Source organism: Lactobacillus sp. M0393 (genome assembly GCF_016102025.1).
GTDB lineage: Bacteria > Bacillota > Bacilli > Lactobacillales > Lactobacillaceae > Lactobacillus > Lactobacillus melliventris.
In genome coordinates this window covers 57,672-115,342 of the sequence record NZ_JACFPK010000007.1, presented here as the reverse complement: position 1 = coordinate 115,342, position 57,671 = coordinate 57,672, and the positions used below count along the sequence as shown (strand labels likewise).

The 57,671-nt window shown below is 36.1% G+C and carries 55 protein-coding genes (2 of these 55 cut by a window edge); 25 read left to right on the top strand and 30 right to left on the bottom strand.

The annotated features are described in order from the left end of the window. The 5 genes from H3R29_RS07380 to H3R29_RS07360 form a co-directional block, all read right to left on the bottom strand. Window positions 1-389 carry the beginning of an ATP-binding cassette domain-containing protein gene (locus tag H3R29_RS07380; protein WP_198202941.1) on the bottom strand. It extends 1,165 nt beyond the left edge of the window, so 389 of the gene's 1,554 nt are visible here — the first part of the coding sequence; its start codon is at window positions 387-389; its stop codon lies beyond the left edge, outside the window. 274 nt (window positions 390-663) lie between these two features. Next, window positions 664-1,107 (bottom strand): ASCH domain-containing protein, encoded by a 444-nt coding sequence (locus tag H3R29_RS07375; RefSeq protein WP_198202940.1) that lies wholly within the window; start codon window positions 1,105-1,107, stop codon window positions 664-666. Next, the gene (locus H3R29_RS07370) at window positions 1,107-1,499 is read right to left on the bottom strand and encodes a cytidine deaminase (protein ID WP_232352250.1); all 393 of its coding nucleotides are present in this window, start codon (window positions 1,497-1,499) and stop codon (window positions 1,107-1,109) included. The genes H3R29_RS07375 and H3R29_RS07370 overlap by 1 nt, the downstream gene beginning before the upstream one ends. A gap of 45 nt (window positions 1,500-1,544) precedes the next feature. Then, window positions 1,545-2,030, bottom strand: a complete 486-nt coding sequence (locus H3R29_RS07365; RefSeq protein ID WP_198202938.1) for a GNAT family N-acetyltransferase — start codon at window positions 2,028-2,030, stop codon at window positions 1,545-1,547. Window positions 2,031-2,174: 144 nt separating this feature from the next. Then, the gene (locus tag H3R29_RS07360; RefSeq protein ID WP_198202937.1) at window positions 2,175-3,062 is read right to left on the bottom strand and encodes an SDR family oxidoreductase; all 888 of its coding nucleotides are present in this window, start codon (window positions 3,060-3,062) and stop codon (window positions 2,175-2,177) included. Between the two features lie 160 nt (window positions 3,063-3,222). Between H3R29_RS07360 and H3R29_RS07355 the strand changes: the two genes are divergently transcribed. Then, a complete protein-coding gene (locus H3R29_RS07355; RefSeq protein ID WP_198202936.1) occupies window positions 3,223-3,588 on the top strand; it encodes a DUF805 domain-containing protein in 366 nt (121 codons plus the stop codon). A gap of 368 nt (window positions 3,589-3,956) precedes the next feature. Continuing rightward, a complete protein-coding gene (locus H3R29_RS07350; protein WP_198202935.1) occupies window positions 3,957-4,514 on the top strand; it encodes a hypothetical protein in 558 nt (185 codons plus the stop codon). 260 nt (window positions 4,515-4,774) lie between these two features. Here H3R29_RS07350 and H3R29_RS07345 read toward each other — a convergent pair whose 3' ends face one another. The 4 genes from H3R29_RS07345 to H3R29_RS07330 form a co-directional block, all read right to left on the bottom strand. Continuing rightward, the gene (locus H3R29_RS07345; protein WP_198202934.1) at window positions 4,775-5,941 is read right to left on the bottom strand and encodes a MalY/PatB family protein; all 1,167 of its coding nucleotides are present in this window, start codon (window positions 5,939-5,941) and stop codon (window positions 4,775-4,777) included. Window positions 5,942-5,946: 5 nt separating this feature from the next. After that, entirely contained in the window at window positions 5,947-6,837 is an 891-nt protein-coding gene (locus tag H3R29_RS07340; RefSeq protein WP_198202933.1) for a DUF3737 family protein, read from the bottom strand. Between the two features lie 434 nt (window positions 6,838-7,271). After that, on the bottom strand, window positions 7,272-8,387 hold the full coding sequence (locus tag H3R29_RS07335) for a glycoside hydrolase family 172 protein (RefSeq protein WP_198202932.1): 1,116 nt from the start codon (window positions 8,385-8,387) through the stop codon (window positions 7,272-7,274). 1 nt (window position 8,388) lies between these two features. After that, window positions 8,389-9,735 carry a glycoside-pentoside-hexuronide (GPH):cation symporter gene (locus tag H3R29_RS07330; RefSeq protein ID WP_198202931.1) on the bottom strand — a complete coding sequence of 449 codons (1,347 nt, stop codon included), beginning with the start codon at window positions 9,733-9,735 and terminating at the stop codon, window positions 8,389-8,391. A 160-nt stretch (window positions 9,736-9,895) separates the two neighbouring features. On the opposite strand from H3R29_RS07330, the gene H3R29_RS07325 reads away from it, so the two are divergent. Continuing rightward, window positions 9,896-10,909: a LacI family DNA-binding transcriptional regulator gene (locus H3R29_RS07325; RefSeq protein ID WP_198202930.1), complete on the top strand. Its 1,014-nt coding sequence runs from the start codon at window positions 9,896-9,898 to the stop codon at window positions 10,907-10,909. A 55-nt stretch (window positions 10,910-10,964) separates the two neighbouring features. Here H3R29_RS07325 and H3R29_RS07320 read toward each other — a convergent pair whose 3' ends face one another. Then, window positions 10,965-11,714 carry a sulfite exporter TauE/SafE family protein gene (locus tag H3R29_RS07320; RefSeq protein ID WP_198202929.1) on the bottom strand — a complete coding sequence of 250 codons (750 nt, stop codon included), beginning with the start codon at window positions 11,712-11,714 and terminating at the stop codon, window positions 10,965-10,967. Window positions 11,715-11,813: 99 nt separating this feature from the next. Between H3R29_RS07320 and H3R29_RS07315 the strand changes: the two genes are divergently transcribed. Further along, entirely contained in the window at window positions 11,814-12,371 is a 558-nt protein-coding gene (locus tag H3R29_RS07315; RefSeq protein ID WP_198202928.1) for a TetR/AcrR family transcriptional regulator, read from the top strand. A gap of 89 nt (window positions 12,372-12,460) precedes the next feature. Here H3R29_RS07315 and H3R29_RS07310 read toward each other — a convergent pair whose 3' ends face one another. From H3R29_RS07310 to H3R29_RS07290, 5 genes are all read right to left on the bottom strand, one after another. After that, the gene (locus H3R29_RS07310; RefSeq protein ID WP_046325710.1) at window positions 12,461-13,483 is read right to left on the bottom strand and encodes a branched-chain amino acid aminotransferase; all 1,023 of its coding nucleotides are present in this window, start codon (window positions 13,481-13,483) and stop codon (window positions 12,461-12,463) included. 306 nt (window positions 13,484-13,789) lie between these two features. After that, window positions 13,790-15,886, bottom strand: a complete 2,097-nt coding sequence (locus H3R29_RS07305) for an ATP-dependent Clp protease ATP-binding subunit (RefSeq protein WP_198202927.1) — start codon at window positions 15,884-15,886, stop codon at window positions 13,790-13,792. Between the two features lie 205 nt (window positions 15,887-16,091). Further along, entirely contained in the window at window positions 16,092-18,623 is a 2,532-nt protein-coding gene (locus H3R29_RS07300) for an AAA family ATPase (RefSeq protein ID WP_198202926.1), read from the bottom strand. Next, complete coding sequence (locus tag H3R29_RS07295) at window positions 18,623-19,489, bottom strand: alpha/beta hydrolase (RefSeq protein ID WP_198202925.1); 867 nt, start codon at window positions 19,487-19,489, stop codon at window positions 18,623-18,625. The genes H3R29_RS07300 and H3R29_RS07295 overlap by 1 nt, the downstream gene beginning before the upstream one ends. A gap of 3 nt (window positions 19,490-19,492) precedes the next feature. Then, window positions 19,493-20,788: a PTS sugar transporter subunit IIC gene (locus H3R29_RS07290; RefSeq protein WP_122026723.1), complete on the bottom strand. Its 1,296-nt coding sequence runs from the start codon at window positions 20,786-20,788 to the stop codon at window positions 19,493-19,495. Window positions 20,789-20,936: 148 nt separating this feature from the next. Here H3R29_RS07290 and H3R29_RS07285 point away from each other — a divergent pair, with 148 nt between their 5' ends. Next, window positions 20,937-21,170: a hypothetical protein gene (locus H3R29_RS07285; protein ID WP_198202924.1), complete on the top strand. Its 234-nt coding sequence runs from the start codon at window positions 20,937-20,939 to the stop codon at window positions 21,168-21,170. A gap of 66 nt (window positions 21,171-21,236) precedes the next feature. Here H3R29_RS07285 and H3R29_RS07280 read toward each other — a convergent pair whose 3' ends face one another. The 8 genes from H3R29_RS07280 to H3R29_RS07245 all read right to left on the bottom strand — a co-directional run bounded on the left by H3R29_RS07280 (window position 21,237) and on the right by H3R29_RS07245 (window position 28,091). Next, window positions 21,237-21,944, bottom strand: coding sequence for a DUF975 family protein (locus H3R29_RS07280; RefSeq protein ID WP_110446821.1), 708 nt, complete (start codon window positions 21,942-21,944; stop codon window positions 21,237-21,239). Window positions 21,945-22,180: 236 nt separating this feature from the next. Beyond that, the gene (locus tag H3R29_RS07275; RefSeq protein WP_198202923.1) at window positions 22,181-23,155 is read right to left on the bottom strand and encodes a serine hydrolase domain-containing protein; all 975 of its coding nucleotides are present in this window, start codon (window positions 23,153-23,155) and stop codon (window positions 22,181-22,183) included. Continuing rightward, entirely contained in the window at window positions 23,155-24,462 is a 1,308-nt protein-coding gene (gene dltD / locus H3R29_RS07270) for a D-alanyl-lipoteichoic acid biosynthesis protein DltD (protein WP_198202922.1), read from the bottom strand. The genes H3R29_RS07275 and dltD overlap by 1 nt, the downstream gene beginning before the upstream one ends. Continuing rightward, on the bottom strand, window positions 24,455-24,694 hold the full coding sequence (dltC, locus tag H3R29_RS07265) for a D-alanine--poly(phosphoribitol) ligase subunit DltC (protein ID WP_046325719.1): 240 nt from the start codon (window positions 24,692-24,694) through the stop codon (window positions 24,455-24,457). Before dltC ends, dltD begins: the two co-directional genes overlap by 8 nt. Before the next feature lie 29 nt (window positions 24,695-24,723). Beyond that, window positions 24,724-25,968: a D-alanyl-lipoteichoic acid biosynthesis protein DltB gene (dltB, locus tag H3R29_RS07260; RefSeq protein ID WP_198202921.1), complete on the bottom strand. Its 1,245-nt coding sequence runs from the start codon at window positions 25,966-25,968 to the stop codon at window positions 24,724-24,726. Next, window positions 25,968-27,482, bottom strand: coding sequence for a D-alanine--poly(phosphoribitol) ligase subunit DltA (gene dltA / locus H3R29_RS07255; protein ID WP_198202920.1), 1,515 nt, complete (start codon window positions 27,480-27,482; stop codon window positions 25,968-25,970). The genes dltB and dltA overlap by 1 nt, the downstream gene beginning before the upstream one ends. Before the next feature lie 13 nt (window positions 27,483-27,495). After that, window positions 27,496-27,648: a teichoic acid D-Ala incorporation-associated protein DltX gene (locus H3R29_RS07250; RefSeq protein WP_046325722.1), complete on the bottom strand. Its 153-nt coding sequence runs from the start codon at window positions 27,646-27,648 to the stop codon at window positions 27,496-27,498. Between the two features lie 122 nt (window positions 27,649-27,770). Then, window positions 27,771-28,091: a hypothetical protein gene (locus H3R29_RS07245; RefSeq protein WP_046325723.1), complete on the bottom strand. Its 321-nt coding sequence runs from the start codon at window positions 28,089-28,091 to the stop codon at window positions 27,771-27,773. Between the two features lie 568 nt (window positions 28,092-28,659). On the opposite strand from H3R29_RS07245, the gene cbpB reads away from it, so the two are divergent. The 3 genes from cbpB (at window position 28,660) to H3R29_RS07230 (ending at window position 32,000) form a co-directional block, all read left to right on the top strand. Continuing rightward, entirely contained in the window at window positions 28,660-29,145 is a 486-nt protein-coding gene (gene cbpB / locus H3R29_RS07240; RefSeq protein ID WP_122038201.1) for a cyclic-di-AMP-binding protein CbpB, read from the top strand. A 283-nt stretch (window positions 29,146-29,428) separates the two neighbouring features. Then, window positions 29,429-30,001, top strand: coding sequence for a hypothetical protein (locus H3R29_RS07235; RefSeq protein WP_198202919.1), 573 nt, complete (start codon window positions 29,429-29,431; stop codon window positions 29,999-30,001). 118 nt (window positions 30,002-30,119) lie between these two features. Beyond that, window positions 30,120-32,000 carry a heavy metal translocating P-type ATPase gene (locus H3R29_RS07230; protein ID WP_187157028.1) on the top strand — a complete coding sequence of 627 codons (1,881 nt, stop codon included), beginning with the start codon at window positions 30,120-30,122 and terminating at the stop codon, window positions 31,998-32,000. A gap of 69 nt (window positions 32,001-32,069) precedes the next feature. Here H3R29_RS07230 and H3R29_RS07225 read toward each other — a convergent pair whose 3' ends face one another. Beyond that, on the bottom strand, window positions 32,070-32,747 hold the full coding sequence (locus H3R29_RS07225) for a CPBP family intramembrane glutamic endopeptidase (protein ID WP_198202918.1): 678 nt from the start codon (window positions 32,745-32,747) through the stop codon (window positions 32,070-32,072). A gap of 227 nt (window positions 32,748-32,974) precedes the next feature. Between H3R29_RS07225 and H3R29_RS07220 the strand changes: the two genes are divergently transcribed. The 6 genes from H3R29_RS07220 to H3R29_RS07195 all read left to right on the top strand — a co-directional run bounded on the left by H3R29_RS07220 (window position 32,975) and on the right by H3R29_RS07195 (window position 38,838). Then, the gene (locus H3R29_RS07220; protein ID WP_370567392.1) at window positions 32,975-34,066 is read left to right on the top strand and encodes a YdcF family protein; all 1,092 of its coding nucleotides are present in this window, start codon (window positions 32,975-32,977) and stop codon (window positions 34,064-34,066) included. A gap of 86 nt (window positions 34,067-34,152) precedes the next feature. After that, complete coding sequence (locus tag H3R29_RS07215) at window positions 34,153-36,498, top strand: ABC transporter ATP-binding protein/permease (RefSeq protein WP_198202916.1); 2,346 nt, start codon at window positions 34,153-34,155, stop codon at window positions 36,496-36,498. A gap of 163 nt (window positions 36,499-36,661) precedes the next feature. Further along, window positions 36,662-37,387 (top strand): glucosamine-6-phosphate deaminase, encoded by a 726-nt coding sequence (locus tag H3R29_RS07210; RefSeq protein ID WP_198202915.1) that lies wholly within the window; start codon window positions 36,662-36,664, stop codon window positions 37,385-37,387. Between the two features lie 157 nt (window positions 37,388-37,544). Beyond that, a complete protein-coding gene (gene amaP / locus H3R29_RS07205) occupies window positions 37,545-38,099 on the top strand; it encodes an alkaline shock response membrane anchor protein AmaP (protein WP_146207103.1) in 555 nt (184 codons plus the stop codon). Between the two features lie 11 nt (window positions 38,100-38,110). Then, window positions 38,111-38,293, top strand: coding sequence for a DUF2273 domain-containing protein (locus H3R29_RS07200; protein WP_046325732.1), 183 nt, complete (start codon window positions 38,111-38,113; stop codon window positions 38,291-38,293). A 14-nt stretch (window positions 38,294-38,307) separates the two neighbouring features. After that, entirely contained in the window at window positions 38,308-38,838 is a 531-nt protein-coding gene (locus tag H3R29_RS07195; RefSeq protein ID WP_370448600.1) for an Asp23/Gls24 family envelope stress response protein, read from the top strand. 211 nt (window positions 38,839-39,049) lie between these two features. Here the strand turns inward: H3R29_RS07195 and H3R29_RS07190 are convergent, their stop codons facing one another. Next, on the bottom strand, window positions 39,050-39,466 hold the full coding sequence (locus tag H3R29_RS07190) for a hypothetical protein (RefSeq protein WP_198202914.1): 417 nt from the start codon (window positions 39,464-39,466) through the stop codon (window positions 39,050-39,052). 214 nt (window positions 39,467-39,680) lie between these two features. Further along, window positions 39,681-41,312: an ABC transporter ATP-binding protein gene (locus H3R29_RS07185; RefSeq protein ID WP_198202913.1), complete on the bottom strand. Its 1,632-nt coding sequence runs from the start codon at window positions 41,310-41,312 to the stop codon at window positions 39,681-39,683. Window positions 41,313-42,004: 692 nt separating this feature from the next. On the opposite strand from H3R29_RS07185, the gene H3R29_RS07180 reads away from it, so the two are divergent. From H3R29_RS07180 to H3R29_RS07160, 5 genes are all read left to right on the top strand, one after another. Continuing rightward, on the top strand, window positions 42,005-42,655 hold the full coding sequence (locus H3R29_RS07180) for a deoxynucleoside kinase (protein WP_046325735.1): 651 nt from the start codon (window positions 42,005-42,007) through the stop codon (window positions 42,653-42,655). Between the two features lie 12 nt (window positions 42,656-42,667). Continuing rightward, the gene (locus tag H3R29_RS07175) at window positions 42,668-43,351 is read left to right on the top strand and encodes a deoxynucleoside kinase (protein WP_046325736.1); all 684 of its coding nucleotides are present in this window, start codon (window positions 42,668-42,670) and stop codon (window positions 43,349-43,351) included. 309 nt (window positions 43,352-43,660) lie between these two features. Then, on the top strand, window positions 43,661-44,302 hold the full coding sequence (locus tag H3R29_RS07170; RefSeq protein WP_198202912.1) for an amino acid ABC transporter permease: 642 nt from the start codon (window positions 43,661-43,663) through the stop codon (window positions 44,300-44,302). 15 nt (window positions 44,303-44,317) lie between these two features. Then, window positions 44,318-44,971 (top strand): amino acid ABC transporter ATP-binding protein, encoded by a 654-nt coding sequence (locus tag H3R29_RS07165; RefSeq protein WP_198202911.1) that lies wholly within the window; start codon window positions 44,318-44,320, stop codon window positions 44,969-44,971. Continuing rightward, window positions 44,972-45,820 (top strand): amino acid ABC transporter substrate-binding protein, encoded by an 849-nt coding sequence (locus H3R29_RS07160; RefSeq protein ID WP_198202910.1) that lies wholly within the window; start codon window positions 44,972-44,974, stop codon window positions 45,818-45,820. Window positions 45,821-45,826: 6 nt separating this feature from the next. Here H3R29_RS07160 and H3R29_RS07155 read toward each other — a convergent pair whose 3' ends face one another. After that, the gene (locus tag H3R29_RS07155) at window positions 45,827-46,618 is read right to left on the bottom strand and encodes a Cof-type HAD-IIB family hydrolase (RefSeq protein ID WP_198202909.1); all 792 of its coding nucleotides are present in this window, start codon (window positions 46,616-46,618) and stop codon (window positions 45,827-45,829) included. 225 nt (window positions 46,619-46,843) lie between these two features. Between H3R29_RS07155 and H3R29_RS07150 the strand changes: the two genes are divergently transcribed. The 6 genes from H3R29_RS07150 (at window position 46,844) to H3R29_RS07125 (ending at window position 54,141) form a co-directional block, all read left to right on the top strand. After that, window positions 46,844-48,151, top strand: coding sequence for an NCS2 family permease (locus tag H3R29_RS07150; protein ID WP_046325741.1), 1,308 nt, complete (start codon window positions 46,844-46,846; stop codon window positions 48,149-48,151). A 100-nt stretch (window positions 48,152-48,251) separates the two neighbouring features. Beyond that, the gene (locus H3R29_RS07145) at window positions 48,252-49,697 is read left to right on the top strand and encodes a DASS family sodium-coupled anion symporter (RefSeq protein WP_198202908.1); all 1,446 of its coding nucleotides are present in this window, start codon (window positions 48,252-48,254) and stop codon (window positions 49,695-49,697) included. Between the two features lie 138 nt (window positions 49,698-49,835). Beyond that, a complete protein-coding gene (locus tag H3R29_RS07140; RefSeq protein WP_046325743.1) occupies window positions 49,836-51,146 on the top strand; it encodes an NCS2 family permease in 1,311 nt (436 codons plus the stop codon). Between the two features lie 147 nt (window positions 51,147-51,293). Continuing rightward, window positions 51,294-51,587: a hypothetical protein gene (locus tag H3R29_RS07135; protein WP_110446842.1), complete on the top strand. Its 294-nt coding sequence runs from the start codon at window positions 51,294-51,296 to the stop codon at window positions 51,585-51,587. A 525-nt stretch (window positions 51,588-52,112) separates the two neighbouring features. Beyond that, window positions 52,113-53,435 carry a PTS sugar transporter subunit IIC gene (locus H3R29_RS07130; protein ID WP_198202907.1) on the top strand — a complete coding sequence of 441 codons (1,323 nt, stop codon included), beginning with the start codon at window positions 52,113-52,115 and terminating at the stop codon, window positions 53,433-53,435. A gap of 13 nt (window positions 53,436-53,448) precedes the next feature. After that, window positions 53,449-54,141, top strand: coding sequence for a GntR family transcriptional regulator (locus H3R29_RS07125; protein ID WP_198202906.1), 693 nt, complete (start codon window positions 53,449-53,451; stop codon window positions 54,139-54,141). Window positions 54,142-54,417: 276 nt separating this feature from the next. Here H3R29_RS07125 and H3R29_RS07120 read toward each other — a convergent pair whose 3' ends face one another. From H3R29_RS07120 to H3R29_RS07110, 3 genes are all read right to left on the bottom strand, one after another. Then, window positions 54,418-55,974 carry a ClC family H(+)/Cl(-) exchange transporter gene (locus tag H3R29_RS07120; RefSeq protein WP_198202905.1) on the bottom strand — a complete coding sequence of 519 codons (1,557 nt, stop codon included), beginning with the start codon at window positions 55,972-55,974 and terminating at the stop codon, window positions 54,418-54,420. A 91-nt stretch (window positions 55,975-56,065) separates the two neighbouring features. Next, on the bottom strand, window positions 56,066-57,451 hold the full coding sequence (gndA, locus tag H3R29_RS07115) for an NADP-dependent phosphogluconate dehydrogenase (protein WP_110446845.1): 1,386 nt from the start codon (window positions 57,449-57,451) through the stop codon (window positions 56,066-56,068). A gap of 125 nt (window positions 57,452-57,576) precedes the next feature. Beyond that, window positions 57,577-57,671 carry the end of a gluconokinase gene (locus H3R29_RS07110; RefSeq protein WP_198202904.1) on the bottom strand. 1,360 nt of this gene lie beyond the right edge of the window, so the window shows 95 of its 1,455 coding nt (coding positions 1,361-1,455); its start codon lies off the right edge, out of view; it ends in the stop codon at window positions 57,577-57,579.

Genomic DNA, 57,671 nt, shown 5'->3' with positions numbered 1-57,671 from the left:
TTTAAACTGTCTAAGGCTTTAATTAGCCATCTTTGTTGCTCAATATCTAAATTAGATGTCGGCTCATCCAAAATTAGCAGAGAATTCTGAGTTTGATTTATCTGAAGTAATGCTCGAACAATAGCTGCCTTTTCCTTTTCTCCACCACTTTGCTCACTGTTATTTAAAATTTGTGGTACTAAAATAGTATGGCAATTTCTTTTAACTTGCCCCTCTATCTCAAAAACTGTAGGCTTTTCAGCAATAATGTTGACTAACGTAGTTTTACCTACACCATTATCACCTATCAAACCGGTTATTTGCTGGTCTTGAACATTTAAATGTGGAGCTTGAAATAAAACCTCACCTTGATACTCTACTTTCAGATTCGTTATTTTAATATATTCCATGTTAACACCTGCTTTTTGCTAAAGAAAAAGCACTGATAACCATATTGCCCATAATTTGATTAGCAGTGCACAAAAAGCTAGTGAAACTAAAGAATCACCACAAAAGAGAACAAAACTAATTTCTGATTATTGGCAAAAAAGCATGACAAAAGCTTTGGTTATCAAACTTTTTGCTTACTAATAAAACCAGAAATTAATTCTCCATTTTGGCAATAACCTCTTTCTCTAAATTATTTTAACTATATCATATTTTTTTCATTTTGCAACGTCCCAATTAATCAATCTTTGCAAAAGTTTCACAAACCATTGGCGCTTGAGGATAAAATTTTTGCCCATTAGCTTTAAATTCTTCTTCAAAGAATTGATCATGAACTGTGCGCCAATATTGATAACTGCGATCTCCTTCTCCTTCATGATAAGCATGTTCTGCGGAAATTTGACTATAAGGGATAATTTCTACCACTTTATCTTGGACAACACAGACGGGTTTACCTTGACCATCAAGAATTATGTTCCAATCGCCAACTTTAGGCATATCTTCATCGCCTGGTACATATTCTGAAGTTGTGGCAGTTTTTATGCCTCTCTTAACTAACTCAGCCAATTCATCTGCATCTTTTTCACTATAACCAAAAGCCCAAGCGTCAACTTTAGTGCTGGCAGACAAATTGTGCTTAAAGCAAAAATCCTGCCAAAATTGTTTTACTTCTTTATCCATTATAGCCACCATTCTGGGGTTAATTCGCCCATTGTAGCGACTTTGTCCTTTTCATAATCCAGCATAATTTCAACTTGTTGATAATCTTTTTCCATTAACTGAACAATAAATTCGCGACAAGCACCACAAGGAGCACCATTTTTACCATCTGCCATTAATGCTAAAACTCTGTTAATTTTAGTTTCACCATTGGTAATCATATTAAAAAGCGCACTGCGTTCCGCGCAGACACCTAACCCACAAGCTGTGTCAACACAAACTCCCGTATAAATTTTTCCTGATTCAGCTAAAACAGCAGCAGCAACTCCGCCAGCTTCCATATGAGGACCAATGGCAGTGAACCCTTGTACTTTTTTCGCTGCCTCATACATTTTTTGCCATGTTTTATCCATAATTTTTACCTGCAATTCTTTCATATAATATCTATAAAACCAAACTCAAATTTTCTTTGACATAAGATTGAATTTATAGATGCCGCCATTTGAATGCACATTTTCTGTACCTGTTTGGACATAACCTGCCGTTTGATAGACTTTAATTGCGCGCAAATTAAAGTCAGCAACGGATAAAACAATTACTTTATAGTCATAGTTATCTTTGACAAAATTTTCAATGACTGACATAAATTCGCTGCCTAGACCATGACCAGTTAGATTAGGAGCTAGTCCCAACCCAACTTCAACTTGTTCTCTTTTCTCCTTATCTGGGTCAAGACAAAAGAAGGCGACTAAGTTGCCGTTTGTATCCAAAACCTGAAAGTAATTATTTTTACGTAACTGGGGAGAAATTATTTCATCATAATCTTCTTGATCATTTTTCATATCATAAAAAGCATATTGTCCGTCGTAATGCCACTCATCTGCAATAATCCTGGCATTTTTTTGCGACAGTAGTGCTATTTTTTGAAAAATACTTTTATTCATTTCTTCACCTCTATTCTTTGGATATTAAATACTAATTAATTATTTAATATACTGAAGCCCTATCCAAAAAGCAAATTTGGCATAAAAAATCCGCTTTTACTTACACGAAAGTAAAAACGGAAATTAAATTTTATTTATTATTCCTTAATTAATAGCTGGTCCACCTGTGGCACCATATACTTGGCCTGTCACATAACTTGCCAAGTTTGAAGCCAAGAAAATATAAACATGAGCTATTTCATCAGGTTGTCCTGCGCGTTTCAACAGTACTTGCTGACCAAATGTAGCAAGAGCATCGGTTGGCTGACCGCCGCAAACTTGCAGAGGTGTCCAAACAGGACCAGGTGCAACACTATTAACTCTAATTCCTTTAGGAGCAAGACTTTGAGCCAAATTAATAGAAAAGCTGACAATTGCTGCTTTGGTAGCTGCATAATCAAGCAATATTGGTGATGGACTGAAGCCTTCTAAAGAAGTCGAGGTCAGAATTACGCTGCCCGGCTTCATATGCGGTACTGCAGCCTTAGCCATCTCAAACATGGAAATGATATTAACTTCAAAAGTATCGTGCACTTGATCCATTGACAAATTCTCTATGCCATCAACATTTTGTTGGATAGCTGCGTTCATTACCAATAATTCTAAACTGCCCAATTCTTTGACAGCTTTTTCAACAACTTTTGCTGCTTTGCCACGTTTACGGAAATCAGCTGGCAGCAAAACTGCTTTACGTCCAGCCTTTTTAATCAATTCAGCTGTGTCTTTAGCATCTGACTCTTCTTCTGGCAAATACTGAATGGCTACATCTGCTCCTTCTTTGGCAAAGCCAATTGCTACAGCGCGGCCAATACCGGAGTCACCACCTGTGACAAGGGCATTGCGACCCTTTAACAATCCATGTCCTTCATAGTCGGCCATGTCGCCAGCAGGCGCTGGATCCATTTTACTTTGCAGTCCAGGATATTCCTGTGATTGCTTAGGAAAATCATCATGATGATAGCGCTTTAACGGATCTGATAAATTATTGTCCATTTGTACTTTCTCCCTTCAATAAATTCAAGTTCAAGATACCGCTTTTATAATAATAAAACAAAAATATTGCTTATTAAGTCATATAAAGCCTTTATCTTTGCCCATTCTCTTGCAATGCACTATGATGAATTTATTAGGTAAAAGTAGGAGGAAATATTTAATGATTAAATCATATAAAAAGTTCTGGCAGAATATTTTAAATTTTTCCGGCACTGCTAATCGTTCAGAATATTGGTGGCCGGTGATTATAAATTGGATATTGGCTTTTGTTTTGATGAATTTGGTTGAGAGCCTATTAGGTCATTCAATTAATGATATTTATAATTGGGGCGATTGGAGCATCAAGACGAGCTCTCTCATCATATCCTTTGTTGTCTGGATTGCAATGTTATCTTTGCGCTTTCGCCGTTTACATGACAGTAATCATTCTGCTTGGTGGATTTTAATCATGATAGTGCCAATCATTGGCGACATTTGGTTCATCATTCTTATGTTATTACCATCCAAAGCAAATAATTACGATTAAAAAGTATTTCCGTTTCAATAAAAATTTAGCTTTATTTAAAGTAATATAAATCAGGTGCAATAATTTACCTTTAGTGTCATTATTGCGCTTTTTCTTTGCCAGCTAATATTTCTTCCGGCTATTTTTACGCTCATCCATGTTATGCTTTTTGGTAACTTCATTATAAAAAGTGAGTTTGCGGTCAATTACTTTTATTAATTTATCCAACATCATCATTTATGCAATAACCTTATTAATTAATGAACCCCATCTCTATCATCAAGTCAATCGTAATAATGTTTCACATGAAAAAAGCAATTTTTTATTTAAGCATATAAAGTTTGTATAATATCTATCCTTGCTATAATTAGGAAAAGGAAGTATATTTTATGCATATTAAAAATAAGTTAGTAAATTGGCCAAAAAGTATGTTACCAACAAAAATGACACAGAAATTATTCAACAAATTCAATCAAAGAATTGCACAGATACCACAATTATGGGAAAGAATTAATTCAAATAATTATTCATGGAATTTATCTGGACTACAACAAATTCAAAATTTATTGCAGATTTGCGCTAAGCATAATAAACATATTGCAGAACAACTAAAACAATTATCCACAGAAGCAAATGAACAATTAGTCTCTGTCTTTAAAAACAGCACCTTTTTAAAAATTCTTGCTCAGAAAATGCAGCTATCACCACAAACAACAAAAAAGATTCAAACTTTATTAGATAAGTTCACAAGTAGTAATGACAAAATTTCTCCAGGTAAACTTTTGATCATAGTTTTGTTTATTGCAATGGGTGCTCAACTACCGCTAATTTTTGAAGACTCGGTTAATTTCAAAGGCATCATATTAGCAGTCTCAACTATTCTTGACTACATCACCACTGCCATTCAACTTGCTCAGCACTTTCAAAAAAATAAATCTAAAAATTAATTTTTTACAACTTAAAACCGGCAAATAAAAAGTCTGTTTCAACAACTAGTATGCAAATATGTAATTAAACTATTCGCCTTATTAGCAAATTAATAATATTGAAAATATGCTGACTCAGCTAATTAATCTGCCATATTTATTACCTTTTGTCTTTGAGTTTCACATGAAACATTAATTTCGTTTATAGCACTAGTTAGCTTTTTATTATTTCTAGTCAAAAAGCGACTATGCTGATTGCCATAGTCGTCTTTTTAACATATTTAAGCGGAATATTGGGTTAGTCCTGTCTTTAATCTTTCTAAGCCATCTTTAACCATTGCTAATGGGCAGGCAAGGTTCATACGTAAAAAGTTGTGACCGTTACCGCGATAAATACTTCCCGGTGATAAAACCAGACCTGTTTTCTTCTCTAAGTATTCTGCTAGTTCTTGCGAGTCGGTACTAATCTGTTCAACATCAAGCCAAATTAAGTATGTTGCTTTGCCTGAGACCACTTTTACCTGGGGAAGATTATTGCCGATAAACTCTTGCGCATATGTAAAATTAACGTTTAGCTGCTTAATCAATGCTTGCAACCAATCATGACCATGTTCATAAGCAGCGATCGTTCCCGGAATAGCCAACAAATTAGGTTCTGCTATTTCGTCACTATTGAGACCGCGATTAACCATAGCGCGCAAGTTATTATTCGGTACGATAGCGGTTGCTGCATGCAAAGCGGCAACGTTAAAGGTTTTACTTGGCGAAACTAAGGAAATGACGTTGTCACGTGCAGGACCATTTACTGAAAAGGCAGGAGTATAATCTGGCCCTTTGCGCACCAGATCACCATGAATCTCATCAGACAAAAGCACCACATGATGTTTAAAACATAAATCAGCAATTTTTTGAACTTCTGCTTGAGTCCATACCTTTCCTACAGGATTATGCGGATTACAAAAAATCATTAGTGTCGTCAGAGGTAATGCTAATTTTTGTTCCAAGTCTTCCCAATTGATCTTATAATTTGAACCATCAAATTGCAGGTCATTACTTAAAACGTGCCGACCGTTATTTTCAATCGAATTATAGAAAACATTATAAACAGGTGCTTGCACTAAAACATTGTCACCAATGTGAGAGATCCGCCGCACTACTGCAGAGATTGCCGGTACTACACCCGTAGTAAAAATCAGCCATTCCTGCTCTGGCCGATGACCGTGCTCTTTTTCATACCAGTCAGCTACAGCATTAAAATAATCATCTTCAGGCCACTCGTAGCCAAAAACACCGAGACTAATTTTTTCTTTCATTGCAGCAATAATTTCCGGTGCAGTTTTAAAGTCCATGTCGGCAATTGACATTGGTAAGTCGCCCTTTTTAACATGCCACTTGACTGAGTCTGTCGTACTTCTATCCGGTGCATTAACAAAATCATATTTATTCATTATATTTAATCCCCTGGTTTCTGATTTTCATCTGAATGAACAATCTTCTCATCAATTTTAGCACAGATAATTTCCGTTTTAGCGGGAGTAATTTTTTTTGGATCTAGAATCAACTTACCAATTGCAGGAGCAACAATACTACCGGAAATTGGATTCTTGACACTATCGATCTTACTCGAAACCGTAGCATCGATATTAGAAACATATTCAAAAGCTAAGTCCGTGTGAATTAAATTGGTATTTTTTAATTCCAAATGGTCAATGTAATTAAGTCCTTGATCACTTTCAATCTGACAATTAATGAACTTAATATTGTGGCCATTCCAGGCCAAATATTCACCATCTATTAGCGAATCATACACACTAACATTTTCACAGTTCCAAAAAGCATCTTTAGAGACAAAAGTAGAATGATGCACTTCAACATTTTGGGCACCATCAAAAACATAGTTGCCAACTACACTGACGTGGTCAAGATAAATATTTTGACTATCTTTGCCAAAATAATCACCGTTAATTTGACTATTGGTAATGCGAATGTCCTTGCATGTCCACATTGTCTCCTCAGCATTTGCAAAATGAACATGGTCCAAATTTATTTTTTCTGCTCTTCTAAATAATTTTGGTGCCTGCAAAGCCGAATTTTTAATCGCAATATTTTTGGTATACCAGATACCACTACGAGCCATAGTTTCAAAAACAGTATTAGTGACAGTGATGTCATTGTCATACCACAACGGATATTTCCACTTAAAAACAGAGTCTTTAATGCTAATTTTGCTGGCTTCCTTTAGTGGGGACTCACCCTCTCCAAAAGTGATTCCTTCCAGTTGTGCATCTTTTAGTCCAAAAAGAATTCTTTCACCTGCAAAAAAATGATTTTTGATAATGCTCATTCTGATCTCTTTTCTTTGATATAATTGGCGGGCTGTAATTTTTATTTAAATAATCAAATTGCCTTATTTTATTATCCACTGAAAACTATTCAACATAAAATACCAATTAATTAGGTCCTACTATTACAAAAAGTTATACTAAATTACTTTTCAATTATATAAATATTTTACCATTCTGCTAAAAACTTACTGTATCTTTTTTAAAAGATTGAAAGGCTTTTTAAATAACTATTTTATTGTAGCTAAAGATAGACCATCTAACATGAAAATCATTAAATACAGTAAAATTGTGTACTTTTTATAAAACGCGGCGTTCTCAAATAGATGCAGGGCATAATAAAGGAACCTGGAATTTTGACAGTTATCTGGGCCCGAAAAAACGTGGTTCTGTTTTCGTAGCAGAATCACGTTTTTAATATGTCATTCATAAATACCTAGCGCGGCACTCTTTCCGGTTGTGGAGCAATAGCTGGTAAATCACTTGCTTTTTCTGCTGAATACCAATAGGCAACTGCAGCAACATCATCTGAACGCTCAAATAATTGAATATCATTATTACCGATTTGCTGGACAGTTACTTTTAAATCATGTTTAAACCGAATTGGATCTAATAAATGAAAACGATATAATCCATGCATTGGCAAAGCATCATTGCCAAATGCGTGTAAAGGCATTAACTCACCATTATTAAATTCATCCCGAGTATGATCTACCTTTGACATAAATGGATATCCCATAAAAGGCCTTTGAAAAGTTTGGGCATATGTCTTACCATTTTTGTCTTTTTGATGAAACGCCCACGCTCCACCAAAATAATCTTCAGTACCTGTAGAAGTAACTGTTGGATAGTTGGTATCACCATCAATATAAAATTTAAATTCTCCTTCACCCCACCAATAACGTTGTAAAGCACAGACTTCAAAATAAACCCCTACAAAATGTCCGGGGCCTTTTACAGAAGGTAAAACTACAAAATCATTTTGTTTTTCAGTATATTCTTGTCTATTCCAAGCAGCGTGAAAGTATGCGGCATCTTCAGGCACATCTTTGATAACATAGTCAATACCATAAAAGAAACCGTCAATATCACCAGGATGTTCGTTTGTGATTGTGATTTTAGCGGATTTTCTAAAAGGCATTGGAAAGTAACTGTTAAAGCCCCCTGTTGGATTAACAGTAATTAAAGCAGAATTAATATCACATCGTTCGCCAAAGCCATTACAGAAAAAATCGCCAATAGGAACTTCGACTGCCGGCTTGTCTGCTCCGTCCCAATACATTCTCAAAACTACATCCCGCAATACAAAACTACCTGCTGGAGTTGCATCAGCAATTGTCATCCAAATATGCCTGATTTCTCCTGCAGAATGAATATCAGCTATGGTTACAGTTTTTCCTTGAGGTAATTTAATGGAACCATTGCCTTTGCGGCTGGGTCCCAAGTCACTGGCACTCATTGCGGCTTTTCCCTTAGCTCCCGTTAAATTTTCAGGTGATATTGTCCGATTTTCTTCATTTAAGTTAATTCGAGTTAAATCAGAAATGTTCATTTTAATTCTCCTTATTAGTCATTTTTATTTGGTTATAAATTTTATCAAGATTATAAAAGTACATTACTACAATTGATAATACAATCATAGCTATCGGTAACAAAATAAAGTTAGCCTTAATGGCAAAGATTGCTTTACCAGATTGAACGTGATGCGGTACATATTGACCCCAACTTAGTAAAAAGCCGGTAACTGCTGAAGTAATAGCCATGGCCAACTTACCAATAAAGCCATTAATGGCTGAAATTAGGCCAGATAAATTGAGTCCAGATTGCCAGCGACTATAATCAACTGGATCGGCTTGCATTGAAAAGTACATGTTTTGCCGAATACCATGACCAAATGCATACAAAATTGAGCCTAAATATATACAAAGCAAGCCTTTATGCCCCAGCAACATTACTATTAAACCTAATGCAGCTATACCACTTCCTAAAATAAAGACATTACGCTTAATTAAATGTTTAACTAAAAACGGCGTTATGATTGTTCCAATCATTGGGACAAAATTTATTAATCCCGCAACTATTGCAGCTTGCGCTGCACTGCCAACAACGTAAGTAAAATAATAAACCAACGAACCCTGTACAAAGAAATTCGATGCCCACATAAATAGTGTACTAAAAGCAAAAACTAACCACGGCTTATTTTTAAACAGTGCCTTGAAACTTTCACTTAATTTAACAGAACTTTTAACGCTCTTCGGATCATCAATTTCATGTAAATTATGAAAAGGAACATATAATATAAAAATTGCTACGACACAATATAAACTCATTACTAAAACAAAACCTTTTTGTTGGTTGCCGCCGCCGAAAAGCTTAACTAAAGGCAGTGTTGCAACGCTAACAAAAGTTGCACCTAAAAACGAAAAAACCATTCTGACCGTTGACATATTAGTTCTTTCAACCGGGTCCTTAGTTAGATTAGGTAAGACTGACGATATTGGAATATTTACTAAGCCATAACAAATGGAAATGCCTAAGTATGTAACATATGCGTAAATCAATTTGCCTGTCATTGATATATTTGGTACACAAAATAATAATATGCCGAAAACAGCTAACGGAAATGCGCCAAAAAAGATATAGGGTAAGCTTTTACCCCAACGTGAATGTGTTTTATCAATAATTACTCCAGTAAACATATCTGCAAAACTATCAAATATTCGAGTTACCATAATCATTGTTCCAATTGCCGCACTAGCAATGCCAGCTACGTCGGTATAAAAAAACATCATATATAACGTCAATACGTTCCACACCAAGTTACAAGCAAAATCTGAAACACCATAGCTTATCCGATTTTTCCATAAATGATATGTGTTTAACTTCTTTGTTTGCTTCACAATATTTTTCTCCCTCTCTTTTTCTGCAAACGTTATCAGTAAACGTTTACTTGAATAATAAAACTTATTTAAAAGGATTTCAAGCAAAATATAATAAAAAACAAGTAAACGTTATCTATGATGTATAATGTAAGTAATAATTAAGAAAAGCGTGATCAGAATGTCTCAACAACCTAGTATCAAAGACGTAGCAGCTAAAGCACAAGTATCTATTGCCACTGTTTCCCGTGTTCTTAACCATAAGGGTGGGTTTTCAAAGATTACCTTTGATAAAGTTCACAAGGCAATGGCAGACTTAGGATATCAGCCGAACCGCCTAGCTCAAGCATTAAAATCTGACTCAATAAAAATGATTGCACTTAGCGTACCTTTTGTTTGGCATCCCTTTTATGCAGAATTTGCTTATTATGTTGAAGCGGAATTACAAAATCGTGGATATGGTATGTTACTTTCAAATAACCAAAGCGATCCTGCGAGCGAAAAAAAATTTTTACAAATGGCACAAGAAAACAAAGTTGATGGCATAATCGGAATTACTTATAACGATATTGATCCTTATCTATCCACCAACATTCCATTTATCAGTATTGACCGTTTTTTTGATACTTCTGCGACTCCAACAGTAGCGACTATTACTTCCGATAATTATCATGGCGGTGAGATTGCTGCAAATGAACTAATCAGACGGGGTGCCAAAAAAATTGCTTTTGTTGGCACCTATGCTAACTATCCCAATGGATCCTTAAATCGTAAAAAAGGGTTTCTTAAAATAGCAAAAGAGCAAAATGTATCTTACCAGGTTTTTGAATGCAGTGAAACTGACCCTGAAGCACCTTTATTGTTGGACAAAGTCATTAACCATCTTAATAACATCGATGGCATATTTACTGTTAATGATGAAACAGCTTATCAGTTACTTTTTAAACTCCAAAATTATTCGGTTAAAATTCCTGAAGAATTACAATTAATTGGGTATGATGGTTTCCAAATGATGCCAAGCATTGCACCCAGTCTTTCTTCAATAGTCCAACCTGTTAAAGAAATTGCACGATTATCAGTCGATAACTTAATTAAATTAATTTTGCATGGCCGTGAAGTTGACAATATTGTTGTTCCCATAGCCTTTCGAGCTGCTCAAACAACTAAAAACATACAGCAAAATAAAATAATTTAAAAAGCACCAGTATTAGTTGAATACTAGTGCTTTTAAAAATTTTACGTAATATTAGCTAAAGCAATGACTTAGCCCCTAATAATATAAGCAAAATACTGATTGTAGGTTTCATGTAACGAGTAATTTTAGTTTTAGCTAAAATCTGGGCTAGTCTTGGTGCAATTATTGCACCTAATATAGCGCCAATCATCAAGGGCAAGCCAGCAGTCCAGTCTACCCGGCCGTCAGCAATATGAAAGATTGCGCCCGTAATGGTCATAAAAACTAAAACGTAAGTTGAAGTTGCAGTAGCTTGAAAATCTTGTAACCCCAGCAAAAATAAACCACCGATAATAACAGCACCACCGCTCATGCCGGCTACGCCAACCATTAAGCCGCCCAAAATACCATAAATTCCAGCTTCCATTCTGGCAAACTGCGTTTTCTTAACTGTTTCTACGGTTTGTGCTTTTTTCTTAAATAACATATTAATGCCAAGCACTACTAAGACAATTCCTATTAGCCACTTATAAATTTTAGCGGGAATATATTTTGAGACCAGTGCCCCGATTATTACAGCTGGAATTGCCGTGAGTAACATTTGATTACCCACTTTAGTATTAATTTGTCTTTGGTGGTAATAACTAATTGCTCCGATAATTAATGAAGGTAAAGCAGTCACTAGTGAAGTTGAAGAAGCTGTTGCCGCATTTAAGCCAAACAAACCGGTCAAAATTGCCAGGTAGATGGCTGCGCCGCCGCCACCAAAAAGAATAACAAAGGTTCCTATTACTAACCCTATTAATCCTAATAAAAAAATTTTCATAATGCTTGACCTCTTAATTTTTGCCATATCTTGTGTTATAGTTACAATATGTAATTATAATTTACAAGTTGTAAAAGTCAAGCAAATAGGAAGTTTAGTATGCCACGTCAAATTTTATCTAAAGAATTAATTATAAAAACCAGTATTAAATTAATTGAAAACAAAAAAGAAAATAATTTTGCGACCATTGCCAGAGAACTTGGTACTCAATCACAGGCTTTATATAACTACTTTCCTAATCAGTTAGCGCTAAATTATGCTATAGTTGCTCGGATAATTAGTTTAATGACTGATCAGCTGCGACGAAACTTATTTGGTAAAGCCGGCATGACAGCAATTATTGATTTTGCAATGGAATTTCGCCAAATAGCGCTTAATCATTTTCATTTAGCACAATTTGTTTTGAAAATGCCGCGTACCAATATGTTTCCTGAAACTAACGCAGCTTTTAATGAACTTAAATCTATCTTTAATCAAATGATAGCAACTGAGTTTACTGATCCTAAAAAGCAATTACTGGCAAGCAGGTGCATTAGAGATTTAGCAATAGGAGATATTGTCAACGTTGGAACTGGTTGGTTTGCGGATAAATCGATACCAGCCGATAAAAGTTTTCGCAAATTGCTGGAGAATAGTCTAAATAAGATTGAAGAATAAAGATTTTCATAATTAAACTTTTACTTCAATACTATAGCAATAAAAAAAGCGAGGCATAAGCCTCGCTTTTGTGTTCCCGATATTTAAACTTATTCTACTGTTTGGACCCAGCCCTCTGGGCCTTTTTTATTACCGTACTGAATATCAACTAATTCATTATAAAGCTTAGTCGTTACCGGTCCAGTTTCTGTTTCACTGTATATAACGTGCTTCTCACCCTTATAGGTAATTGAACCTACGGGTGAAATTACAGCAGCTGTACCCATCGCACCAGCTTCTTTCATGTTGAACGCTTCTTCCAAAGTGATTTGACGTTCAACCGGGTTTAGGCCTTGCCACTTAGCGACTTCCAAAAGTGAGCGCTTAGTAATAGAAACCAAAATCGATTGTGATTTTGGTGTGACAAATTGACCTTCTTGGGTAATGCCGTAGAAGTTAGCACCACCAAATTCATCAATATATTTATGTTCACGTGGATCCAAGTAAAGACAATCGGCAAAGCCGTTCTTGTGTGCTTCAACGGACGGAAGCAAGCTGCTGGCATAGTTACCTGATGTCTTTGCTTGACCAGTACCGGCATATGCGGCACGGTCGTATTCACTAACAATGTAATCTGCAGGGTTCAATCCTTTAATATATGCGCCAACTGGAACCGCAAAAATGCGGAAAGTATATTCGCTGGCTGCTTCAACACCTAAAACTTTTGATGTTCCCACCATAAGTGGCCGTAAATACAGGGTCGCACCACTGTCATATGGTGGTACAAACTCTTCGTTAGCCTTAACAACTTGCTTTACTGCAGCAACAAACCTATCTTCAGGGAAAGGCGGCATGGCTAACCGCTTTGCTGAAAGGGTAAAGCGGTGTGCATTTTGATCAGGTCTAAACAGGTTGATTTTACCGTCTTTTCTACGATAGGCCTTTAAGCCCTCAAAAATCTCCTGACCATAGTGCAGGACTTCTGCACCTTCAGAAAATGTCATGGTTGAATCTTCAGTCAGTTTTCCTTCCTGCCATTCACCATCTTTATATTTTGCCTCATAGCGATAAGGCAGATCTCGATACTTAAATCCCAGATTTTTCCAATCTAGGTCTTCTACTCGTTGTTTCATTTGAACTGTCCCCTATAAAAAACTACATAAGCTAAAAATTTCTTTTTAGCTTTTAATATTAATTTAATTGTTAACTAATTTAAACTAATTTCTTTTTATTGTCAATAGTAAAACTTTTCTATTTTCCAATAAAATAATATGAATTTCTAATAATAAAACAAAAATGTATTTTTGTATGTACATCTGGTTTCACGTGAAACGAATATATCCAAAAAAAGAGTCATCCCTTCATTGTGATATTACTCCCCAAATTTAACTTATTTCAGGGCTTACATCACTTTCATAGGATGACTCTCGTTTTTAAAATTAGTCTTGCTTTGCACTATCTTTAGTTTCAGTATCAGTTTTTGCCGAAATGTCCAAAATTGCGGCATCATTTAGGTATACATGCTTATCATCTGCTGTAAACTTAACTTCTTTAGTGTCAGGCTCCTTCATTAATAATTTGGCAATTGGCGTTTCCAAATCTTGTTCAACGACTCTACGCAAAGGTCTTGCACCAAATTTCTTATCATATCCTTTGTCTGCTAAGTAGGCTTTAGCTTCATCAGAGACTTCAACCTTAACACCTTTTTTGGCCAAAACATGTGCCATTTTATTCAAATAGATATCAATGATCTTATTCATATCATCTTTGGTCAATGAATTAAACGGAACAATAGCATCAAGTCTATTCAAAAATTCTGGTCTGAAGTAGGTCTCAAGAGCTTTAATCAATTTATCATGATCAACTTTGCTGTCTTTTAATAATTGGTCAGAGTAGCCTGCATTAGAAGTCATGATTAAAATTGTGTCCTTAAAGGAAACTGTTCTGCCCTGAGCATCAGTTAAGCGCCCATCGTCCATGATCTGAAGCAAGGCATTGAATACTTGTGGGTTAGCTTTTTCAATTTCATCAAACAAAATCAAACTGTATGGTTGATGACGAACTTTTTCAGTTAATTGGCCACCTTCACCATAACCAACATAGCCCGGTGCCGAACCGATCAATTTATTAACTGCCATCTGATCTTGATATTCAGACATATCCAATCTAATAAGATGATTTTCACCACCAAATAGTTGAATGGCTAATTGTTTAGCTAATTCCGTCTTACCTACGCCAGTAGGTCCTGTTAGCAAGAACGTACCAGTAGGACGATCATTGTCTTTGAAAACTTGTTTACGGGCAATCGCATCTGTAATGACGTCAACAGCATTATCCTGATCAATAACTACTTTCTTTAATTTCTCTGCCAGATCAAGATTCTTTTGTCCTGCACTTGCATGCAACTCACTCATTGGAATCTTAGTCTTAGCTTCGATTAAAGCGTAGATATCTTCGTCAGTAACATATGGAGTGGCAGCGTCATCCACGTGATTAGCCTTATCACGCAAGTCTTCAATTTGCTTTTTCAACTCGCTTGCTCTACTATAATCTTCTTTTTTGGCAGCAGCTTCTTTCTCACTTTCAAGCTTTTTAATCCGTTTCTTTAAAGTTGCTTCATCGCTGGGAATTGTATCAAGACCCTTTTTAGCACCTGCCTCATCCATTAAGTCAATGGCCTTGTCAGGTAAATAACGTCCCTGAATATAACGCTGCGATAATTCAACTGCGAGTTTCAAAGCACTGTCATTATATTTTACGTGATGGAAGGATTCATATTTATCTTTTAGTCCTTCCAAGATTTTAACGGTAACTTCAGCTGATGGTTCAGGAACTTGTACCGGTTGGAATCTACGTGCTAGTGCCGCATCATTTTCAATTCTGCGGTACTCACTTGTAGTCGTTGCACCAATTAAGTTTAAATCGCCACTTGCTAAAGCCGGTTTTAAAATATTAGCGGCATCACCGTTATTATTTTCAGAATCAGTAGAACCCGCACCAACTATATTATGTAATTCATCAATAAATAAAATAATATTCGGATTCTTTTTTGCTTCGTCAATCACTTTCTTAAGGCGCTCTTCAAAACTGCCACGCAAGCTTGATCCTGCAACCATATCATTAATATTAATTGCAATAATATGCTTGTCCTTCATTTTATCAGGAACATCGCCTGCAGCAATCTTTTGTGCCAAGCCCTCTACAATGGCTGTTTTACCAACCCCGGCAGGTCCAATTAATACTGGATTATTCTTCTTGCGCCGACTTAAAATTTCAATTACTTCCTGAATTTGTTCATCACGCCCAATTACAGGATCGTACTTATTCTTCTTAGCTTGTTCAACCAGATCAACACCGATTGGTTTTTGACCTTGTTTTTGTCCCATTTGCCCACCTTGATTCAAATCTTGCGGAGAAATATTCATACTACTGGAGTAATGAATAGGAATAGCACCACCGTTGTCGTTAGTATTGTTAAAGAATGAATTGTTTAGTTCGTTAAATAAATCGTCAAAATCGTTATCAAAATATGCCATATGCAAACACCCCTTTGATAGGTTATAAATTTGTAATTAGCACTCGTTGCATTCGACTGCTAATTACTTACATATAATATTATAGCAGGTTATCCACAGAAAGCAATAATTATGATTAACTTTTCCACAGATTTTCCGTCTTTTCCACAAACAAAAAAAGCCTTAATATAAAAGCTTTTGTACTTCTTTTAAAGACTTTTTGCTGCTATTTTTGATACAATTTAAATTGTTTTCGCAAATATTTGCCAGTTAAACTATTAGATTTTCGAGAGATATCCACAGGCGATCCACTTGCAATAATTTTTCCGCCTTGCAGCCCACCTTTTAGTCCCATATCAATCATATAATCACTGTTTGCCATAATATCCAAATCGTGTGTGATTGTAATAATCGTTCCTTTTTGCTCAAGTAATCTTTGAAAAACATGCAAAAGGGTTCTGACATCTTGTGGATGTAAGCCAACGGTCGGTTCATCAAAAACAAATAGTGTCCCATTTTGTCTTTGATGGATATGACTGGTTAGTTTCAAGCGTTGTGCTTCTCCTCCTGATAAAGCTGGAGTAGATTCTCCCAAGTGCAAATATCCTAGACCCATATCATGCAAAGTTGTAATTGTTTTATTGATTTTTGGTTCATTTTTAAAAAGTTCTTTATCCAGCGCATCATCAACGGAATAATCCAAGACATCCGCAATACTTAAGTTATGCCATTTTACTTGTAAAACTTCTTGGTTAAAACGGTGACCGCCACATACAGAACATGTTTCAACCATGTCTGGTAGATATTGGATGTCAAGTGAAATTACACCGGTTCCGTTGCATGCCGGACAGGCACCCACTTTGTTATTGTAAGAAAAATGTGACGCACGGTATTTTAATTTTTTTGCTAATGGCTGTTTAGCAAAGAGTTTACGCAAATTATCCATAATATCAGTATAAGTTGCAACAGTCGAACGTTGATTTTTACCAACAGGTGTAGAGTCAACACTAATTACATTTTTAATAGCATCATTTTTTAAATTTTTTACCCAATCAGGACCATTTTTAAGATTTTTTTGTGCTTTAAGTGCAGGAATGAGGGAATCGAGAATTAGGGTAGTCTTACCCGCGCCAGAAAAGCCGGTAACGGAAGTTAAGCGATTGAGTGGAATTTGCGCGTGAATATTCTTTAAATTAAAACGTTCAGTAACATCAAATTCAACCTTACCGTGTTTAAAAATTTGGTCAGTTTTTGCCCTGTGACGAACTAGGAGTGGTGCCTTACCAGTTAAGTAAGGACCAATTAGAGACTGTTCACTTTGCTCGATCTCACTAGGTATTCCCTGGGAAATAATCTCACCACCCCGGCTGCCTGAACCAGGACCAATTTCAATTACCCAATCGGCTGCCTTAATGATTGCAGTTTCATGATCAACTACAACTAAAGAGTTTCCTTGATTAACCAGTTCATGAAATATATCAATCAGTCCAGCCACATTATCAGGGTGCAAACCAACAGATGGTTCATCTAAAACGTAAAGCACCCCAGTGGTTTCCGTACGCAAAGTTCTACCAAGCTGAATTCGTTGCAGTTCCCCCGTAGACAGACTGGCAGCCTGTCTATCTAAGCTCAGATAGTCTAAGCCTAATTTTAGCAGGGGCTTGACTTGATGCATCAATTCACCAGTTAAATTTTCCGCCAATTCCTGCATATCTTGCGGCAGGGAAGCTAAAATCTCACTCATATAGTGGCTCAGTTCACCCAAAGTTAATTGTTCAGCTGCAACAATACTTTTTCCAGCAACTAACTGCTGCCAGCGACTTGGATCAATGCGATAGCCTTGGCAGCGGGGACAGGTACTGAATTTATAAAAGGAGTTAATTCTTTGCAGTCCGCGTTCAGACTTAGTAGTTTTGCGCGAATTAGCTACCGCATTATAAGCATTCTCATATAGCGCATCTAGATGATATACGCGACCAGTTGAAGTTGGCAAATCAATCGGGACTTTCCGCTCTTTTCCATGAAGTACAATTTCTTTTTCTTTAGCATTCAGCTCTTTATATGGAATATCTGTCCGTACCCCTAGTTCCCGGGCAATACGCCACATCCAATTTCGTCCGGGAATTTGCCAAGTTGCCACTGCTCCATTTTCAAGAGATAAATTCTCATCTGCAATGATTTTGCTATCATCAATTTCTTCAACTGTTCCCAATCCCTGACATTTTTGACACGCACCATCAGAATTAAACGCAAAGTCTTCTGCACTAAAAGCATAAAATTGTCTCCCGCATGTAGGACAAGTTAATCGTCCCATAGCTGCCCCCGTTAGATCCATTGCTTCAGCTATTTTAATCGTTGCTGGTACTCGGTGACCGTTGGGGCATACAGGTGAACCTAAACGGGAAAAAATCAACCGTAAGATGTTAAAAACTTCTGTAATTGTACCTACCGTGGAACGAACTCCGGGCACAGCTGGCCTTTGTCTTAGAGCTAAAGCTGAAGGAATATGTTTTACTTCGTCAACCTCTGCACGACCAACTTGACTAATACGTCTTCTGGTATAAGCTGCCAAGGAATCAAGATAGCGTCTTGCACCCTCTGAGTACAAGATTCCCATCGCTAAACTTGATTTGCCAGATCCACTTAACCCCGATATCGCCACAAATTTATGCAGGGGAATATCAACGTTGATGTTTTTTAAGTTATTAACTTTACCACCAATTACTTCAATTTTGGTCGGCTGTTTTTGATATTTCATTAATGATTGCCCTTTCTTTTAGCCGGTTTTAATGGCTTTTCTGGCTTCTTTAATAAGTACTGTCTTATGGCCTGAATTACTTGTTTGTTTTGCGGCAAATCAGAGTGATCTGCCTTTTCACCCGTGACTGTTATTGCAGTATAGTTTTTTACTTGATTTTGAAAAATAAATTTACCTGCAGCTACACTTGATTCAGGTACGATGCCATCAGATTCGTAATTTTTACCGCCAGAAAGAGAATAAACTTTTAGATTGGTTGGTAGTGCTGAACGCTTTTTAATAAAATCAGCCAGCATTTGTGTTCTATTATTAATGTTATTTTCAGTAAAATTATATGGCGTACCTAAAGTCATTAATTTCTTAATTTTGATATCATTTGAATACTCAGAATAATAGTGCTCCAGCCAGTAAGTCCAAATTAAACCACCGTTAGAATGACCAAATGCCTTAAAATTATTGAACTTATAATTTTGGATTAACGACTCAAATGCAACATTTAGCCACTTAGCTTGTTTTTTAATATTGGAATAGCCGTCTTTATTGTTATCAAAACCAATAATAATAAAGGGCTCCAAGTCATTTTTTCCTATAGAGCCACTGTAAGTCAATTTTGCTTCACGTGAAACTCTAATTTTTATTACGCTATGCCTATTAAGTGTCGTTTTATTAAGTTCATCAATTAACTGGTTAAAGCGCTCGGTGGTAGCACTTGAACCCGGGACCATAATTACAGGCGAGAGAAGCGATTTACTGAGTTCTGCTCGTGATTTATTATCTTTTTTCATCCAAAAGAAGCTGGGAACAGCAAGCATAATTAAAATAATAATAATCAGGAGCAACCATTTATAGTTAGGATTTTTTTGCATCTGCTATTTCATCTCCTGCTTTTTAATTCTTAATTCAACTTTTTCATTTATCTTAATTACAGGTAGCAATAAAAAGATATCTAATAAAAACAACAATAATGTAAAAATTAGTGTTGCCCAATTGCCGTTAGTGCCAAAAAAGGAAACCAATAGTCCCGGAGTCCCTTTTAAATTCTGGTAAACGCAAACTGGGATAATGTGTAAACTAATAGCTGCCACGGCTATTGTCATATTAATCAGAGGAATTAAAATGCTCGGTAAGATAAAAACAGGATTTAACATTAAAGGTAAGCCAACTGTAAATCCTAGTCTTGAACCAAAAGCAGCAGGCAACAAGTTAATTTTAGCATTTATTTCGTTTTCCCTGTTATCTCTTCTGCTAAGCAGTAACACAATAACAGCCAAAACAACACTGGCACCGCCCATTATGCCGTAACTGTTAATAAGTGAGCTGCCCAGATATTTATATGGCACATTCCAAGAATTACCGTGTTTTAATGTATATGTTAAATTCTCTGCAGTAAAGGCGTTATTTACTATTCCCGCTAAGGAGCGCAACGGATAACCAATTCCAAGCCAATCAAAAAAAGTAATTACGGCTGTCAATAACAGCACTTCGCCAAAATTATTAGTAGTCTGAACCCTGCTAACAATTTCAGTAAAACTGGCGGAATTAAGTAATTTAAGCTGTAGTTCATAAATTAAAATACCTAAAAAGACACCCAATAATAATGAAACAGCGCTTGGTAAAACGGCATCCCCTGCTCTTTTTTGAATTACTTTTGTGCCCTCATATTCAACGTAAGAAAAGTCCTTTCCTAATAAATGAAATATTTGGCCCACACAGTATCCTACAATTAAGGCAATAAAAACAGCATTAATTTGTAATAAACTGGCGGTAAAAGGCATACGAGCATTGCGTCCACTACTGGAAGCATATGAGCAGAAAAGCATTATCAAAACTGCTGTTAGACCTGCCATAGTTGAATCTTTATGGTAAAGGCGTGCGGTGTAACGAGCCATAAAATAACTGGCATAAACGCCAAAAACCCCAAAAGTAATTTCTACCATTCCCCGGCACACAAAAGAACCGCCATACCAAATGTGATCTGATAAAACTTTATCCAAATTGAAAATATTATAGATTAACCCGTTAGGTGTAAAGATCAAATCACCTAAAAGTTTAAAATAGGAGCCAACTACAGCAATTGGCATTAGCATCGCCATTGTCCGTCTTGTGGCTCGAAAAAAAGAAAATTCCTGCAGGCGAGCTATAAAATTGATTGTACATTCTGTCATTATTTCAAACCTTTATTTTAATTATTATATTTAAAATAAAATAATACTCTATTTTTTTAATGCAAGCCATTTTTGTTACCCATTATCTTTTTTATTATTAGTTGTGAATAAAATGGTATAATGAACTTGTATTTTAAGAGGCGAGAACATGAGCAGAAAGAAAATCGAATTAACTGACAGAGTGGCAAAACTGACTGATAAATACTTAGAAACCAATGATACAGATTTTAATGCCCTAATTAATAAGGCATTAAAACTGTACCTATTAGATCATTTAAGTTCCAGCCAAATCAAAGATGCGCTTAAAAAAACAGATGATTTTACTTCTGAATATGCGGGAAAATGGTTTCAGGAAAGTATTGAGGATTTAAATAAATACTAAACTTTCTTAAAGCAAAACAAAAAGAGCAAGACAGTTATTGTCCTGCTCTTTTTGTTTGTTACCAATTTACTTTTTTAAATACCGCTCTCCGGCCAATTGCCGATAAAAATTAGCTTTGGTTGTGCGTTCATAAGGAATCAGCCAAATAAACCCAATACCTAAAGTAATAATACACAATAGGTACCAGCCAATAAAGCTTAAATCAAGCACGAACAATTCCCACTTATGACCAGCCATTAACTGGCGACTTGCAGTAATTGCTGTTGTGGCATGCACCTCTTGTCCACTTTCCACTAAATCATTAACAATATATGGTGTCATAGCATAAGAATAGGATTTGATTATCCCAGGAATGAATAATAATAAAGTCCATAAAAATTGAAAAATATAGCTAAAAAGAAAGTTCAAAAATTCCGGAATAAAGCGACCATCAGTAAAAACAGAAAAAATTCCCTTAAAAAAGCTTAACCTTTCTCCGCGAGCAAAATGTAAAAATGTTATCACCATGCTCAACATGAAAAAGCTGCCAATAAAAGTTAAACCTGTATCAGGTCCTATTTGTCCTGCCCAAAACGCTGGCTTAAACAGTGAATCAATTGAGCCGGTTCCCATAACATCATTTACATTATTCGCAGTCTTAAGTGAACCACTTACTGCTGGTCTAGCAAAAAAGAAGCCGACAAATAGCGTCATTACGATACCAATACTAACTGCCCAGCCCCAGTTATGACGAAGCTGATTTCTAGCTTCTAGTTTCAGTTCTGCTCTGTTCATAACTTATCTCCTTATCTAGTATATACTAATTACATTTTACTCTCATATAATGGTACATCGCAAAGAAAAGACAAAAAAAGCCTAGTTCCACCAACATCGGAACTAAGCTCACACAGTGTTTGTGTCACCACTACTGACCACATATAGAAATTTACATTTTCGCTACCGGAGAAAATGATTACTTCCCTATGGCGACACAACAGAATTTTAGCATGCAATTAACCAAAAAACAAGTTTTAGCCAATTATATTTGCACTGTAAGCCTTACGGCCAAGCAGTTCCAACATAATTTGATTTATTTGCCCTTTTAGTTGGCCAAATCGACCTTCACGCGTTTTATTAGACTGAATAATCAGAATGGTTTTGGCATTATCAGTGCTACGCATGAAAGTATAATAACCTTGTCCGGCTCCATTAGCCGTTTTGGTTTTCAGCTTAATATTGTTATAAAAGCCACCATTATAATAGGCCGGAGGAGCCGCTTGGTAAAGCAATTTGCGACTCCTGCGGGTTAGTAAACTACCAGTCAGCAGATACCGTATTACTTTAGCCAAATCATGATTTGACATTACTACTGACCCTGCGCCTAACTCACTATGAGCATCCCTGAGGGCTGCTTGATGCTTAACTACATCATAGCGGCCTTTGCGATAAATCATGCCTGGTACTAAATGACTGGCAATAATTTTGCCTGGCTTTGACCACAAAAATTCTGTTTGTCTCAACTTTAATGGTCTGACATAGGTATCGCGGAATAACTGCTCATAGCTTTGGCCCGTTATTTTACTCATAATTCCGCACAAGTAAACATAATTTAACGAGCTATAATGCCACTTATTTAACAAGGCGGGCTCAAAAACAGTGTTAGCAGCATCATGTTGGATATTATCTTGATCCGAAACAAAATGTTTTTGTCCCAGTCTTGCCCCTGATTTAAGATCAAGACCAGCGGTCATTGCCAGCAGGTTCTTCAGCCTAACCTTCTTTGCCCCAGCAATTTGCGGATAAAATTTACTTAATTTATCCTGCAGACTTAACTTGCCCTCCTGCACCAGGTGCATGATAATTGCGGCGGTCATTGATTTTTGTACTGAATTAATTAGATAACTAGTGTCAGTGTTATTGCCTAAAGCATAGTTAAGCATTATTTTGTCATTTTTAATGACTAGAATTGAGCCCTTTATTCTGAGAGCATCAATTTGCTGGCGCACTATTTTCCTTTTAAAGATTCTTTTGCAGTGCCATTTACCGGATTTTCATCTGTTAAACTAATCTGGTACGGCTTTTTTTGCCACTTTTTACTATAAAAATAGTTATGAATATTATAGTTATGCGGCACATTTGCTTGCGCCATAAACGGTTTTACTGCCCGGTCGACTGCTACCCAACCGCGCCAACCTAGGTGAATCGTATCTTCCATGAAGTACTGTTCACCGCCGCGCTTAGACAAATCGGTAACGTTATCAAAGCCCTGGCTGGCCAGCTGGTACTTAATCTTGGAAACGGCCTTTTGATACATCGTTTGTGACAAGCCCGTATAATTAGACCACTTTTCATTGATCGGCGGGATAATGAATAGCACATTGGTATGCTGTTTGGCAAACTGGTGCAGCATCAGCTCAAAATCACTGTATTCTACTGATTTAGTGTAGTTAAAGTGGCGCTGACTGCCCTTCAATTTAACCAATAAGCGTTTATTCAAGCGCCGCTTAAAAAAGCGGTTATTAATACCAAAGCTATTCGAATTAGTGTTAAGTTCAGCCTGCTCACTTGCCACTTGGTCTAAGGCCTTGACTGAATAAGTAGCCGGCAAAAGTTTAGCCTGCTTATTGATCCTTTTGATCCGGTCACGTAATTGAAAGGTACTAAAGAACTTGTCTTCATTGTTAAGTATGCGCCGCTGGTTCTCCAAGTAGAAACGCTGAAAACCGGTCAGCTTTTCCCCGCGGGCAACTCTTTTCATTCCCAGCTTAATAACGCCTTTTACTTCTGGCATCTGCAAGAAACGTTTAGCCGCATAGCGGTTAGTTACATTGGTTTTCTTGCTGTTTAAGAGAAAATTGCAGGCTTGCAGCGGTGAATAATACAGTGCGAAGGCATCAGGATTTTGCCCTTTCTTGGTAAACCATTGCGGTGAAACAATCACCACGGCTTTTTTGCCCTTAAGCTGTTTTGATGTGCCCTGCATCTCTAAGAAGTGTGCCAAAGATTGGCTACCTGGCCCACCTAATAAAAACGGCCGGTAATTGCGGTGATATTTTTGCGCAATTACACTGGGGTGCAGCGGGTCAAGCCGTGACAGTTCACTTGAGCCATAAAAAGGCACATAGTCATCTTTAAAGGCATCCTGTTTCATTAAAGAGCCTTTAAAAATGGTCGTAGTCTGGGAATTAGCAGCTTGATAAATAGCACCTTGCGAAAAAGTTCGTTCCCACGGCAGTAAAAAGATGACCAGTAACAAGATGGCGGCGCAGAGCACTGGGCCAAATATCTGCCACAGCCGGCGTTTGTTACTCATTTTCTAAATTTTCCACCTTTGCCACAATTTTATTAGGCGTATCCCATTCGTTTCTATCAAATTCAGAAACTGGTACATCAATTTGGAATTTTTCCTGTAAATTTAACAACATTTGGACACTAGCCATTGAATCCATTAAACCGTTGGCAAAAATATTTTCATCCATTCTGTCTGCTAAATCTTCACCAGTTAAATCTTGTAAAATTGCTAAAACTTCTTTTTTGGTATCCATAATCAAAACTCCTTAGATAAAATTCTTGCTTACTTCCAGCCAAACCATAATTGACTGAGAAAACCTGAGAATATCAGGAAACTAAAACACACTACATTAAAAGTTACAAAAATTGCCAGCCATTTTGTGTATTTATTAGATGGCAATTTGTCTTTGTGCTTCTTCTTAAACCGCAGCCAGCAATCATTGATGATGATGGCCACAGCATGAAACAACCCATAAACAATATAATACCAGGTTAGTCCATGCCAGAAGCCCATCACTAAGAATAATAACAGATAAGCTGCTTGAGATAGTCTGACCGGATTCTTGAACAGCTTTTTCTTCATGGCAAAGAAGGTAAACCGCATATAGATGTAGTCCCGGAACCAAAAGGACAAAGTCATGTGCCAGCGGTTCCAGAATTCTTTAATATTTTGTGAAATAAACGGCTTATTAAAGTTCATTGGGGTGTGAATACCCATAAAGTAGGAAATTGACACGGCAAATAAAGAATAGCCGGCAAAGTCAAAGAACAAATACATGCTGTAGCAGTACATATAAGCCACTACCCACCACGACAGTTTCAAACCGCCATTGGCGGTACCCGCAATTAAGGCATTCCTGGTAATTCGAGGCAGCCAGTAGGTACCAAAGAACCAGCCCAGAACAAATTTATATAAGAATCCTTGAAATAAATAGCGGGTTGCCAGCTCTAAATCGTTTAAATATTGCTCACGCTTTGGCACCGTGTCACATTCTTTGGCAAATCTGCGGTAGCGATCAATTGGTCCGGAAGAAATGGTGGGAAAGAACAAGAGAAAGCGCAAATACGTTCCCAGATTAAGTTCTTTAATAGCGCCATCGCGCACTTCCATCACAACCTGAACGGTCTTGAACGTAAGATAGGAAATACCCAGAAAGGCCAAGACCCCCGGAATTTTAGCTTGCGGGAAAGCAGTCTGCACTTTCACTAAAACCAGGGGCACAATTGCTAAAATCACCGCTAGGTAAAAGACCCAGGTTTTATTCTGACTATTTTTACGCCTGCGATAATAGAGATAGCCATAGGAAACCAGGAGCTGAAACAGAATATAGATGGTCAGGCTAACGCCCTGTTGCCACTTTTCCGCATCAAAAATGAGAAATAAAAAAACTAAAGAGAACACAACTTCATAGATTTTGAAGCGGTGACCCCAATACAGCCCGATAATAATGGGAATTAAACCAATCATCAAATACACAAAGTAATGCGGATTGGAATAAGGCTGTAAGTTAATGAAGTTAAAGTTCACTATTCGTTGACCTCCTTAATGACGGCCTTAATATCAACTTTGCCATTTTGGGAGACTGGTAATGTTTCACGGTAAACATAACGTTGCGGAATCATGTATGGCATCAGATCTTTAGCTAAATCATCCCGAATCATTTTGGTAATTTCTGCTTCGGAATATTGTTCTTTAACGCCATCTTTCAGCTTAATTTCGGCAACAATTTGCTTAACCGTATGATCTTGATTATATTTAGGTGCGGCTACACCATGATCAACCAGTTTATTCATACCGATATAATGGTTGATTTCTTCCAGTTCAATACGGTAGCCGTTAAATTTGATCTGGAAGTCAATCCGCCCGCGATAAAAGAGCATATCCTGGTCAAAGAAGCCTTCGTCGCCTGAACGATGACTGAGATATTGGTCACCCGGTTTTTTAAAGAAAGCCTTAGCAGTCTTCTCTGGATTATTCATATAGCCTTTAGATGTACTTGGGCCAGTAATAATAATTTCACCTTCATCAGGCTGATCTCCCTTAGTTTTGTCAATAGTGATTTTGGTGTCCGCTTTAACCTTGCCAATTGGCAAGCGGTCATATTTCTTTAAAACTGCATCTGTAATTTCTACTTGAGTGACTGCAACTGTTGTTTCGGTAGGTCCATAGGTGTTAAAAATGCGTGCCTGAGGAAATTTCTTTTTTAGCATTACTACTTCATTGTGGGGCAATTCTTCACCACAGAACAAAAAGTGCGACAAGCTTGGGTGATGAGCAGCAGTAAAAGTTTTATCCAAAAAACACATTTGCGCAAATGACGGGGTTGAAACCCAAACATTAAATTGTAATTGAGGCAGAGTCTGAAATAATTGAGCAAAATTTTGTGTTACTTCATGCGGCAAAGCCACTAACTTTCCTGCTCCAACTAAAGCTGGATAAAGACTCATCACTGAAAGATCAAATGAATACGGTGCTTGTGACAAAAATGCGGGATGCTCGGGCAGATCAAAGTCCGTCATTTCCCAGTTAATAAAGCTAAGCAGGTTATTATGACTAATCTGCACGCCTTTAGGTTTCCCACTGGTGCCTGAAGTAAAAATAATGTAAAAGTTATCATCACCTTGGACAAAGTTGGCAGGATCGGGTTCATAATTTCCCTTTTCTACATCTTGAGGATGTACAACCTTAATAGGTGGTAAGTCAATTTCAGGCAGATCATCAATTGCTAAAATTGCTTCAGACTGAGAAACTTCTTGAATCATGACTATCCGTTCTGCATTAGAGTAACTGGCAATGGGGATATATGCATGACCTGATTTAACACAGCCCAAGAAGCTGGCAACCATTTCAAAGTCCTGACCGCCCCAGACCATAACGGGACTTTGCGCTGAAAGTCCTAAACCAGTAATTTTATGAGCCCATTCATCTGAGCGTTTTTTGAGATCACCGTAGGTATTAGTTTGACCTAAATAGTCATAGGCAATGCGCTCAGGTTCTTTTTGGGCAACTTTATCAATTTTTTTAATTACATTTTCAATCATGATTTGTACCAGCTTAAAATTCGTTATAAATAAAGTGAACAGAAGTCAGCCCACTATATTGATATAAATAAATCAACACCATTAAAATGACACAATAGATAACTGTCGTTAAAATGAACTTCCCAATACGTTTTCCACGTGAATCATTTTTCTCTTTTTTAGCCATAATTTCATATCTTTCTCAATATTAATAAAATGTACTATCGAATATAGTACTACTAAAGTTTTGTCACCCAAAAATCCACCTCAAATTTTTACCAAATTTAAATATTTTCCCATTTCAACCGTTTATCGTTCGTCGTTTAGCTTGCGACAATCATTATAAGCAAAACAAAGCGGAATTAAAATTATGAATGAACCAAATAGTATAGTAATTACTAATAAGATAAAAAGATTAGTTGGCTTTAACCAGCGCTCACTCTCTGCTGTAGTTAAAATATAAGCAGCAAATAAAACTGTAAAAATTAGTTCCCCTAAAATCGTGTATGCCAATGCGCCTTGACCAATTAATTGGTATAGTCGCAGCCAGACGCTTGCCGGAAGTAAACAAAGCCACCCAGAAAAGCGTAACCAGAAAGTGATTTTTTTACGATAATCTTGTCTACCCATTTTTCTCCTTAAAATCTCAATTATCCCTTTCAAATAAAGTAAACCTAATTATAACAATGAGTTTTGTAACAAACAATTTTGTAGCAACCAAAATTTGTATTTTGCCATTTTCGTCATACTTTTTTCACATTTTATAGTTATACTATAATTGTGATATAAGAAAGATATAGATCTTTTTTATATCATACTCAACTTTTTGTTTTTCATTCATACTCCTCCAAGTATAATAATGAAAAAACCGAAATGACTTTACAGGTCATTTTCATATCTATCCCTTTCGACTCACGTGCGTTACGTGAGTTTTTCTATACTCTTAAACAGTTCTAAAGAAATTCTTTACTCTTTTATAAGAGATTTTCTACCTTAACTTCATAATTTAGAGATATCATTTTAAATGTAGTAAGCAGTAGCAATGCTTACTACATACTCCCACTTTTTTATTTCATTCATTCTTACTCCTTCAAAGTAGATGAAAACTAACAGGCTCGCACACCTTGCGAGCCTTTTTTCTTTGTTATAGGATTAATTTAGTTATTTATTACTTATTAATATGAGAGGTTTATATTTAATGTTCTCACCCACAATAAAACACTTACTGGAAGAAAAATCAGGTTCATTCATTATCCCTGCTTCCCGTATTGCATTTGTCGAAGACGACAATCCTTTGTACCACGCCTTTATGATCTTGACTCGCGTAAAATACTCAAAAATTCCAGTCCTTGACCGCCAAAGCCGCGTTGTTGGCCTACTGAGCTTAGCAATGATTACAGATAAAATGATGGAAACGGACGACATTTCTCTTGAACCATTAAATCAATTAAAAGTGCGTGATGTCATGCAAACCAAGTTTGACAAAATCAATTTTGTGCAAACTACCCTGGAAACGCAACTTCATTTACTAGTTGACAATGCCTTTTTACCCGTTGTTGATGACTATGGCGTTTTTCAAGGACTATTGACAAGACGCGAATGGATTAAAGCATTTAATTACATAGCGCACAACTTTGAAAAGGAATATAAAGTTACTCCTATTACTAAAAATAAGCAATTATGAGATATACTGTAAATTTATAATTATTTATTACATTTTTAGTGTACTTTATTTCAAATTAAGCTATAATATAATTAGCTAGGGAAATCTAGGTTTTATTTGGTAATCCAGCTATTTAGTTAATACAATGTAAAAATTCGATTTTAATTTTGTGTTATTTTTTAAACATATACGAAATTACAATATTAACATCTTTAATCTTAAAAAAATTAAATAACGCTTTGCTAAATTAGTTATTAAAAATTAATAGATATTTCTTGAATAATTAGAAAAGAAGAGCACTAATATGGCAAGTAAAACAATTTCTGCGCAATTGACATTTTTGATAAGCGCAATTATAAAAAATTGGACTTACCCAAATGATCAAGAGCTATCACTAAAAGACAAAGCTGAGTTGGTTTCTCAACTAAAAAATTTAACAGAGAGTCCAGATAGTATGGACGATGCTGCTAAAATTACTGATGCTTTTTACAAAGATAAAATAAATAAGCGGCTTAAATCAATAGATTCCAATTTTTCGTGGATTTTTATAATTTTGCAGCATGAATTGGTGTCCGCTTCGCGCTTACACGCTCTTCTCCTTGATTTAGCCAAAGAAGAACACTTTTCAGAAAAGGGAATTGCGAAGATTAACCAGTATTTTGCAGAAACTGATGATTATGGTGATAATAATGACTTTATTACAATGTCTTCCTCCGATTTGATTGACTCATTAGGACGGACTAAAATTTTCCACATTCATCCAGCTAAAGATGAATACAAGGCTTTTAAAGTTAAAAAAAACACAACAAAAACTACATCCAAGTCAATTAAAGCGGAAAATCAAGCAAATAAGATCATTAAGTTAAAAAAGCACTAATTAAAAGGAGCAGTCAGATGACTGGTCTTTTTTTTACCTAAAATTTAGCACTAATTTAGAATAAGTCTAAATTAGTGCTAAAATATAATTATATTTCTTTTTGTAGGAGGCATAATGCATGAGTTTTAAACGTCAATGGAAGTTTTTTTGTGTTTTAGCTATCGGAATAATAGCTCTTATTTGTCAGTTTGGCTTAAAAACAAAAAGTCTTTTTCAACTGGGAAGTCTGCAGTTCCCGATCCAAACTATTTTAATGGATTTAGTCGGTATTATAATGGCATATTCCTTGATCACTGAAATAGTTGGCGACTTTAAATCGGGACGTTACGGCGTTGATATTTTAGCTGTAATAGCAGTCGTTTCTACTATTCTAATTGGTGACATTTGGGCTGAATGGATGATTCTAGTGATGATGACTGGCGGGCAAGCTTTAGAAGATTACGCCACTGGTCAAGCGGATAAAGAACTTCGTTCACTTTTAAATAATTCTCCTACTATTGCCAACAAAATCAGTAATCAAAAAATTATATCGGTAAATGTAGAACAATTAACAATTGGCGATCACATTCTAATTAAGCCTGGTGAACAGGTACCTGTAGATGGGAAAGTTATTAAAGGTGAATCCAGTTTTGATCAATCTTCTTTAACCGGTGAGTCGGTGCCAGTTGCCAAAAACCCCGGGGATCAATTAATGTCCGGTTCAATTAATGGCAATGTTGCTGTTGAAATGGCTGTTACTAAAAAAGCCAGTGATTCAGAATATCAAACTATCGTTTCATTAGTTAAATCTTCGCAAGCGCAACCGGCTAAATTTGTCAAAATGGCTGATCGCTATGCTGTTCCTTTCACTATTATTTCCTTGGTAATAGGAATCGCCGCTTGGATTCATTCCGGTAATCCAATTAATTTCGCAGAAGTTATGGTTGTTGCTTCGCCCTGCCCATTATTAATAGCAGCACCTGTGGCATTGGTATCTGGCATGAGTTCCATGTCTAAACACCATATTATTGTCAAATCTGGTCCTACTTTAGAGAAACTAGCATCAGCTAAAACTTTTGCCTTTGATAAAACTGGTACTTTAACGGAAAATCAACTGGTAATTGATGAAATCATTCCCGCTGATAATAGCAGTTATAGTGCGGAAACTCTGCAAAGCTACGCCACTAGTGTCGAACAACAATCAAGCCATATTATTGCCAATTCACTAGTTAGGGTAGCGGATAACAAACTCTTAAAACCCGCTACACAAATTAAAGAATCAACTGGTCAAGGCGTTAGCGGAATCGTTGAAAACCATTTAGTCAAAGTGGGCAAGCTGAGCTACATTAAACCAGAAGATAATTCGCAAAAAGTGCAGGAAACCAATGCTACAGCTATTTATATCTCAATCGATAATAAATACGCTGGCTATATTACATTTAAAGACCAAGTTAGGCCTGAAAGTGCGCAGACTATTAAGCGCTTACGGCGCCAAAGCAATGCTCATATTATGATGTTGACAGGAGATCATAAAGACGTTGCAACTAAAATTGGCGAAGCACTTAATGTAAAAGATATTCGCTATGAATTATTACCAGCAGAAAAAATAGCTGCGATTAAAAATGTAAAGAAAGAAAATCGACCAGTTGTGATGACTGGTGACGGAATTAATGACGCACCTAGTCTATCTGCTGCTGATGTTGGCATTGCAATGGGAGCCAAGGGAGCCTCGGCAGCCAGCGAAAGTGCAGATGCTATTATTATGGTAAATGATTTATCTAAAATTAACGATGCCGTAGCTATTTCTAAGCATACGATGAAAGTCGCTAATATTGATGTATTAACAGCTATCACAATAGTAATTATAATTGAATTAATTGCCTTTACCGGTGCTATTCCCGCTTTTTGGGGTGCCATTTTACAGGAAGTAGTAGATATGATTTCAATTAGTTTGGCGCTTTTAGCTAAAACTACGCCTACAAACCCAGAACAAACAGGAATCAGTAAAACTACTAATTAAGAAATTTTCCTATTTAAAAAAGCCTGATAAATCAGCGTTTTAGACGAGACGTAATTTATCAGGCTTTATTTATAGGAATCCTAAGGAATTAAAAATCATATGGGATAAAATCGAATAGCGTAAATCCTTGCTAGTAGTGTAAACCCATGCTAATACACAACCTAAGGCCCAATAAACGAGCAAATATTTGGTTAGTCCGGGATCATGAGCATAACCAAAAATAAGTCCACTTAAAAGTATGCCCAACCATTTGTTACTACTTGTGTTTTTATTGAAAAAAGTATTAAAGAATAGTCCGCGAAAAATAATTTCCTCAAATATTGGTCCCACAATTATAACCATTACGGGGAAAAAATAACCTGCCTGATAAGAAATTTGGTCAAGAAGATTTTGATTAGTAGAAGTTTGCTCCGTATTAAAGCCTAGAGCCAATTGAATAGTTGCACTGACAAAAATGAGCATTATTGCCCCTAAAAGAGAGAGCAATACTTTTCTAATCTGCCAGTGTGGTTTACTATTATAATTTTGCTCGTTACTACGCCTTAACTGCAGGCAATAAAAGTAAAATACTAATAGCAAAGCTATGATTGTAATTATGGCAGTCAGCACCACAAAAGGAATATTTCCTAAGCCCAATGATTTTCTTAACTTGTAAGGATAAAAATAAAACTGTTGTACAATCGTATAAAGTATAAAAGCAAGCACTATTGTAATTAGATTTCCTAGAAAATAGAAAAACTTTTTCATTCACTAAGCTCCTTTCTGACCAAAATAAAAGCAAAGCCATAACTAATTTATCTAGTATCTCAGTATCAATATAACCAGTCTTTATTTGATGTTATGGCTCAGATATCATAATAAGGCCGGTAATTATTTCCTGGGAAATAACTTTCTTATTTTAGCATACTTTAATTTACTAGGACTTTTTAAACATATTTATTATAATAGACTTATCTCTAGAGCAAAGGCAGGTTATTATGATTAGATTTTTTGAGATTCTAAACCAGAACCGATCTTTTATAATTCTTTCACTTATTATGTTGGCAACACTCACTGTTTTTTTGGTTTCCTGGTTAAAAGAACCTCGGAGATTACTTAATGGTATTCTTTTCACAGTTTTTTTGTTAACCTTCGGTGTTTGGCTTACAGTAATGATTCTATCTACGAGCTTAAGGCCGCTCATTTTAACTTATGAAATTCTAGTAGTTTTATTTGTAGCCGCAATTACTCTGATGGCTGCCTTTTCCTGGCTGTTTTTCTTGTGGAATGCATATATTGTCTGGAAACGCGAAAGTCACACACTATCAAACTTATTAACACTCTTTATTGGTATCGGGATAATTGTCGTGTGGTTAATTGCACTAATTGGTCCGTTTAAAAATATGCCGTCTTGGATCAGAATACTATTATATGCGCCAACAGCTGTTTTCGATTATCTGCTTTTTGTTGCCTATAACTTTTTAGTAAATTTGACTTTTTATCAAATTGTCCCCAGACAGTATAACCAAGACTACTTAATTGTTTTGGGCGCTGGGCTGTCACAGGGTGAAACAGTTACACCACTTTTAGCTAGTCGCATCAATCGTGCAATTGAGTATGCTCAAAAGCAGGTCACTAAGGGAAGAAAAAAGCCTAAGTTTATCATGTCCGGTGGTAAAGGTGGAGACGAAAAAGTTGCTGAAGCACAGGCAATGACTGAATACGCAATCGCTCGTGGAATCGAGCCTAATGATATATTACTAGAAGATAATTCCAAGAACACCTACCAAAACATGAAATTTTCAGCTGAAGTGGCCGCAAAAGATTTTTGCAGTAAAAATTACAGAGCAAAATTTTTCAGTAATAATTATCACATTTTTAGGGCTTCCCTTTATGCTAAAGCCGCTGGGCTTAATGCCAATGGTGTAGGCTGTTATACTCGTTTTTACTTTCTGCCCAATGCAATCGTGCGTGAATTTGCTGCAGTTTTACTTTTAAACAAGAAACGGCATATTATTGCCATTCTATTAATTGTATTATTCTTCATTATTTATGCTTTATTTGATTTAACTGGACTTATTCATTAAAATAGTCATCTTCTTTTGGCTTTGCTCTTTCATTAATGTTAAACTATCTGTTATTAATTAATTATTAAAAAGAAAGAGAAAAAGACATGTTACAATTAAAAGATTTACGCAAGTCATATCATGTCGGTGATACGGTTACGCATGCACTTGATGGTGTTTCCATATCATTTCGTAACCAAGAATTTGTGGCAATTTTGGGTCCTAGTGGATCTGGTAAAACCACGTTATTAAATGTCATTGGTGGACTTGATCGTTATGATAGTGGAGACTTAATTATTAACGGTAAATCCACTAAAAATTTTAAGGAAACAGACTGGGACGCCTACAGAAATAATTCTGTCGGCTTTGTTTTCCAAAACTATAACTTAATTTCGCATTTATCAATTATTGCTAATGTCGAATTGGGCATGAATTTATCCGGAGTTTCTGCTTCTGAGCGTCATAAGCGAGCAGTAGACGCTTTAACCCAAGTTGGCTTAAAGGACCATATTTCTAAAAACCCCAATCAACTATCTGGTGGTCAAATGCAGCGTGTCGCAATTGCACGCGCTTTAGCCAATGATCCTGATATCTTACTGTGCGACGAACCGACCGGTGCTCTTGACACTGAAACATCTGAGCAAATCATGAAGCTGATTAAAAAGCTGTCAAAAGACCGCTTAGTAGTTATGGTTACACATAATCCTAATTTAGCTCAGGAATATGCCACCCGAATCGTCAACTTTCAGGATGGTAAAATTTTAAATGATTCCAATCCTTTTAATCCGGAAAAAGAAAAAGATACTTTTAAGCTGAAACGGACAAAAATGTCGTATTGGAACGCCATCAAGTTAAGTTTTACCAATATTATGACTAAAAAAGGCAGAACAACTTTGACAGCCTTTGCGTCAAGTATCGGAATTATATCTATCGCAGTTGTTTTAGCCTTATCCAACGGCTTTCAAAAGCAGATTGATACAACGATGAGTAAGGCACTAGCCAAATATCCCGTTACCATCAATCAAACCGCCACCGATGCTTCAAGTATTGAAGACCGTAACGAATCTGATAAGAATGTCAAAAATCGGGGCTATTTAACTGTTGAAAAAGATAGACTGCAAGAATCGACTCATCAAAATAAAATTAGTCAAAAGTATGTTAATTACATTAAAAAAATAAATCCTGATTATGCTAACAATATTTCCTATCAGCGTGGAATTAACTTAAATTTACTAACACGTAACGATAATAAAATTAAGCGAGTCCAATTCTCCCCCATTTCTGCTAGTTCAGACAGTTCTCAAGCTGCTGCCCAGATGCGGATGCAAGCAATTAGTGCTACTGGGTTAGGCTCATCAGTATTTCCTACTACACTTAATTCTGGTAAAAGTAATTTCCTGAAAGAAAATTATCAACTTTTGTCTGGAGCGTGGCCGCATAAAGCTACCGATTTAGTCTTAGTAACAGATAATGAAAACAAACTAAATATTAATATTATTAAAAACCTAGGTTTCAAAGTTAAAGCTGGTCAAAAAATAAAGTATCCCAAATTTGTTGGTAAAACCTTCAAAATTGTCGCCAACAACGACTATTATCAGAAATTACCGACAGGTATGTTTATTCCGCAAAAAATCAGTAATTCTATGTACGATAATAGCAAAACCAAACTGCGGATTGTAGGCGTCATCAGGCCAAAAGACCAAAATTCTATGGCACTTTTGTCAGCAGGAATTGCCTACAGTGACCAGTTAACACAAAATATTATCAATAAAAATAAAGCTTCAGAGATAGTAAAAGCACAAAAAAAGACTACTCAAAATGTCATGACTGGTCAAAGTATGAATTCCCAGGAAAAGAAACAAATGATACAGTCAATTGGTGGTTCCACCATACCGACTAGTATGATGATTTATCCCAATGACTTTGATGCCAAAGATAAAGTGCTTGATTACTTAGATAACTGGAATCGTGGTAAAAAGAAAAAAGATAAGATTATCTATACTGATATGTCAAGCGCTGTTACTTCGATGACCGGCGGCTTGCTTAATGGTATTACTACGGTCTTAGTTGCCTTTGCCGCAATCTCTTTAGTCACATCAATGATTATGATTGGTATTTTAACTTATACTTCTGTTTTAGAAAGAACTAAAGAAATAGGAATCTTAAAGGCACTGGGTGCCCGTAAAAAAGATATCACCAGGGTATTCGATGCCGAAACATTTATTTTGGGTGTTTTTTCCGGCGTTTTAGGTGTATTTATTGCTTGGTTGCTGGTCTTCCCTATTAATAGTCTTCTTTACTCCATTACTGACTTAAGCAATGTAGCACAGCTTAACCCTACTCATGCCCTGATATTAATCATTATTTCAACCATTTTAACTATGATTGGCGGTCACTTGCCAGCGCGGATGGCAGCTAAGAAAGATGCAGCAATTGCACTAAGAAGTGAATAGAAACAGCATTTTAGAGTTTACCTAATATTTGTTACATGTGAAACAAATATAGGTAAGCTCTTTTTTGCATAATTTTAAAGTAATATCTATTGTCGCATCCTGTTGACAAATTGGAATATACCAATTTATAATTAACTTAACTAATATGGAGGCGTAAATAAAAATGAAAATTATTATCACAGAAGATAAAGCCAGTGGCAGTAAGAAGGCTTTTGACTTATTTAAAGGCAGTATTGCTAATGGCACTAAGGTAATCGGTTTGGCAACCGGCTCAACTCCCGTTACTTTATACCAGCAATGGACCGAAAGTGATTTGGATAACAGCAATTTAATTAGTATTAACCTTGATGAATATGTTGGCTTAAATCCCGATAATGACCAAAGTTATCATTATTTTATGCAAAAAAACTTGTTTGATAAAAAGCCTTTTAAACACTCTTATGTTCCTGATGGAATCAAAGCCATTAAGGATCCCGAAGGTGCTTCAGCTGACTACAACAGAATAATTGCAGAAAATCCAATTGATCTTCAATTATTAGGATTAGGACAAAACGGTCACATTGCTTTTAATGAGCCTGGAACCTCATTTGATTCTGTTACCCACGAAGTACAACTAACTGAGAATACCATCAAAGCTAATTCTCGCTTCTTCAACAACATTGACGATGTTCCTAAATCAGCTATCTGCATGGGCATTGCAAATATAATGTCTGCTAAAGAAATAGTAATTATGGCTTTTGGCGATAATAAGGCTGATGCTGTACAAAAGATGGTTGAAGGTCCAGTAACAGAAGACGTACCTGCTTCAGTTTTGCAACAACATCAAAATGTCACTCTTATTGTTGACCAGGCTGCAGCAAGTAAATTAAGTTCAACATACAATAAGTAATTAACTGATATTAAGCTAAAAAGGGCGGTGCATTAAAACACCGCTCTTTTTGTGTGCAATTTTACGAACTGTTATTGTATACATATGGTGCATATTATTAGTCTGTTAAAATAATCAGTATTATTATTAAGATGAACCCTGAGAGGATGGTGATAAGTTGAAGAGAAGTAAAAAGTGGCTATTGGTATTAGGCATGTTATTACTATTACCTGTGCCTTGTTACTTAATATGGGAAACCAGTAGTTTTTGGCAAAAGTATTTAAAGATTAAATTACCTCATTTAGGTACTCTTAACCCGATATTTGCCTGGTATTTAATTGGTATTAGTATAATTGTTTTTATAATACTAATTGTTAGTTTAATTGTCATCCTATTTTGGCCAGTCCAAAGAAACTTTAATTTAATTCATAAAAGTGATGGTCAAGTTAAGGTTACTTCCAAGGCCATTAATGGCTATGTAATGAATTCGCTTGCCGATTTACCTTATTTAAATAATGCAAAGGTTAGTTCCAAGTTAACAAAACGCCGAATTAAAATTAAAATCGGCGGTGACTTGGGCCCTGGTGAAAACATTGCTGCCCTGCTTAACGACTATCTTGAAGAATTAAAAAAGAATCTGAAGCAATTGCTAGGAATTGAGCAAAAACCAAAAATTAACATCAAGTTTATCAATTATCACAAAGCAGATAAACCTGAAAGGCGCGTTCAATAAAGGAGGTCAAAATGAAAGAAGAATATAAAAAATACCTCCCAGAAATAAGCGGTGCCGTAATTGGCGTGTTACTGGCATTTTGCTTTTTGATACTGGGATTTTTCAAAACTATTTTCGTCATCGTAATGTTAGTCTGCGGCTTTTTAGTTGGTCATTACTGGCCGGTATTCAAAAAAATGTTGCAGAATAAATAATTTATATAAGGAGTATATACAATATGGTACAATCAAGTTCAAATCAAAGTAGTTCAAAGCCTGAAGTTAAAGGCGATTTAAAATATGATTCAAAGGTAATTCAAAAAATCGTGGGTATTGCCTTATCTGACATTAAAGGTCTTTTAACAGTTAACGGTGGCTTTTTCTCAAATATTGCCGATAAAATTGTTAACAGTGATGATGTCACTTCAGGCGTAAATGTTGAAGTAGGCAAAAAGCAGGTAGCTGTTGATATTGAGATCGTTGCAGAATATGGCGTAGACATTACCAAGCTATATGATCAAATTAAAGAAAAGATCCAAGAAAAAGTTAAAGAAATGACCGGTCTTGATACAGTTGAAGTCAATGTTACAGTAGTTGACATTAAGACTAAAGAGCAACACGAAAAAGATTCTGTCAGCTTACAGGACCGTATCACCGGTGCTGCTAATGACACTAAGGATAAAATCAGCGATCAAAAAGACAAGGCTCAAGATAAAGTTGAAGAAAAGAAAAAGGAATCTAAAGAATCTAGAGTTAAATAATAAGCATAGTTTTTGATGTTAACCGTAAAATTTGGACACTTTTTTAGTTGTTATTTAAGGACTAATTGCCGATATTCAATCGGAGTTAGTCCTTTTAGTTTGATTTTAATTTTATCTTGTTTAGATAATTTAGTCATAAAAATAGCCTCCAAATTTGTCCTAAATTTGGGGGTCATTTCATAACTCTACTACCTTTTATGAATTAATGAAATTAACCGTAATATTGATCCTGGTCTAAAGCAGTTTCATCGAAATTAACTATCATAAATTCATAGTTTGAAAAACACTCCATCCAATTGTTAAAATAGTCGTTCTCTTTTTTTAGCGACTTACTATTTTCTTCTCCTTCTATTATAAAAGGCTTTGAACGTATATTAAAATTTGCATGTATTGCACCCAGCAAATTCAATAAACACAAGAAATCTTTTGCTGAATCCACACTTACATGAAAAGATTTAAACGAGTTATTATTTTCGCCAAGATATCTTTTTGCTCTATTATACTCATCAGCAGATTCTGCCTTATAATTTTCAACGCTATTTACATTCTCTTCAATAATAGCTGTCGGAGCTTGATTTTTAAAAAGATCTAGTATCTTTCTTAATTTAAAAAATTGTTCATCATTCATTTTTATCATTCCATTTAAAAGGCGGTGCGTGGAAACATTATATCTCCTAAGAAGCCATCAATTTTGCCGCTTATTTCTGCAGAATATTAGGTAATAGCTGCATTTGCATTTAAGAGTATCTTCATTGACTGTATCTGCATAAAACACTATGCCCATAATCTAAAAAACTAGAGTTTCACAGCTTATTTAATTGTTCAATAAAAGACTCAGCATTCTATTTTCCTAATTCAATTACTTGATCAAACTGCTTTTTAATTTCAGGTCGCAAGTGGTGGGAAATGTAGACTAGAGTGATATCGTTCAAATTGAGCAAGCTCTGTTCGATTTTTTGTCCGTCCTTTTCATCAATTGCGGAAGTAATTTCATCGGCCAGAATAACCTGCGGGTTACTCAGCAGCTGCCTTGCCAGTGCAATTCGCTGCTTTTGCCCACCCGAAATGTTGTTACCGGCGTGTTTTAAAACAGTGTCAAGCCCGCTGACACTATCAATGACAAATTTTTCCAAACCTGCACGCTTAATCGCAGTCTTCAGCTCTTCTTCAGTTGTCTCTCGGCCTAAAGTGATGTTATAACGCAGGCTGCCATCAAAAATATAGGCTGACTGATCAATATAAGCGATCTGCTTATGTAGCGACCGCAGACTAAGCTCGCGGTATTCATTGTCATCCCAAGTAAGTGATCCTTGATAGCCTGTTAACAAACCACCAATTAATTTTACCAGGGTCGACTTACCGCAGCCTGACGGACCAACAATAGCTACCCGTTCGCCTCGCTTAATGCTGCCGGCAACATTCGTTAAAATAGGTCTGTCATTATTAGGATAGCTGAACGAAAGGTCGCTAAATGCAATTTGCTGAGTCAAAGGAGCAACATTCTTGTCCCCTGTTTTTTCCTGCGTATTAGCTAATTTATTATATTTGTCAAAAATAGGTTGAACTGCCCGAATTGAAGTTAGATCAATACTGATTTCTGTCAAGCTGCCAAAAACATTACCGGACATTGAACCAACAATTAAAATAGCTCCAATTGGAATCTGATTGTGAAAGGCCAGATATCCGGATTCAACAGTTAAAATAGTTTGAGCAGATATACTTATCAGATTAATCAATGAATTAGAGAATGACATTTCCGTAATGTAATTAACCCGAGCCTGTCCAGTCTTATCTGATGCCGCAAGAACTATTTTATTGAGCAATTTTTGCTGACCAAGCGTGAGCAGGTTGACAAAGCCCTCAAGAACATCGGTTATTTTTGACGTTAATACCTCATTTTGCTTGCTTTGTTTTTGCGATAATTCCTCCAACTTTTTCTTAAAAAGACGGGGAAATAAAATCATAATAACAGCAAAAACCAAAGTGGTTACAAATAAGAGTGGATGGTAAGAAAACAGGATGACACTGGCAATAATTCCTAGGAGTGCGCTGCTAAATGTTTGCTCTAAACTGAAAAAGCCATCTTGATTAATTTGGTTAATATCGTTAGTAAACCAGGAAACATAATCAGCTTCCGTGTGCTTGTTGAAATCTTCATACTCTTGACGACCAATTATATGGGCTAATGCGTTCCTAATGGAATTATCGACGGCCTTGATGATTACAGCGGAATACCGTGAACTACAAAAAAAGAAAATCAGAAAAAAGCCCCAGCTAAGCAAGTTTAAACCTGTATCAACAATAAAGCCCTTTAAACTGTGCTGAGTCAAAGCAGTAAGTGCATTACCTTTAAAAATGCTGGCAGCAGTTTGTGCTAAATTCCGCCCAAAATAGAGGATGGCTAAAATTACATACATGCCTGAATTACGTTTAATGTAGGTCCAAAGCGAAAATTTTGTTATAGTATCGTCCATGATTTACTTCCTGTCTAAATCCCTATTTTTAGAGTTAATACTAAAATGATTTTGGTTTAATAGAATAATATGGTTTTTGCATTACTTCTTCAAAAGACTCTTAACTGGTACTTACAGCAGGAGTTGTACTATCTAAAGATAAAAATCTTTTCAAGATATCAGTTATGCCCTCTTACTTCCATCATTTACTAATAATTTTATAATTTACTTACTATCTTATATCTTTTTTAACATTAAAACAATTTCTTTTTAATTTTCATTCTTAGAATTTTCCCATAGCAGCAGTATATAAATATCAACTGCAACTTTTTCGAGCTTTTAAAAAATAATTCGTTCTATAATTGCAAAATCACTTATATACTTAATGCAATCAAAACGAGCAATTATTGACTACTTTATTTATCACAGAATCGAAAGAATCAAAGTACAGAATAAAAGGGCTTAACACCGAATGATATCGGCATCAATCCTCAGTAAAATAATTAATTAAGATTTATCAGCCAGATTTTTTGGTTTCACGTGTAACATCTAATTTTGTAATAAATTATTTACTTGAATACTTAATTTTTTATTCTGTATTATACAAAATTACTTGACTTTTTGATTAAAATTTTAATTTACTTTTTGCTTGTATACCACTATATCTCGTATTAAACTAAATAAGAATCTATATATTGTATTTATGAAAGAACGTGATCCAAGTTATTGTTTTAAGTGGGCCAATTGGAGCCGGTAAATCCAGTTTAACTAGTATTTTAGCTGAGCACTTAGGTACACAAGCCTTTTATGAGGGAGTTGATAATAATCCTGTTCTTCCTTTATATTACCAAGACATGAAACGCTATACTTTTTTGCTTAATATCTATCTGCTTAACCATCGTTTAGCACAAATCAACCAGGCAATTCGTGAAAAAAATAGTGTATCAGACCGTTCAATTTATGAAGATGCACTCTTTTTCAAAATGAACGCGGACAGTAAAGTAGCTGACCCTACTGAATTTAAGATATACGACAGTTTACTCGAAAACATGATGGAAGATACCCCAGGTAATCCTAGCAAAAAGCCAGATTTACTAATTTACATTCATGTTTCCCTGGATACAATGCTTAAACGCATTAAAAAGCGGGGTCGTTCATTTGAGCAAATCAGTACCGATCCTAGTTTAAAAGACTATTACGCTAGGCTAATTAAGTACTATGAACCATGGTATGAGAAATATGATGCATCTCCTAAGATTAAGATCGACGGGGATAAATACGATTTTATCTGCGATGAAGATGCTAAAAAAGAAGTTTTAAATCAGATTGATGACAAATTGCACGCAATAGGCAATTTAGAATAGAGAAGGAACGTGATGACAGTTATTGTTTTAAGCGGGCCAATTGGAGCCGGTAAATCCAGTTTAACCAGTATTTTAGCTAAGTATTTAGGAACCAAACCATTTTATGAGAGTGTCGATAACAATCCTGTATTGCCACTTTTTTATGCTGATCCTAAAAAATACGCATTCTTACTTCAGGTATTTTTCCTAAACACTCGTTTTCGTAGTATCAAGGATGCATTGACTGATGATAATAATGTTCTTGATCGTTCAATCTATGAGGATGCCCTTTTCTTCCAAATGAATGCGGACATTGGTCGTGCAACGAAAGAAGAAGTAGCTACCTATTACGAACTGCTTAATAATATGATGAGTGAGCTCAAACATATGCCTAAGAAAAATCCAGACTTGCTGGTTCATATTAAAGTTTCATACGACACCATGATTAAAAGAATTCAAAAACGTGGTCGACCTTATGAACAATTGAGCTATGATGCAACACTGGAAGATTATTATAAGCGGCTTTTACGCTACTATAAACCTTGGTATGAAAAGTATGACTACTCACCCAAAATGGAGATAGATGGTGACAAACTAGACTTTATGACTGATAAGCAGGCTAGAGAAGTTGTACTTGATCAAATCGTTGCCAAACTAAAAGAAATGGGTAAATTACCCGAATCATGGAATAAATCCACAAATATTCAAATAGATTAACAATAAATAAATTATTATCAAAAGGTCATTAGAACTATGTGCTAATGGCCTTTTTATGTTGCCTATTACGATTTTAAAGTGCTGTTTAATTTATAGGAAAAGCTCTAAAAGTGAGGAGTAGCAATTAGATAGCTGGATGACAATTTAAATATTTTGTTACTTACTCAAATAAAAAATCAGAAAACTATGTTATTATTGAATCATATATTTTTCACATATTTTTTTAATTAATTTATCCAGCTTTAATTAGCTCGACTAGGCTAATCATTTACCCGCCCTATTAAATTAATTTTGTAAGAAGGAGAAAAAATGAATTATATCCTTTCAATTATGCCCTCTCTCTTTGCAGGCGCAAAAATGACATTAATTTTATTCTTTTGGACTTTAATTACTGCTATTCCCTTAGGAGTCATAGTTAGCTTAGGCTTACTGTCACATTTTAAGCCTCTACGGTTAATTCTAAAATTTTATATCTGGATTATGCGGGGTACCCCACTCTTGTTACAATTAATTTTTATTTTTTATGGCTTACCCATAGTCGGAATAATTTTTCAACGCTACGATGCAGCGCTTTTTGCTTTTATCTTAAACTACACAGCTTATTTCGCAGAAATTTTCCGTGGGGGCTTTCAGTCAATTCCAATAGGACAATATGAAAGTGCTCGGGTTTTGAGGCTAAATTACTGGCAAACTTTGACACATATTATAATTCCGCAAGTTAGTAAAATTGTCATACCCTCAATCGGAAACGAAGTTATCAACCTGGTTAAGGATACTTCGCTTGTTTATGTCATCGGTCTAGGTGAACTTTTACGTGCCGGCAATGTTGCTACTGCCAGAGACGTAACACTGATTCCTTTAATGATAGTCGGGATAATCTATTTACTAATGACTGGTATAGCATCATTTTTGCTAAAGAAAATTGAACGCAATTTTGCAAAGTGGAAGTAAATTAAAGGAAACAATATGCTAGAACTTAAAAACATTACCAAAAAATTTGGCTCACGCACTATCTTAAACAAATTAAACCTCACTATTCCTGACAGAGAGATTTTGGCCATTGTAGGACCTTCGGGAGCGGGAAAAACCACTCTATTGCGCTGCTTAAGTGGTTTGGAAAGAATTGATTCAGGTGAATTCTTATGGGATGGGCAAAAATTCGACCCGACTGCTCCTGATAGCAAAAGTCATATTATCGGAGTCGTTTTTCAAAGCTATGAGCTTTTTCCTAATTTAACTGTAATTGAAAACATTACTTTGGCACCAACCCTAGTTTTAAAAGAAACTGCAGAGCAGGCGCAAACTCACGCACAAAAGTTATTGCAACAACTGGATTTAACTGGTAAAGAGGATCTTTATCCCTATCAGCTTTCTGGAGGTCAGCAACAAAGAGTAGCTATTGTACGTGCGCTAGCAATGGAGCCTCATATCTTATGTTATGATGAGCCTACCTCTGCTTTGGACCCAGATTTAAGAACAAAAGTCGGAGAAATAATTTTAAAACTTAAAAATAATAACAAAATGACACAAATTATTGTGACTCATGACATGGAATTCGCCAGTCAAGTTGCTGATCAAGTATTCAAAGTTAAAGCATTAGATGATAAGAAGGTAATATAAGTGAAAACTAAGCGCCTCTTAACCCTCATAATAACGCTCATCTGTACTTTATTTATTTCTGCCTGTAGTGGCATATCAGTTAATAGAAAAGCTAACGAAGTTGATAATTGGTCCCATATCAAGCAGCGTGGGTATGTTACAGTTGGTGTAGATGATACTTTTGTGCCCATGGATTTTAGGCAAAAAAATGGTCAGTTAATTGGTTACGACGTTGACCTTGCAAATGCTGTATTTAAACAATACGGTATTAACGTTAGTTTTCAAACAATTGACTGGTCTATGAATACTACAGAGCTTAAAAACGGCACAATCGATCTGATATGGAATGGTTTTAGCAAGAATCCAGAACGTAAGGCCAAAGTTAATTTTAGTAAAACTTATTTGTATACTTCACAAGTATTAGTAAGCCTCAAGAAGAATAAAATTAATACTATTGCTGCAATGAAAAATAAGACTTTAGGAGTTCAAACCGGCTCTTCTGGCTATAACGATGTAATGAAATACCCTAAAGTTTTTAAAAACCATATTAAAAATCATGATCCTATTCTCTATGATTCCTTTACCAATGCTTTTATAGATTTAACTGCTGGCAGGATTGACGGACTATTAATCGACAGTTCTTATGCAGACTATTACATTTCTAAGCAAAAGCATCCGGAAAATTTTACCGAAATCGATAGTCCTTTCCCTAAAGAAGAATTTGGTGTCGGCATGAGAAAAAGTGACGTTACCATGAAGCGCAAAGTCAATCAAGCACTAGAAAAACTAGCACGAAACGGTACTCTCACAAGAATTAATCACAAATGGTTCGGTAATAAAGCACGATCTCCCTTGCTTGAAACGAACTAAGCTCTATTAATTTATTTTGTCAAGGACTGCTGCTATGCCATCATGATTGTTGTCTAAAGTAGTTGTAAATTTTCTCTTTAGGTCCTCCGGTGCATTCCCCATTACTACAGGGTGACCCACTGATTGCAGCATTTTTTCATCATTATAATTGTCGCCAAATGCCCAGCATTCTTTTAAGTCTGCGCCCAAGGCCTGAGCTATTACTTTTACACCCTGACCCTTAGAAACGCCCTTAACAACAACTTCTAATAAATTTGCAGCTGATTTTACGATGTAAAATTCGGGATAAAGTTGTTGTAAGTCTTTTTGCGTAGCATCTAATAAATCGGGCGTGCCCATCAGCAAAATTTTATGAACATTTTCAAGTTGGCTGATTTCAGCAATTGAACTTGGCTGTGCCTTGAATTTAACTATTTTTTCCTCGTTCTTAACTAATTCATCATTATTACCTGGGAAATAATACCAGTTGTTACCGCTGTAGACATTCCAAACCACACCATTATTTTTATGTTCAATATAGGTGCATATTTCTGCAGCTTTTGCAGAAGGCATGGAACGTGAATCAAGCGTGTGACCCATTTCATCCAAAACCAAAGCTCCATTATATGCAACCATTGGACATGCTTTAGTAATTTCACCGACAACTGACATAATTGCCTTGGGCATGCGGGCAGAAACTGGCACAAAAACATTACTCTTAATAATTTGCTTCCGAATAGCCATTTTAGTTTTAGGTGTAACTTCTTGTTTTGAGTTAATTAAAGTACCATCTATATCTGAAAAAATTAAATTTCCCATTTTTTCTCCTATCGAGTTTCATAAATTAATACAGTTTTACCCTCATTTTACCGATTAAAGTATTAACAGGTCAATTTGTTCATAAATGTAACTATTAATAAATTATGCTTATTTTGCCTAATTATAGCTAGTATTATTCGTGTTTGCATTATTTTAAATGAATGGTAAACTAGAATAGTCGTTAGTTTGATTTAAAACACGAACAATATATTTGGGAGAGGTTAGATGAATTTTATAAAGAGTTATTTTCAACTCGATAAATACAAAACCAATGTTAAAATTGAATTTCTTGCTGGGTTAACAACTTTTATCAGCATGTCATACATTTTATTTGTTAACCCAAGTGTCTTGGGAGCCAGTGGCATGGATAAAGGGGCAGTTTTTACAGCCACTGCTTTAGCCAGTGCTTTAGGTACTGCTATTATGGGGATCGTTGCTAACTATCCTATTGGAGAAGCTCCTGCCCTTGGTATTAATGCGTTTTTTGCTTATACCGTTTGTGTAGGTATGCATGTTTCATGGGAAACAGCCTTAGCCGCTGTCTTTGTGGCCTCTATTATCTTCATTTTAATTACTATGTTTAAGTTAAGGGAAAAGATTATCAATGCTATCCCTGCTGACTTAAAATTCGCTATTTCTTCCGGAATCGGCCTGTTCATCGCATTTTTGGGAATGCAAGATGGTGGTTTAATTGTAGCAAACAAATCAACACTGGTCGGCTTGGGTTCACTTCATGATCCGGCTGTCTGGATTACCATTTTCGGCCTTATTGTTACTGTTGTTTTAATGATTTTAAATGTACCGGGAGCTATTTTTATTGGTATGATCCTGGCAGCTATTTTTGGTGTAGTTACAGGACAAATCCCTTTACCAACTAAAATAGTTTCAGTAGCACCAAGTATTGCTCCATCATTCGGCCAAGCGATTTTCCATGTTAAAGACATTAATACTCTGCAAATGTGGGTTGTGGTACTTACCTTCCTTTTAGTAACTTTCTTTGACACTGCCGGTACTTTAATTGGCTTAGCTCAACAAGCTGGCTTTATGAAAGACAACAAAATGCCCCGCGTAGGTAAAGCTCTGGCATCAGATTCAACTGCTATGATGGTTGGCTCCGTTTTAGGAACTTCACCAGTTGGTGCTTTTGTTGAATCAAGTGCCGGTATTGCAGTTGGTGGCAGAACTGGTTTAACTGCTGTCTTTGTGGCTATTTTCTTCTTAATATCAATGATATTTAGTCCCCTGTTAGGCTTGTTTACTACACATGTTACAGCGCCAGCCTTAATCATTGTTGGTGTTCTGATGGCACAAAACACAGCACATATTCAATGGGACAAGATGGAAATTGCAGTTCCTGCTTTTCTAATTTTAATTGGTATGCCTTTAACCTATTCAATATCCGATGGTTTGGCTTTAGGCTTAATAACCTACCCTATATGCATGGTTGCTGCCAAGAGAGTTAAAGAAATTACACCAATGATGTGGATTCTTTTCTTCGTCTTTATTGTCTTCTTATGGGTACTAAATTTCTAAGACTTACTAATTGTTAAAAAAATATAATATGATAAACTAAGCAAATATATTGATGTAAATCGTACTCATATATTTGCTTTTTATTTTGAAAGAGGTTTTTATGAAAACAATAGATTACAAAAAATTTATATTGCCAATATTGTTTGGCCTTATATTCTGGTTGACGACGCCAATTCGTCCAGCCGGAGTATCAGTTCAAGCTTGGCATATGCTGGCAATATTTATTGGAACAATTTTCGGCTGTATCACATTGCCAATAGCAATCAGCGGCGTCACTTTAATTGGCTTTACTTTAACCATTTGTCTTGGACTTGCACCACTTGCAGACAAAATTGTTAACGGAAAAGTAATCGAAAAAGGAGCCATTAATGCATTTGCTAACTCATCTGCCTGGCTTATCGTTATGGCTTTTATGATTTCGCGAGGTATCGTAAAAACCGGCTTAGGGCAAAGAATTGCTTTGTATTTTGTTAAGTGGTTTGGTCATAAGTCCCTAGGTTTAGGTTACGCAATAGGAGCTATCGATTTAATAGTATCCCCTGCAACTCCTTCAAATGGTGCAAGAGCAGGTGGTGTGGTATATCCATTAATTCAATCTTTAGCCAATACTTTTGGATCAAAACCTAATGATCCTTCACGTAAAAAGATGGGAGCTTACCTAACTTTTACGGAATTTCAAGTTAATATCATAACTTCGTCATTATTTATGACCGCATGTGCGCCTAACTTAATCGCCGTTGCACTAGCCGGTAAGGCCGGCGTAACTCTTAGCTGGATGCCGTGGCTTATGGCCAGCATTGTACCTGCAGCAATTTGTCTAATTGTGGTGCCATATTTTGTTTACAAACTTTATCCACCGGAAATTAAAGAAACTCCTAACGCCAAAGAATGGGCCGACGGGGAATTAGCAAAAATGGGAAAGCTTACGTTATCTGAAAAATTAATGGCGGCCATTTTCGCAATCACTTTAGTGCTCTGGATGCTTTCCAGCACTTTAGGAATTGATGCTACATTAATTGCCTTCATTTCCGTTTCCCTTTTGTTACTTACTGGTGTATTAACGCCTAAAGACTTGCTAAGTGAAACTGGCGCCTGGAATATTTTGATTTGGCTGTCAATTTTAGTATTCATGGCTGAAAAACTTACTCAGTTTGGCTTGATTGGCTGGATATCAAGTAGCATTTCTAGTGCAATGAAAGGCCTCAACTGGTTAATAGTTTTGGTAGTTCTAGCATTGGTCTTGTTCTATACCCACTACTTATTTGCCAGTGCTACAGCTCATAATTCAGCAATGTATCTGCCATTATTAACTGTAGCAATTTCTGCCGGTGCACCTAAATTACTGGCAGCCCAATTTTTAGCTCTATTTTCTGCAATCATGGGCTCTACTACCCATTATTCCAGTCCTGCTGCATCAGTCTTAGCTTCTTCTGGTTATGTAAAACAAGATGAGTGGTGGAAATTAAGTTTTATATTTGGTATTTTTTATATCTTAGTTTACGGCATTATCGGATTAGCTTGGATGAAACTAATCGGTATGTGGTAATTATGCAAAGCAAATCTTGATAGGTTTGCTTTTTTATTTCCTGGGAAATAATTTTGCATTACATGGTCCATTTACCCCCAATAAGTTATATACTAGATATATTGGTTCTTTATAATTTTAATATTTTTAGGAGGAAAAATGACGACACTAGATAAAGTCTTTCATTTAAACGATGCTCATACCACTGTTAAACGTGAATTAATAGCTGCATTAACCACGTTTGTCAGTCTCTCCTACATCCTTTTTGTTAACCCAAACATTTTGCACGCAGCCGGTATTGATAAAGGGGCAGCATTTACAGTTACTGCAATTTCGATTGCAATTGGCTGCTTCATTATGGGTCTAGTAGCTAATTACCCCGTTGCTCTAGCCCCAACATTAGGTAGCGCAGCCTTTTTCGCTTACAATGTCTGCGGAGGAATGCATATTAACTGGCAAACTGCCTTAGCTGCTGTTTTAGTTGCATCTATTTTATTTATTTTAATAACAGTTTTGAAGCTGCGTGAAATAGTAGTTGATGCTATTCCACAAGATCTGAAATATGCTATTTCTGCTGGTATCGGCTTATTTATCGCCTTTATCGGCCTGCAAAATGGTAAGTTAATTGTCAATAGTGATTCCAATTTAGTTACTTTAGGCAAGTTTAATTCACCAGCTGTCTGGATTACTCTTTTTGGCTTGACCCTCACCGTAATCTTAATGGCAATGAATGTACCCGGATCAATTTTTATTGGTATGGTCATTACAGCTGTCTTTGGGGTTATTATTGGCCAAGTTGCTGTGCCAAAGGGTATTATTGCGAGTGCTCCAAGTATTGCTCCGACATTTGGTCAAGCTGTATTTCACTTAAAAGATATTAATACCCCACAACTATTCATGGTAGTTTTAACGTTCCTACTTGTTACGTTCTTTGATACAGCAGGTACATTGATTGGAATGACTGAACAAGCAGGCATGGTAGATCAAAATGGTAAGATTCCACGAATTGGAAAAGCTTTCGTTTCCGACTCTTTAGCAATGGTCGAAGGGGCCGTCTTAGGTACTGCGCCACTGGGAACTTCTGTCGAATCAAGTGCAGGAATTGCCATGGGCGGACGTACTGGTTTAACGGCAATTTTCGTAGGAATTTTCTTCCTAATATCAATGATTTTCAGTCCACTTCTGGCGGTTATTCCCACCACTGTTACTGCACCAGCACTAATTATCGTTGGCGTACTCATGGCCGGAAATCTGAAAAAAATCAATTGGGACAAATTTGAGATTGCTTTCCCAGCATTTTTAACAGTAGTTGGTATGCCATTGACTTACAGCATTTCTGACGGCTTGGCACTCGGCATGATAGCCTACCCAATTACCATGATTGCTTCTAAGCAAGCTAAAAAAGTTTCACCAATGATGTATATCCTATTAGTAATATTTGTTATCTTTTTCTTGATTACAAATATGTAAAGATATTAGTTTAATTACAAAAGATCACTTCAGTTTGAAGTGATTTTTTGTTTGTAATCATTCATAAATCTCACTTTACTTTTTAGTTATTTAATACTAAAATTCAGAAATAAAATTTTAAATTACCACTAATGGGAGGGAATTATTTTGCATAATACTAAAGAAAAATCAATCAATCATTACACTGGTACTATTACTTTCTTTTTTATTGCTTTACTAACCAGCTTTAATTCTGGCTTTTTCCCTTATTCCATTACTGGCAGGCTCTGCGCCATTTTGTGGCTAGTCACATTTAGTCTCTTAATTTTTGCCTTTGAATATTTGATCAATCATATTAATGTCGAAAATAAAGGCATAGCAAAAGCAGCAGTAAATTCCAGTATCTGGCTTTTAGCAGCCTTGGTTCTGGTACTATTCAGCGTGTTTACGGCCGCAGTTTAAGCGCCTTATCTGGTAACGTCTTTGCGCTGCTTGCGCATCGTAGCGTACCTTTGCCGTGATACCAAGAAATCTGGCCGCGTTCAAGCTCATATTTCACGTTTGTGGGTGAACAGTTGAGGGTACGAGCGATTTGGCGCAAGGAACTGACCTTGGCTGCGTAAAACCTGGAGCGTCACCCGATCAGTTAAGGCAAGATGTTGGCCCTTTTGGTGAGTAGATATGGTAGAATTAAGCGAGTTCATTGGTAACTTCTTTCTAGAATTGATTGGGTTAATTACATTCTATCAGAGAAGTCCAATGGACTTTTTTTATTTTTTAATCAGGGCAAGTGTTCAACTTCATTTTACAATTTACCAAAATAAAATATTATCGATTTTTCTGAAACTAAAGCTCACATTATTCTTTATCAAAATTACTTTTTATTCCCTTATTTATAAAAGCCCTTCCAAATTGTAAGTGCAGTGTTAAACTGTACATGCACAATATTATAAAGTGCTTACATAATTTAAGAAAGGTGTAATTACAATGAAAAGTTTCATGAACGACAAAGTCTTGCCTAAAATAATGAAATTTATTAATACTCGTCCAATTAAAGCGATTAAAGATGGAATGATCTATCCTATTCCATTTATAATTGTTGGTGCTATTTTTTTAATTTTAGGGCAATTTCCTATACAATCTGTTCAAGATTATTTAAACAAAATTGGTATCGGTCCTGTTTTAATGCAAGCAAGTAATGCCTCATTTGGAATTATGGCACTTTTTGCTGTTTTCGGAATTGCATACTGCTGGGTTAAGGATGCTGGCTTTGATGCTGCACCAGCAGGACTCTTGGCTGTTACTGTCGATATTATATTGCAGCCTGATACAATAAAAACCGTAACTAATATTGCGAATCCTAGTAAGACCTCAACTTCTTGGCAAGCCACTAACCTAATAGATAAAAATTGGTTAGGTGGCAAGGGAATGGTAATAGCCCTAATAGTTGGCTTATTTGTTGGTTGGCTTTATTCATGGTTTATGAAACATCAGTTAGTTATTAAAATGCCAGAACAGGTTCCAGCTAACGTTGCTGCTTCTTTTACTGCTTTAGTGCCAGCTGCCGCAATTATTACTATTGCTGCAATTGTTTGCGGAATCTTTAGTCTTGGTTTTCATACCACATTGGCAGAGTGGATTTATAAAGTAATTCAAATTCCACTACAACATGCAACTGATGGCATTGGTGGAATGTTAATTATTTCTATTTTACCGGTTTTCTTGTGGTTCTTTGGTGTTCATGGCTCAACTATTGTTGGTGGCATTATGACCCCACTTTTAATGTCTAATAATGCTGACAATTCAGCATTGTATAAAGCAGGAAAGCTTACTTTAGCTAATGGCGCACACATTATAACGCAATCTTTTATGGATCAATGCTTAACCGTTACTGGAGCCGGAATGACAATTGGATTAGTTGTATTTATGTGTTTAAATGCTAAATCAGTTCAAATGAAAACTTTAGGTAAGTTGGAAATAGTACCTGCTATTTTTAATATTAACGAACCAATTCTTTTTGGTCTTCCAATCGTTTTAAATCCATTAATGTTAGTGCCGTTTGTCTTAACACCTTTTCTTTCAGGTAGTGCAACTTATGCTGCAATTGCTCTAGGCATTATCCCACCATTTAATGGCGTTTATGTACCTTGGACAACCCCCGCAGTACTTTCTGGACTAATAGTTGGCGGGTGGAAAACTGCATTGTGGCAACTTTTAATGTTAGTAATGAGTTTCTTTATATATTATCCATTTGCCAAAAATTATGACAAAATCTTAATTGCCCAAGAAAAAGCGAAAGTAGAAAAATAAGTCAAGGAAAATTATGCTAAAGTATGAACAAGTTGCTAAAAGTCTTGTTAAAATAATAAAAAATAACAGTTTAAAACAAGGCGAAAAACTACCAAGTTTAAACGAGTTAGGTATCCAATTTAAAGCAAGTAAAACAACACTATTAAAAGCATTGTCAGAATTAGAAAGCGAAGGATTAATTTATCAAGTTCAAGGTAGCGGAATATATGTAAGAAAGCTACCAAAAGATGATTATATTAATTTTAGTAAGACTAATCACGGCTGGACTATTGAGCTTATGAACGAGCAAGTAGAAAGTGCTAACGCTTCTTTGGAGCTGGTCACACCAAACTTAGACATAGCTCAGAAATTAAAATGCACAACTACCACTAAAGTATTTAGGGTACACAGGAAAAAAATGCTACACAAAAAAACCTTGTGTATTGAAACTTCTTATTACAATTCCCAACTCGTACCCTTTTTGAATCAGTCTATTATTGAGGGGTCAATTTTTAACTTCTTAGCTCAAGCATATAAAATTCATGTTGGTTTTTCTGATAAATACTTTTACATTCGCAAACTAACAGATCAAGAAGCTTCTGAACTCGACCTAGAAGCTAATAGTTTTGGCTTAATAGTTGACGAAGTCTTTTATTCTACCAGTGGCACTATATTTGACTACTCACAAAATATTTTCAATTATCAAAATTCAAAATTCTATTTATAAATTTCCAGATGTTGACAACTGCTATGACAAGGCAATTCAATCAAAATATGGAACAATGCAGGATTTTAATTCATTACTAGATACCATTCCCAAAACGAGATGGTTTTAACAGTTCCTCTTCATTTACCCAATATTGGCACCAGAAGCTGCGCCTAAATTTATACAAAAACAAGTTGAATAAAAAAGTTATCATAAAAAGCTAATAGGTCAGAATAAGCTCTGATTTATTAGCTTTTTTAAATTATAAGTAATACAGAATACGGTTAAAACAACTTGCTAGCCATCATATCGGACTCTTTGCATTTGCTTGATTTGACTAAATACCTGACCGCGACGGCCTGCATCAAGAGTTAGAACCAGAGAATCACCGGCTTTAATTACCGATTGACCGTTAGGAACTACATACTTACCATCACGATATATTGCTTTAACTAAAGTATGCTTAGGCCACTTGATCTGCATGATTTCTTTTCCTGCAAGCTGACTGTCTTCATAAATGGGCACAGTTAGCTGATCAGTTTTACCGGAAACTACAGCTGAATGTTTTTTATTTTTTACAGACATTGCGCGAGCAAGCGTACCGTAAATGGGATCACCATTGAGCAGTTCATCAACCAGCAGTGCAACAAAGGCTACCACGGCTAGCGGCATTAAATGAAGCAAAGACCCAACCATTTCCGTAATAAGTATGATGGCAGTAAAAGGAGCCCTAATTACGGCGGCGAAATAGCCAGCCATTGCGAAAATAACCAGATTGATTACAAATTTTGCTGGCAATAAATGTAATTGCACCAAAACAAGACCGTAGCTGGCACCAATTACTGCACCCATTGTCAATATCGGTAAGAAAATACCACTTGGTAGTCCTGAATCGTAAGAGATAATAGAAAACACAATTCTAACAACAAAGAAAAATAAGAGTAAGCCTACTATTTTCCAACTGCTTTGTTTAATAATCTGCGGTAACGCTAATATTAAGCGGTTACCCGGACCAGTAATTAAAGGGTAAAAATAAGCGATTGGTATTAATAAAGTGAGAGGTATTAGTCCGTATAACCAACTTGGTAAAAAAGTAATTTTCGCATATAACTTTTTCACTTTAAATAAGCCAGTTTTATAAAAATGACCTAGTAAGCCCAAAATTAAGCCCAAGATGAGCAGATAGCCATACAGCCTAACGGGAAAAGTATGACGATAAACCAGAGATAGTGCTGGCTTTTGACCAAAAATATTTGAAACTACAAAATCTGAAACTAGAGCACCTGCAAGTGCATTTAACCACACCCGTGGCGAAAAGTTATGAAATACTTCTTCAAGCACAAATAATGCACCACTTAATGGCGCACCAAAAGCTGCAGCTAAACCGCTAGCCGCTCCAGTAGCTAGTAGTACTCTAGCATTCGTTTTTGACTCTTTAGTGCCCTCGCCAACACCTTGACCGATAGTTGAACCGATCTGCAAAGAAGGCCCCTCAGGCCCTAAAAATAAGCCTGTACTGATAACTAAAATACCACCAATAACTTTGCGCCATAATGTGGGCCACCACTGTAGAGTTAAATTTCCTTCCAGTTGTAGTTTCACTTCCGGTATACCAGAGCCGCCAACGTGAGGATATTGCTTAACAAAATAACCAGCAATTAAGCCAACTAAAATGAGTCCCAAAATGATTGGAATAAACCATAAGGCATTTTGATGTGCCACGTGAAACAGTCTAAGCCACAATTCTGTCATTTTTTGAATACCAAAGCGAAAAAAGCCTACTATTATCCCACTTGCAAGGCCTACTAGCATTGCTTCCAACAACAGCTTTATTTGTACTTTTTTATCCCTCATAATACCTCTACTTTTTCAATATAATTAGCACTACTAAAAAACCAGTTAAGTTTTAACTTTAACTGGTTTTTAGTGTTACACGTGTAACAACTTATTTTTCCTCATACCATTCAGTGTGATAAACGCCTTCACGGTCATTTCTAAAGTAAGTATGAGCCCCAAAGTAATCACGTTGTCCTTGAATTAAGTTTGCTGGTAAACTTGGATTAAAAATTGATTCCAAGTAATTCAGTGATGCGCTCAATGTCGGAGTAGGAATACCTGCTCTAGTGGCGAGTTCAATCACTGCACGCAAAGCAGCGATATTCTTATTCATTAAGTCCTTGAAATATGGATCTTGGAACATGTTATCAAGTTTTTTACCTTCAGAAAATGCCTTTTCAATATCTTTTAACATTGATGAGCGAATGATACAACCTGCTTCCCACGATTGAGCAATTGCCGGATAGCGCAAGTCCCAGTTATAGGCATCCGCAGCCATTTTCAGTTGTTGGAAACCTTGAGCATAAGCTACAGCTTGACATAATTGCAAAGCCTGACCAAGATTATCAATTAAATCTGCTGGTACAGCACCATTCCATGTTATTTCTTTACCCTCGCGCGTAGTAGCTTTAGACATAAAACGGCTAATTACAGCTTCGGCAATAACGCTGATTGGAGCTCCCAGATGAACACCATCTTCAAGCATCCAGTTACCAGTACCTTTATAAGAAGCAACGTTTAAGATATGATCAATTACATGGTCAGGGGTTAAATTATCCTTTTGCTTTAGCACTTCAGCAGTAATTTCACTTAAATAGGCTTGAACCAATCCTTCATTCCAGTGCGCAAAAATGGCTGACATCTCATCATTTGTTTTACCCGCAACCTTACGCAAAATATCGTAAACTTCGGAAAATTCCTGCATAATGCCGTATTCAATACCATTGTGGACCATCTTAACGTAATGACCACTGCCTTCAGGTCCAATGAAACTGACACATGGATGGCCTGCGGAATTCTTAGCTGCAATTGCTTCTAATATAGGTGCAACCTTTTTATAGGCATCTTCATCACCGCCTGGCATCAATGCGGGACCTTTTAAAGCACCCTCTTCTCCGCCAGAAACACCCATACCAATAAAATGAATACCGTGTTGTTCCATTTCATGATAGCGCCGATTAGTGTCATGAAAGTTCGAATTACCACCATCAAGCAAAATATCGCCTTTATCTAGTAGTGGCAGTAATTTTTGTAAAGTTTCATCAACCGGTTTACCAGCTGCAATTTGAATTAAAATCTTTCGTGGCTTCTCTAAAGAATCAACAAATTCTTCCCAAGAATATGTTGGCTTTAATTTATCATCTTCATATTTAGCAAAAGCATCTACTTCCGGCTTATCAATTGAAAAACCGGAAACGGAAAAGCCATTATTTCTCACATTCAAAGCAAGGTTCTTACCCATTACTGATAAGCCTATAACACCGAACTGTTGCATTTATAGTCCTCCATCATTTAATTTTTTTCTTAATTACTAGTATACCTGTTTTAGCGCGTTTGCGCACAACTTGCTTCATTTACCAGACCTAATATCATCTTTTACCAAAAACTGTAAATTAATGGTTATTCAACCGCTAACCATTCTTCTGTCATCAATTGCCTTACTTTGTTCCACTTCTTTTCTAAGGCCACATAAATGCCATGATTATGGGAATTAA

Coding starts and splice junctions, on each gene's coding strand:
- H3R29_RS07375 (WP_198202940.1), bottom strand. CDS start 1,107: ATGGATAAAGAAGTAAAACAATTTTGGCAGGATTTTTGCTTTAAGCAC.
- H3R29_RS07370 (WP_232352250.1), bottom strand. CDS start 1,499: ATGGATAAAACATGGCAAAAAATGTATGAGGCAGCGAAAAAAGTACAA.
- H3R29_RS07365 (WP_198202938.1), bottom strand. CDS start 2,030: ATGAATAAAAGTATTTTTCAAAAAATAGCACTACTGTCGCAAAAAAAT.
- H3R29_RS07360 (WP_198202937.1), bottom strand. CDS start 3,062: ATGGACAATAATTTATCAGATCCGTTAAAGCGCTATCATCATGATGAT.
- H3R29_RS07355 (WP_198202936.1), top strand. CDS start 3,223: ATGATTAAATCATATAAAAAGTTCTGGCAGAATATTTTAAATTTTTCC.
- H3R29_RS07350 (WP_198202935.1), top strand. CDS start 3,957: ATGCATATTAAAAATAAGTTAGTAAATTGGCCAAAAAGTATGTTACCA.
- H3R29_RS07345 (WP_198202934.1), bottom strand. CDS start 5,941: ATGAATAAATATGATTTTGTTAATGCACCGGATAGAAGTACGACAGAC.
- H3R29_RS07340 (WP_198202933.1), bottom strand. CDS start 6,837: ATGAGCATTATCAAAAATCATTTTTTTGCAGGTGAAAGAATTCTTTTT.
- H3R29_RS07335 (WP_198202932.1), bottom strand. CDS start 8,387: ATGAACATTTCTGATTTAACTCGAATTAACTTAAATGAAGAAAATCGG.
- H3R29_RS07325 (WP_198202930.1), top strand. CDS start 9,896: ATGTCTCAACAACCTAGTATCAAAGACGTAGCAGCTAAAGCACAAGTA.
- H3R29_RS07320 (WP_198202929.1), bottom strand. CDS start 11,714: ATGAAAATTTTTTTATTAGGATTAATAGGGTTAGTAATAGGAACCTTT.
- H3R29_RS07315 (WP_198202928.1), top strand. CDS start 11,814: ATGCCACGTCAAATTTTATCTAAAGAATTAATTATAAAAACCAGTATT.
- H3R29_RS07310 (WP_046325710.1), bottom strand. CDS start 13,483: ATGAAACAACGAGTAGAAGACCTAGATTGGAAAAATCTGGGATTTAAG.
- H3R29_RS07305 (WP_198202927.1), bottom strand. CDS start 15,886: ATGGCATATTTTGATAACGATTTTGACGATTTATTTAACGAACTAAAC.
- H3R29_RS07300 (WP_198202926.1), bottom strand. CDS start 18,623: ATGAAATATCAAAAACAGCCGACCAAAATTGAAGTAATTGGTGGTAAA.
- H3R29_RS07295 (WP_198202925.1), bottom strand. CDS start 19,489: ATGCAAAAAAATCCTAACTATAAATGGTTGCTCCTGATTATTATTATT.
- H3R29_RS07290 (WP_122026723.1), bottom strand. CDS start 20,788: ATGACAGAATGTACAATCAATTTTATAGCTCGCCTGCAGGAATTTTCT.
- H3R29_RS07285 (WP_198202924.1), top strand. CDS start 20,937: ATGAGCAGAAAGAAAATCGAATTAACTGACAGAGTGGCAAAACTGACT.
- H3R29_RS07280 (WP_110446821.1), bottom strand. CDS start 21,944: ATGAACAGAGCAGAACTGAAACTAGAAGCTAGAAATCAGCTTCGTCAT.
- dltD (WP_198202922.1), bottom strand. CDS start 24,462: ATGAGTAACAAACGCCGGCTGTGGCAGATATTTGGCCCAGTGCTCTGC.
- dltC (WP_046325719.1), bottom strand. CDS start 24,694: ATGGATACCAAAAAAGAAGTTTTAGCAATTTTACAAGATTTAACTGGT.
- dltA (WP_198202920.1), bottom strand. CDS start 27,482: ATGATTGAAAATGTAATTAAAAAAATTGATAAAGTTGCCCAAAAAGAA.
- H3R29_RS07250 (WP_046325722.1), bottom strand. CDS start 27,648: ATGGCTAAAAAAGAGAAAAATGATTCACGTGGAAAACGTATTGGGAAG.
- H3R29_RS07245 (WP_046325723.1), bottom strand. CDS start 28,091: ATGGGTAGACAAGATTATCGTAAAAAAATCACTTTCTGGTTACGCTTT.
- cbpB (WP_122038201.1), top strand. CDS start 28,660: ATGTTCTCACCCACAATAAAACACTTACTGGAAGAAAAATCAGGTTCA.
- H3R29_RS07235 (WP_198202919.1), top strand. CDS start 29,429: ATGGCAAGTAAAACAATTTCTGCGCAATTGACATTTTTGATAAGCGCA.
- H3R29_RS07230 (WP_187157028.1), top strand. CDS start 30,120: ATGAGTTTTAAACGTCAATGGAAGTTTTTTTGTGTTTTAGCTATCGGA.
- H3R29_RS07225 (WP_198202918.1), bottom strand. CDS start 32,747: ATGAAAAAGTTTTTCTATTTTCTAGGAAATCTAATTACAATAGTGCTT.
- H3R29_RS07215 (WP_198202916.1), top strand. CDS start 34,153: ATGTTACAATTAAAAGATTTACGCAAGTCATATCATGTCGGTGATACG.
- H3R29_RS07210 (WP_198202915.1), top strand. CDS start 36,662: ATGAAAATTATTATCACAGAAGATAAAGCCAGTGGCAGTAAGAAGGCT.
- H3R29_RS07200 (WP_046325732.1), top strand. CDS start 38,111: ATGAAAGAAGAATATAAAAAATACCTCCCAGAAATAAGCGGTGCCGTA.
- H3R29_RS07190 (WP_198202914.1), bottom strand. CDS start 39,466: ATGAATGATGAACAATTTTTTAAATTAAGAAAGATACTAGATCTTTTT.
- H3R29_RS07185 (WP_198202913.1), bottom strand. CDS start 41,312: ATGGACGATACTATAACAAAATTTTCGCTTTGGACCTACATTAAACGT.
- H3R29_RS07175 (WP_046325736.1), top strand. CDS start 42,668: ATGACAGTTATTGTTTTAAGCGGGCCAATTGGAGCCGGTAAATCCAGT.
- H3R29_RS07170 (WP_198202912.1), top strand. CDS start 43,661: ATGAATTATATCCTTTCAATTATGCCCTCTCTCTTTGCAGGCGCAAAA.
- H3R29_RS07165 (WP_198202911.1), top strand. CDS start 44,318: ATGCTAGAACTTAAAAACATTACCAAAAAATTTGGCTCACGCACTATC.
- H3R29_RS07155 (WP_198202909.1), bottom strand. CDS start 46,618: ATGGGAAATTTAATTTTTTCAGATATAGATGGTACTTTAATTAACTCA.
- H3R29_RS07150 (WP_046325741.1), top strand. CDS start 46,844: ATGAATTTTATAAAGAGTTATTTTCAACTCGATAAATACAAAACCAAT.
- H3R29_RS07145 (WP_198202908.1), top strand. CDS start 48,252: ATGAAAACAATAGATTACAAAAAATTTATATTGCCAATATTGTTTGGC.
- H3R29_RS07140 (WP_046325743.1), top strand. CDS start 49,836: ATGACGACACTAGATAAAGTCTTTCATTTAAACGATGCTCATACCACT.
- H3R29_RS07130 (WP_198202907.1), top strand. CDS start 52,113: ATGAAAAGTTTCATGAACGACAAAGTCTTGCCTAAAATAATGAAATTT.
- H3R29_RS07125 (WP_198202906.1), top strand. CDS start 53,449: ATGCTAAAGTATGAACAAGTTGCTAAAAGTCTTGTTAAAATAATAAAA.
- H3R29_RS07120 (WP_198202905.1), bottom strand. CDS start 55,974: ATGAGGGATAAAAAAGTACAAATAAAGCTGTTGTTGGAAGCAATGCTA.
- gndA (WP_110446845.1), bottom strand. CDS start 57,451: ATGCAACAGTTCGGTGTTATAGGCTTATCAGTAATGGGTAAGAACCTT.